This is a genomic window from Halomonas sp. IOP_31, from assembly GCF_021151495.1.
Lineage (GTDB): Bacteria > Pseudomonadota > Gammaproteobacteria > Pseudomonadales > Halomonadaceae > Modicisalibacter > Modicisalibacter zincidurans.
Window position 1 is genome coordinate 1 of sequence record NZ_JAIRBP010000026.1, and the last position, 52,626, is coordinate 52,626.

The 52,626-nt window shown below is 63.0% G+C and carries 47 protein-coding genes and 5 tRNA genes; 24 read left to right on the forward strand and 28 right to left on the reverse strand.

Going from position 1 to position 52,626, the window contains the following annotated elements; genetic code table 11:
* Positions 1-289: transposase (locus tag K7I12_RS12830; RefSeq protein ID WP_231664361.1), on the reverse strand; the 289-nt coding region annotated here is incomplete at its 3' end.
* A gap of 366 nt (positions 290-655) precedes the next feature.
* Between K7I12_RS12830 and K7I12_RS12835 the strand changes: the two genes are divergently transcribed.
* The 4 genes from K7I12_RS12835 (at position 656) to radC (ending at position 2,734) form a co-directional block, all read left to right on the forward strand.
* Positions 656-805, forward strand: a complete 150-nt coding sequence (locus tag K7I12_RS12835) for a hypothetical protein (protein ID WP_231664362.1) — start codon at positions 656-658, stop codon at positions 803-805.
* Between the two features lie 11 nt (positions 806-816).
* Positions 817-1,545, forward strand: coding sequence for an ERF family protein (locus K7I12_RS12840; RefSeq protein ID WP_231664363.1), 729 nt, complete (start codon positions 817-819; stop codon positions 1,543-1,545).
* 68 nt (positions 1,546-1,613) lie between these two features.
* Positions 1,614-2,225 carry a lambda exonuclease family protein gene (locus tag K7I12_RS12845; RefSeq protein ID WP_231664364.1) on the forward strand — a complete coding sequence of 204 codons (612 nt, stop codon included), beginning with the start codon at positions 1,614-1,616 and terminating at the stop codon, positions 2,223-2,225.
* 11 nt (positions 2,226-2,236) lie between these two features.
* A complete protein-coding gene (gene radC, locus K7I12_RS12850; RefSeq protein ID WP_231664365.1) occupies positions 2,237-2,734 on the forward strand; it encodes a RadC family protein in 498 nt (165 codons plus the stop codon).
* 156 nt (positions 2,735-2,890) lie between these two features.
* On the opposite strand, the gene K7I12_RS12855 is transcribed toward radC, so the two are convergent.
* From K7I12_RS12855 to K7I12_RS12920, 14 genes are all read right to left on the reverse strand, one after another.
* Complete coding sequence (locus K7I12_RS12855; protein WP_231664366.1) at positions 2,891-3,358, reverse strand: Mov34/MPN/PAD-1 family protein; 468 nt, start codon at positions 3,356-3,358, stop codon at positions 2,891-2,893.
* A 23-nt stretch (positions 3,359-3,381) separates the two neighbouring features.
* Entirely contained in the window at positions 3,382-5,190 is a 1,809-nt protein-coding gene (locus K7I12_RS12860) for a ThiF family adenylyltransferase (RefSeq protein WP_231664367.1), read from the reverse strand.
* Positions 5,191-5,195: 5 nt separating this feature from the next.
* Positions 5,196-6,407 carry a nucleotidyltransferase domain-containing protein gene (locus tag K7I12_RS12865; RefSeq protein ID WP_231664368.1) on the reverse strand — a complete coding sequence of 404 codons (1,212 nt, stop codon included), beginning with the start codon at positions 6,405-6,407 and terminating at the stop codon, positions 5,196-5,198.
* A gap of 16 nt (positions 6,408-6,423) precedes the next feature.
* Positions 6,424-7,953 carry an SAVED domain-containing protein gene (locus K7I12_RS12870; protein ID WP_231664369.1) on the reverse strand — a complete coding sequence of 510 codons (1,530 nt, stop codon included), beginning with the start codon at positions 7,951-7,953 and terminating at the stop codon, positions 6,424-6,426.
* A gap of 630 nt (positions 7,954-8,583) precedes the next feature.
* Positions 8,584-8,671, reverse strand: a tRNA-Ser gene (locus K7I12_RS12875).
* A gap of 94 nt (positions 8,672-8,765) precedes the next feature.
* Complete coding sequence (locus K7I12_RS12880; protein ID WP_331460591.1) at positions 8,766-9,296, reverse strand: YiiD C-terminal domain-containing protein; 531 nt, start codon at positions 9,294-9,296, stop codon at positions 8,766-8,768.
* Complete coding sequence (locus K7I12_RS12885; protein ID WP_231664370.1) at positions 9,284-9,844, reverse strand: nitroreductase family protein; 561 nt, start codon at positions 9,842-9,844, stop codon at positions 9,284-9,286. The genes K7I12_RS12880 and K7I12_RS12885 overlap by 13 nt, the downstream gene beginning before the upstream one ends.
* A 56-nt stretch (positions 9,845-9,900) precedes the next feature.
* Positions 9,901-10,734 carry an NADPH-dependent 7-cyano-7-deazaguanine reductase QueF gene (queF, locus tag K7I12_RS12890; protein ID WP_231664371.1) on the reverse strand — a complete coding sequence of 278 codons (834 nt, stop codon included), beginning with the start codon at positions 10,732-10,734 and terminating at the stop codon, positions 9,901-9,903.
* A 7-nt stretch (positions 10,735-10,741) separates the two neighbouring features.
* Positions 10,742-11,515 carry an ABC transporter permease gene (locus tag K7I12_RS12895; RefSeq protein ID WP_231664372.1) on the reverse strand — a complete coding sequence of 258 codons (774 nt, stop codon included), beginning with the start codon at positions 11,513-11,515 and terminating at the stop codon, positions 10,742-10,744.
* Complete coding sequence (locus K7I12_RS12900) at positions 11,512-12,480, reverse strand: ABC transporter ATP-binding protein (RefSeq protein WP_231664373.1); 969 nt, start codon at positions 12,478-12,480, stop codon at positions 11,512-11,514. The genes K7I12_RS12895 and K7I12_RS12900 overlap by 4 nt, the downstream gene beginning before the upstream one ends.
* 163 nt (positions 12,481-12,643) lie before the next feature.
* Positions 12,644-12,748, reverse strand: a tRNA-Gly gene (locus tag K7I12_RS12905).
* Positions 12,749-12,771: 23 nt separating this feature from the next.
* Positions 12,772-12,847 (reverse strand) — tRNA-Glu (locus K7I12_RS12910).
* Positions 12,848-12,862: 15 nt separating this feature from the next.
* Positions 12,863-12,937: transfer RNA gene (locus K7I12_RS12915), tRNA-Gly, on the reverse strand.
* Positions 12,938-12,973: 36 nt separating this feature from the next.
* A tRNA-Glu gene (locus tag K7I12_RS12920) sits at positions 12,974-13,049 on the reverse strand.
* Between the two features lie 185 nt (positions 13,050-13,234).
* Here K7I12_RS12920 and msrB point away from each other — a divergent pair.
* From msrB to htpX, 4 genes are all read left to right on the forward strand, one after another.
* Positions 13,235-13,636, forward strand: a complete 402-nt coding sequence (gene msrB, locus K7I12_RS12925; protein WP_031383946.1) for a peptide-methionine (R)-S-oxide reductase MsrB — start codon at positions 13,235-13,237, stop codon at positions 13,634-13,636.
* A gap of 222 nt (positions 13,637-13,858) precedes the next feature.
* Positions 13,859-14,803: a ribosome biogenesis GTPase YlqF gene (ylqF, locus tag K7I12_RS12930; protein WP_031383947.1), complete on the forward strand. Its 945-nt coding sequence runs from the start codon at positions 13,859-13,861 to the stop codon at positions 14,801-14,803.
* A gap of 154 nt (positions 14,804-14,957) precedes the next feature.
* Entirely contained in the window at positions 14,958-16,193 is a 1,236-nt protein-coding gene (locus K7I12_RS12935; RefSeq protein WP_031383948.1) for a pyridoxal phosphate-dependent aminotransferase, read from the forward strand.
* Between the two features lie 114 nt (positions 16,194-16,307).
* Positions 16,308-17,207 (forward strand): protease HtpX, encoded by a 900-nt coding sequence (gene htpX, locus K7I12_RS12940; protein WP_231664374.1) that lies wholly within the window; start codon positions 16,308-16,310, stop codon positions 17,205-17,207.
* 110 nt (positions 17,208-17,317) lie between these two features.
* On the opposite strand, the gene pdxB is transcribed toward htpX, so the two are convergent.
* Positions 17,318-18,472, reverse strand: a complete 1,155-nt coding sequence (gene pdxB / locus K7I12_RS12945) for a 4-phosphoerythronate dehydrogenase PdxB (RefSeq protein WP_031383950.1) — start codon at positions 18,470-18,472, stop codon at positions 17,318-17,320.
* Positions 18,473-18,601: 129 nt separating this feature from the next.
* Between pdxB and K7I12_RS12950 the strand changes: the two genes are divergently transcribed.
* Positions 18,602-18,877, forward strand: a complete 276-nt coding sequence (locus K7I12_RS12950; protein ID WP_031383951.1) for a hypothetical protein — start codon at positions 18,602-18,604, stop codon at positions 18,875-18,877.
* A 15-nt stretch (positions 18,878-18,892) separates the two neighbouring features.
* Here K7I12_RS12950 and rlmKL read toward each other — a convergent pair whose 3' ends face one another.
* A complete protein-coding gene (gene rlmKL / locus K7I12_RS12955; RefSeq protein ID WP_231664375.1) occupies positions 18,893-21,106 on the reverse strand; it encodes a bifunctional 23S rRNA (guanine(2069)-N(7))-methyltransferase RlmK/23S rRNA (guanine(2445)-N(2))-methyltransferase RlmL in 2,214 nt (737 codons plus the stop codon).
* A 215-nt stretch (positions 21,107-21,321) separates the two neighbouring features.
* Between rlmKL and rmf the strand changes: the two genes are divergently transcribed.
* Entirely contained in the window at positions 21,322-21,528 is a 207-nt protein-coding gene (rmf, locus tag K7I12_RS12960; RefSeq protein ID WP_231664376.1) for a ribosome modulation factor, read from the forward strand.
* A gap of 104 nt (positions 21,529-21,632) precedes the next feature.
* Here rmf and K7I12_RS12965 read toward each other — a convergent pair whose 3' ends face one another.
* From K7I12_RS12965 to K7I12_RS12990, 6 genes are all read right to left on the reverse strand, one after another.
* Positions 21,633-22,643, reverse strand: a complete 1,011-nt coding sequence (locus K7I12_RS12965) for a quinone-dependent dihydroorotate dehydrogenase (protein ID WP_231664377.1) — start codon at positions 22,641-22,643, stop codon at positions 21,633-21,635.
* A 92-nt stretch (positions 22,644-22,735) separates the two neighbouring features.
* Complete coding sequence (locus K7I12_RS12970; RefSeq protein ID WP_231664378.1) at positions 22,736-23,731, reverse strand: hypothetical protein; 996 nt, start codon at positions 23,729-23,731, stop codon at positions 22,736-22,738.
* A 170-nt stretch (positions 23,732-23,901) separates the two neighbouring features.
* On the reverse strand, positions 23,902-28,740 hold the full coding sequence (locus K7I12_RS12975; RefSeq protein WP_231664379.1) for an NAD-glutamate dehydrogenase: 4,839 nt from the start codon (positions 28,738-28,740) through the stop codon (positions 23,902-23,904).
* A gap of 208 nt (positions 28,741-28,948) precedes the next feature.
* Positions 28,949-30,052, reverse strand: coding sequence for a tRNA (uridine(54)-C5)-methyltransferase TrmA (gene trmA / locus K7I12_RS12980; protein WP_031383955.1), 1,104 nt, complete (start codon positions 30,050-30,052; stop codon positions 28,949-28,951).
* A 66-nt stretch (positions 30,053-30,118) separates the two neighbouring features.
* Positions 30,119-30,922 (reverse strand): glutamate racemase, encoded by an 804-nt coding sequence (murI, locus tag K7I12_RS12985; protein ID WP_231664380.1) that lies wholly within the window; start codon positions 30,920-30,922, stop codon positions 30,119-30,121.
* A 166-nt stretch (positions 30,923-31,088) separates the two neighbouring features.
* Positions 31,089-31,643 carry a hemerythrin domain-containing protein gene (locus tag K7I12_RS12990; protein ID WP_031383957.1) on the reverse strand — a complete coding sequence of 185 codons (555 nt, stop codon included), beginning with the start codon at positions 31,641-31,643 and terminating at the stop codon, positions 31,089-31,091.
* A gap of 274 nt (positions 31,644-31,917) precedes the next feature.
* Between K7I12_RS12990 and K7I12_RS12995 the strand changes: the two genes are divergently transcribed.
* Positions 31,918-33,261 (forward strand): replication-associated recombination protein A, encoded by a 1,344-nt coding sequence (locus K7I12_RS12995; protein WP_031383958.1) that lies wholly within the window; start codon positions 31,918-31,920, stop codon positions 33,259-33,261.
* A gap of 102 nt (positions 33,262-33,363) precedes the next feature.
* Here the strand turns inward: K7I12_RS12995 and lolA are convergent, their stop codons facing one another.
* Entirely contained in the window at positions 33,364-33,996 is a 633-nt protein-coding gene (lolA, locus tag K7I12_RS13000; protein WP_031383959.1) for an outer membrane lipoprotein chaperone LolA, read from the reverse strand.
* Between the two features lie 128 nt (positions 33,997-34,124).
* Complete coding sequence (locus K7I12_RS13005) at positions 34,125-37,184, reverse strand: DNA translocase FtsK (RefSeq protein ID WP_231664381.1); 3,060 nt, start codon at positions 37,182-37,184, stop codon at positions 34,125-34,127.
* Positions 37,185-37,424: 240 nt separating this feature from the next.
* On the opposite strand from K7I12_RS13005, the gene aat reads away from it, so the two are divergent.
* From aat to infA, 3 genes are all read left to right on the forward strand, one after another.
* Positions 37,425-38,120: a leucyl/phenylalanyl-tRNA--protein transferase gene (gene aat, locus K7I12_RS13010; RefSeq protein WP_035575271.1), complete on the forward strand. Its 696-nt coding sequence runs from the start codon at positions 37,425-37,427 to the stop codon at positions 38,118-38,120.
* A gap of 13 nt (positions 38,121-38,133) precedes the next feature.
* Entirely contained in the window at positions 38,134-38,871 is a 738-nt protein-coding gene (locus tag K7I12_RS13015) for an arginyltransferase (RefSeq protein ID WP_031383962.1), read from the forward strand.
* 133 nt (positions 38,872-39,004) lie between these two features.
* Positions 39,005-39,223, forward strand: a complete 219-nt coding sequence (gene infA, locus K7I12_RS13020) for a translation initiation factor IF-1 (RefSeq protein WP_013332816.1) — start codon at positions 39,005-39,007, stop codon at positions 39,221-39,223.
* A gap of 226 nt (positions 39,224-39,449) precedes the next feature.
* On the opposite strand, the gene clpA is transcribed toward infA, so the two are convergent.
* The gene (gene clpA, locus K7I12_RS13025) at positions 39,450-41,714 is read right to left on the reverse strand and encodes an ATP-dependent Clp protease ATP-binding subunit ClpA (protein ID WP_031383963.1); all 2,265 of its coding nucleotides are present in this window, start codon (positions 41,712-41,714) and stop codon (positions 39,450-39,452) included.
* A 97-nt stretch (positions 41,715-41,811) separates the two neighbouring features.
* A complete protein-coding gene (gene clpS, locus K7I12_RS13030; protein ID WP_031383964.1) occupies positions 41,812-42,135 on the reverse strand; it encodes an ATP-dependent Clp protease adapter ClpS in 324 nt (107 codons plus the stop codon).
* A 363-nt stretch (positions 42,136-42,498) separates the two neighbouring features.
* Between clpS and K7I12_RS13035 the strand changes: the two genes are divergently transcribed.
* From K7I12_RS13035 to K7I12_RS13075, 9 genes are all read left to right on the forward strand, one after another.
* Entirely contained in the window at positions 42,499-43,095 is a 597-nt protein-coding gene (locus tag K7I12_RS13035) for a pseudouridine synthase (RefSeq protein ID WP_031383965.1), read from the forward strand.
* Entirely contained in the window at positions 43,092-43,541 is a 450-nt protein-coding gene (locus tag K7I12_RS13040) for an NUDIX domain-containing protein (RefSeq protein WP_031383966.1), read from the forward strand. Before K7I12_RS13035 ends, K7I12_RS13040 begins: the two co-directional genes overlap by 4 nt.
* Positions 43,542-43,641: 100 nt before the next feature.
* Positions 43,642-44,790, forward strand: coding sequence for a tRNA 2-thiouridine(34) synthase MnmA (mnmA, locus tag K7I12_RS13045; protein WP_051907454.1), 1,149 nt, complete (start codon positions 43,642-43,644; stop codon positions 44,788-44,790).
* On the forward strand, positions 44,787-45,422 hold the full coding sequence (gene hflD, locus K7I12_RS13050) for a high frequency lysogenization protein HflD (protein WP_231664382.1): 636 nt from the start codon (positions 44,787-44,789) through the stop codon (positions 45,420-45,422). The genes mnmA and hflD overlap by 4 nt, the downstream gene beginning before the upstream one ends.
* Before the next feature lie 95 nt (positions 45,423-45,517).
* Positions 45,518-46,882, forward strand: coding sequence for an adenylosuccinate lyase (gene purB / locus K7I12_RS13055; RefSeq protein ID WP_031383969.1), 1,365 nt, complete (start codon positions 45,518-45,520; stop codon positions 46,880-46,882).
* A gap of 44 nt (positions 46,883-46,926) precedes the next feature.
* A complete protein-coding gene (locus K7I12_RS13060; protein ID WP_031383970.1) occupies positions 46,927-48,147 on the forward strand; it encodes a cupin domain-containing protein in 1,221 nt (406 codons plus the stop codon).
* Positions 48,144-48,575: a GNAT family N-acetyltransferase gene (locus K7I12_RS13065; protein WP_031383971.1), complete on the forward strand. Its 432-nt coding sequence runs from the start codon at positions 48,144-48,146 to the stop codon at positions 48,573-48,575. Before K7I12_RS13060 ends, K7I12_RS13065 begins: the two co-directional genes overlap by 4 nt.
* Before the next feature lie 378 nt (positions 48,576-48,953).
* A complete protein-coding gene (locus K7I12_RS13070; RefSeq protein WP_031383972.1) occupies positions 48,954-50,552 on the forward strand; it encodes an isocitrate lyase in 1,599 nt (532 codons plus the stop codon).
* A 165-nt stretch (positions 50,553-50,717) separates the two neighbouring features.
* A complete protein-coding gene (locus K7I12_RS13075; protein WP_031383973.1) occupies positions 50,718-51,191 on the forward strand; it encodes a glycine zipper 2TM domain-containing protein in 474 nt (157 codons plus the stop codon).
* Positions 51,192-51,345: 154 nt separating this feature from the next.
* Here the strand turns inward: K7I12_RS13075 and K7I12_RS13080 are convergent, their stop codons facing one another.
* Positions 51,346-51,630, reverse strand: coding sequence for a hypothetical protein (locus tag K7I12_RS13080; protein WP_031383974.1), 285 nt, complete (start codon positions 51,628-51,630; stop codon positions 51,346-51,348).
* 300 nt (positions 51,631-51,930) lie between these two features.
* Between K7I12_RS13080 and slyD the strand changes: the two genes are divergently transcribed.
* Positions 51,931-52,413, forward strand: coding sequence for a peptidylprolyl isomerase (gene slyD / locus K7I12_RS13085; protein WP_031383975.1), 483 nt, complete (start codon positions 51,931-51,933; stop codon positions 52,411-52,413).
* Positions 52,414-52,626 lie beyond the last annotated feature (213 nt).

The following is a 52,626-nucleotide window of genomic DNA, read 5'->3' on the forward strand; positions in this document are numbered from 1 at the left end:
GGGCGATGTCGCGGCGCAGGGCATGATGATCGTTGAGGTCTTCGTAGCCCAGTGCCAGGCCGAACACGCGCTGCCGGAGCATGGTCTCCGCCCGGTGCTGGCAACGGCGAGCGGCCCGGGCATCATCCAGTCGGCGCGCGATGGTGCGGGTCAGGCCCATCTCGCGATCGAGCTGGCGGAGCAGGAGCACGCCGCCATCGGAGGTGATCTCACCGCCGTCGAAACCGGCGGTGACCTGGCGGCCTTTACAGCGTGGAAACGAGGCGGTCGGCGTGGTACATTTGGTCATGGCGGTTGATGCGGTTGATTCTTGTGTAGGAGCTTGAATTATAACCGATTTTCAGCCGCTTTTTTCATGTCTGATGAAATATCCGGGCTAGCAAAGCCATCTGCACATGTGCCTATGACAAGCTCGAAAGCCATTACAGTGATGAAGAGCTACAGATGATGACGGTCAATCCACGCCAAGAAGCCGTCGAGGACATGACGCGGTTCGTCATCAGCGCGGCACGTGAGTGTCGTATGGAGGGATAACAAAAAACCTCCTTATCTCTCATCATCTTTCCCCGCAAAGCCCGGCCTTCATGGTCGGGCTTTTCTGTTATGGAAACCCGCCATGAGATCACATCGACCAACTCTTTCTCTATGTCAGTTGATGACCCAGCTGACGCGTCAGCTGTTAGAGGCTGGCGAGCAAGCGACCGAGACCCACGTGCTGGCCAAGGGCCGGGTCTATCGCGTGGCCGTATCCCTGGAGCTGGTCCCGACCGAGGAGCTCCCTCACGTCATCCAACGCTATCGATAACGGAGGCCACCATGGCAACCCCCATTCATCCCAAGACCGCTGACCAGACACCGATCGCTCAAGCCACGCAGGACAGCACCGCGATCATCCAGGTGATCGAACGGGCTGCTCTCAACCCCGAGGTCGATATCGACAAGATGGAGCGTCTGCTGCAGATGCAGGAGCGGGTACTCGACCGCCAGGCGCTGATGGCCTACAGCGCCGCCATGGCGGCCATGCAGACGGAGCTGCCGAGCATCGCCGAACGTGGCAAGACCAACAACGGCCACTACGCCACCCTGGAGGACATCGTCGATACCGTGCGCCCGATCATGAAGAAGCACGGCTTCGCGGTGAGCTTCCGCATTCAGACCCAGGAACGCGGCATCCAGGTGACCGGCGTGCTGATGCACCAGGGCGGCCACCGCGAGGAGACCAGCATGCTACTGCCGGCCGATACCAGCGGCAGCAAGAACGCCGTCCAGGCCTTCGGCTCTTCTACCAGCTACGGCAAGCGCTACGTACTCTGCGCCCTGCTCAACATCACCACCCGCGGCCAGGACGACAACGGTCACGCCGCCGCCCCGGTCAAACTCGTCACTCCCTTCCAGGCCGGGCAGATCCGGCAGCTGATCGCAGCCTGTCCCTCAGCGACCCAGGAGTGGTTCGTCGGCAAGTACAGCGACGCCGAGCAGGTGCCCCGTGGCGACTTCGACAAGCTGCGTGCCTCCCTGCAGAAGCGGGCGAAGCCCAACCATTAGCATCACTGACCAGCCGGCGAGGGGCCTCCCTCGCTGGTATATGCCGTGTCATCGAGAAGGAGAACATCATGCAGATCCTGACACTGGAACAGGGCACGCCCGAGTGGCATGCCGCCCGTCTGGGCATCGTCACCATGTCCGAGCTGAAGACGTTGCTGGTCAAGGGCAAGGGGCCGGGAGGCTTCGGTGCCGGTGCGATGAGCTACATGCATCAGCTGATCGGGGAGCGCATCACTGGCGAGCCGTCCGACGCCTTCCAGGGCAACGTTCACACCCAGCGCGGGCATGAGCTGGAGCCGGTGGCCCGGGAGCTCTATTACGAGGCCGCCGGCCTTCCTCAACTGGAGCAGGTCGGCATCATCCTCAACCACGGGGTGGGCTACTCGCCGGATTGCCTGGTCGACAGCAACGGACTGGTCGAGATCAAGACCAAGCTGCCCAAGTACCAGATCGAGCTGCTGCTGGCAGACGAGCTGCCCCAGGAACACGTCGCTCAGTGCCAAGGCGGCCTGTGGGTCAGCGAGCGGGAGTGGATCGACTTCGTCAGCTACTGGCCGGGCATGCCGCTGTTCGTGAAGCGTGTCTACCGGGACGAGGCGTTGATCCGCACCATCGCCGAGCGCGTCGAGGCCTTCTACGAGGAGCTGGAGCGCCGCATGGCTATGGTCATGGCGGCCTGAGGAGTATCACCATGCACCACCGCAAGCTGAGTGCCGGCGAGACCGCCGGCACCTATCACGTCACCGGCTCGGTGACTGAATCGGAGCTCTTGAGCATCGCCAAGGCATTCGCTCGTCGTCGGCTGGCCAGGGGACGTAAGATCACCCAGCCAGCGCTCGCGTTCGAGTACCTGCAGTTGCTGCTGCAGGACTACGAGCACGAGGTCTTCAGCGCCCTGTTCCTCGACAGCCAGCACCGTGTGATCAGCTTCGAGGAGCTGTTCCGGGGCACCATCGACTCGGCCAGCGTCTACCCGCGGGAAGTGGTCAAGCAGGCCCTGGCCTGCAACGCCGCCGCGATGATCCTGGTGCACAACCACCCATCAGGCGATCCGGCCCCCAGCGATGCCGACCGGCGCATCACCCAGCGCCTGAAGGAAGCCCTCGGACTAGTGGAGATCCGGGTCATCGACCACATTGTGGTGGGTAGCGAAGGGTGTGGGTCCTTTGAGGAGCTGGGGTATCTCTGATTGCGAGTTGCGTCATAACGCCGGTGCTGCCCCTGAGGGGCAGCACCGGCGTAGCTGGTCTCTCATTTTTTATGAAATAACGGCGGCTGCCTATCGGGTCCCGGATGATTGATTATCCGAGATCCCACTAACCTGCAAATTAAGTATTCTGATAGGTCATCGTTGATGCTCGCTGGCGCGATGGGTTTCATGCAACAACATACCGTCATCGATCCATACACGTAGTCCATCTGGAAAAGAAGTAGTACCCAAAATCGCAAATACTAGGCCTGCCAACTGAGGTCGGGCTGCCAGCGCATAATCACGTGCCAGATTTCGATCAAGGCCGGACGGAGTTGGCCATGATTCTGGATGGGTGTGCCAAAGCCCGACACAGTGATATCCCTCAGTAAACTGTGCTTTCCGCTCGGCCATAGCCTGATGATTATCGATCCGTACCTGGAACCTGCTTGCCCATGACGGGGCCAGTACCGTTGCACGTTCCACAATAACCACTGGAGAGGTAAGATCCTTGGTATATAGCTGTCCAACGGTTTCCCGTGACCACAATCCTCGCTGAACATATTGAGTCATTACAGAAAGAACAGCCGGGCTAAATCGTAACAACCAGCTGGCATCAGCCATCGCGTAATCGACTGGTACGAATGTCATATCTCACCAAGCACCGCTGCCAGATCACGCGTCACAGTAGCGCTGTCAGATCGAGACATAGATGTCGGCACGATAGCTCGAGGTTTTACGTTACCGGGCAGCTGCTCGAAAAACGCAGTGGCCCTGACCCATGACCAGATAACGGATGGATGCTCGAAGTCATCCAGCACGGCAATGACGCGCTCAGCTGCGAATGCCGCAACCTGCGCAATATCTGCCGCACCATAGGGGTGGAAGCCGCCACCGCATGCGGGCTGACGCACTTGCATATCTTCACCGGACAAGTCACTGGCATTCACTAACCAGTCGGCAGGATCTTCTGCGGGCCAGGGTACTTCGGGCTGGGACAGGACAACATGACCTGCACTGCAGAGTGGTTCGATCCAGGCATGTATCAGGGGGAACATCCCAAATAGCTCAGCTCTCCGATAGGCTAGCCATGTCCGCACAGATGACTCGGCGGTACATTCTACTACCAGGTCATAATTACCGGGCCGGCAGTTCGCAGCGCACCAAGTCTGAACTTCATCCTGGAAGCCCCTAACCACGATTCCGGGTATATCTCGTTTCAAGCGATTTGCCAGGCACAAGGCCTTGGACTGTCCATGGTCAGCCATACCGAGCTCGTGACGTGCCGTGTTTTCAGTCTGCATGGGCTGTGCATCCACGATATCCATGTGGCCCACACCAGCACGGGCCAGCATGTTGATCAATGGACTGCCCAGCGAACCACAGCCCAGTACGAGTACCCGCAGTGATCGGCGCCGGACAAGAGTGGAGAGCTCATGATCACGTGCCAGCGCCCAGTCGGCGTCAATGCGATTGATCCTAATCGGCTCGATATGAGGTGGAGTTAGTCCCGCCAGCATTGGCGCCAGCAGCTGATAGCCATACAAGGAGCTCTCATGTATCAGCAGAACCAGCAGGGGACGCTGACCCGAGATTGGCCGACTTGCGTGATCGGTTTTTCGACGACGTTCCCTAATCTGGTAGCTAGACTCCGGCCTCGAGCACCATCCAGTTCGAGCCAACCATTGCGTGAGCGAGAGTTCCCGATTAGTGGCCATAGCCACAAGCTCTTCCAGTTCCCAAAAACTCATAGGCCATTTGTGTGGCCCCCAGGGCATGTGCTCCGGCAGGCGAACGATGACAGAATTTCCTCTGATTAGGGTGCCAGCTGCCCAGCCATGACGCTGGGCAATCACGTGAGGATCAAGGTCATCAGACACAACGATCTGTTTATCAAACAGCCAGTGTCGCGATCTGGCAGGAATGTAGGCCGCCAGTGCGGCAAACGACCAGCTATCCACACCACTGGCATCAACATGGGTCACACGTGATAGGGCACGTCGCCCGTAATGACCTTTCGGGTGAGCACACATGTGTGACCAGTACGTGATGGCCTCGCTCTCGAACTGCTCGTAGGCCCAGTAGGGATCCCTGATATTTGCCAGCAACTGATCCTGAAAGGCACGTAGCGCACGGGATACAGGGTAAACGGGGTCATCATAATCCTGAGGGATCTCCGACACACCCAGACACACCCGCCCGGACGCTTCCACATGAGGAATACGCAAAAAATGCGCACGATCCACATAAATCTCACAGCATCTGGCCGGATATCCAAGGGGAAGCCAGAGGCGTAGCCACCTGATGGGCGCCGCCTCGTCGGGTAGGTTGATATACCATGCTGCACCCATCTGCGCCGGCGTATTCGAATCACGCTTTACCTGCAACTCGCCAGCGTTGTCTTCAAACCATAGCTGGATCGCTTCCAGCGCCTGACTGAATGAGTACGGGAGCATTAAAATCAGCCGAGGGTGCTTTTCGATCCGGTTTTGACTGGCTGGTCCGGGTTGCCACTAGCGTGCGCAGCCAGCCCACCCAACAAACCAGTATAACCATTCTCCCTGGGCCTGCTCTCCTTCCATGCCTCCACTCCCGCCTGACCGAAGACTCGGCGAATTCTGTCTTCATCGGGAGCGCTGTGGCTCTGCTCAAAGAGCGCCTCAAGATCGTCCTGTAATCGCCCATACCAGCGAGTGAATTCTCTATACCGTACACCGTTATCGTTGTTCCAACGGTCGGCAAAATTCTCATCCACCAGTGTAGGGTTCTCTACCCGCCAGCCGCTGCCATCATGGTCGAGATAATCGGGCATGGCATCGATCAATGCGAGAACGGCCTCAAGAGGAGATGCAAAGCCATTCTGCTGCTTCGCGATAAGATTCTCGTAGGCACGGGTTGCTAGTGTCACGAGAATGACCGATATAGGGGCTGCTGCCTTGCGGTCAGGGGCCTCGTTCCAGTACATCATGTCTCTATGCAGCTTCATCAGCTGCAGGGCGCGGCGAAGGATATCATCGATGCCAACAGGCTCCTCGGGCACAGGGGTCACCTGGGATCGCGCCTCATCCAAGGATTTCATGACGTTCATGGCGAAAGTGAAGCGAAGCTCAGCCCTCTCGCAAAACCAGTCGGCAAACGCATCAGGATTGGACGGTGACCATCCCGTATCCGGGTCATGGACAGATAGTTCAGACCCGGTGAATCCCGTTCGATCCGGTACTGCAGGCGTCACATCGAAATAGAAACGCTTGCCCGGGTAATCCAGACGCCAACAGCGACGTTTGGGGTCAGGTTCACCGGTAATGTATTCTCGGCCTTCCAGTGCCTTACCGAAGGCTTCAAAGAACGCCTTTGGCCCAAGAGATTCATACCGGGTGCCCGACATTTTGACGACAATATCTATGTCGAATTTTACAGGATAACGTTGTGAAATGGTGGTCTGAGTGCGCATGGATCCTTGCGGGAAGATATGCACGTCGTGACGATCAATTTCAAGCTGGTCAGCTAGGTGCTGTGTCAGTTGATTATACTGATTGACTGCCTCGGTCCGGTCAGAGGGTTTCAGCTCAAGCCGGTGCAGGAGAGCAGTAATCAGTCGGTACCATTGCTCTGTTTCCTGACGGGCTTTCAACGACTCGGTAATGCGACGGGTAAGGTAACCTTCGCTTGCCATGATCAGCTCCCAGTTCTCAACGTTGGAGAGAATACTCGTAGTACCCGGATACTTCGCGAACCCGGCTGGCTGTAATTGCTATGGTGGGGGTGAAGGGTGCATCCGGTCCTCCCGGCAGCGACTCATACACCACATATTCGGGATGCTGGCGGGCCTGCATTTTCTGGCCGGTAACCACCACGGCCGACGCCGGTGAACACACGAACAGATGCACCCGGCGTACACGCCATACATCGAGCAGTTGGCGCATGGCTTCATCCACAGTTTGACCAAACAGCGACAGATCGTCAGGGTGCTGGATACAGTGCCTATTCAGTTCAGGTGGCACGATAAGCAACGTAGGCAATTTAAACTCGCCACCAGTTGCACATTCCGGGGGCATCCGGCTGGCAGATACATTAAACGTCAGCCCGACAATGAGATTGGCTTCCTCCGGCTGCCCTTCGGCCTCACGCAGTACTTCCAGGCGGTACTTGTCCGCCGGCGGGATCGGGGCATCTTCGGGCCACGCCCAGCGGGGCACATCGGCAGGCTGGTTGCGGTGCGGCTGAAATATATGCACTCCCGCGGTATCGCCCAGCACACGACCCGCCAGCAGCATTACAGAAGTGGAATGCTGTGGAAAAATTGCCATTCTGGGGCGAGTGCTGCCGGCGCGAGTACCTTCCAGCATGTCCTGCAGTCGGGGAAGGTCACGCGTCAGTTGCTGGAACAGGGATGACCAGTAGGCAGGCGAATGGACATCATGATGCTGTGCACCGGGATTAAAAAAATACTCAACATCTTTGGAGCTACGCAGTTCGGCGCTCCAGAGGGCCTCATCTACGTCACGCTGCCCCAGCTGGGCGGGCTGCCCAGCAATATTACCCAAGATGGCCACAACTTCAGTAGTGCGATGCTGCAGGGTGTTAAGAAGACGGCGCACTTCAGCAATATTGCGCGCTCGCATCCTTCTCAGGGTCTCTGTGTCAAAGGCTTTGGGGGCAATCTTGTCGATCAGGCGATGACACTTGTCGCAGAGCAGCATGAAATTTTCAGGCTCCGAGGCCAGCTGCGGTGACTCGACCGGATCGCCACGCGGCCCATCGGCAGACGATGCCACAATATGTGCAAAATAGCTGTAGTTACCAGTCTGGCCGGTAGCCTCATGCATACCCAGGTCGCAGCCGCAACCCTCGAACTGACAGCGCCAGCCGGCAAGATAAGGCAGGAGCCTTTTGATCTCAGATGTAGCGTGGCCTTGGCGTCCCTTGGTAACTTTATCTGACTGTTTAAGCCAATTCCGAATGCCGCCAACGGTTGTGGTAACAGCTTCGACCGTTGCCGGGTCAACACTTACGGGATCGCCTTCTGTATCGGCCCAGGTAAGACGCTTCTTCATTAGCGGTTTTGCCGCTTTTAGGCTTTTCTCACCGAATTCTCCCGAGCAATGACGTAACCATTCAGTGTCGCCATGTTTACAGATCAGCAGGCAAACGGTGTAGGCATTAGCAATCACCAATACCAAGTCGGTGCCGCGCTCAATCCGATGCAATTCGGCGGCCATATCACTGTCCGCCAGTGCGGGACATTCGTCAGCGCTATCCTCGAACGCAGGAGCATTACCCTGAGAACACAGGTGCTTGCGTAAGTCATGGGTCTTTACACCTTCCAATATCAGCCCCCCACAAATTAGGCAACTAGAGAGAATAGTGCCACATATAGGGGGTGAGGTGAACACCTAGCACAACATACGCTGCCAAGGATGTCAGTCGACATGGAAGCTGACCCAAGGGGAGAGCACAGATAATTGCACGCTCACTGCCCCCAACAGGAGGTCGAGCTTTTCATGCAGCACCCCCGATATAAGATCCCCAGCACTCGGGTACGCAAGGAAACGATGCCTAGACCAGAGGATGTCGCGGCCATGGTAGTACCGCTCGCCGCGCAGCTGTCGCCAGCATGGCGTCTGCTCACGAGCCCCGCGCCTGACCGGAGCAGATGACGCGCAGCGCTACGAATGCACGACACAGAGAGCCTCGGAACAGGGCTCAAGGGTTTGGTCGCTGGATCGATTTGTCCAACGAAGTCCTGAACGGTTCAGGGGAAGCCAGATGCAAGGTATGGGCTGGAGTATGGGCTGGGGCACAATACAAAATAAAAAAGCCGCTGAGATCAGTGGCTTATTCTATATTCGTGGCGGAGGGGGAGGGATTCGAACCCTCGAAGCCTTGCGACTTACACACTTTCCAGGCGTGCTCCTTCGACCACTCGGACACCCCTCCGCAGATTGTCTTGGCGAACCGAAGCCACAGCTTGTCCGTCAGAACGGCGCACATAATAACGAGCTAACCCCTCGATTGCAAGCGGGTTTCCGGCTCAAGTCCGCCTGCCGACAGGACGTGCCGCATAGTCGCCGATAGCCTCGAAGCAGAGCCTATCGTCGACGTGAATCTGTTGAACGAGTTTGATGCGCCCCTTGCCGTGCGCATCCAGCTGCGCCGCGAAACGCGTAGGCTCTTCAGGCTCCGCCGCACGACACGAAAGCCGGTAGTCAGCCGTGACCGGGGCCAGAAAACGTTGTGTCGCCTCGGCGATGACGACATCGCGACGAAAACCTCGTGCGCGCAGCCAGAGCGTCGTCCAGCACCACCCCAGCAATGTCGACTGTGCCATCAGCGAACCGCCGAAGCCGGTTCCCTTGTCATTGAGGTTGGGTGCGAGATGTACATCGCAAAGCAGCGTGGCGTCCTGCCAGTAAAGGCGCTGCATGCCGAAACGCCCCGCCATCGGTATTGCCGTCTCGAGCCACTGCTGAAAAAGCAGCAGATCGTCTTGCTGCCCCGGTTCCGGCAACGCCAACGACGGGTAGGCCGTGCCGGGCTCGCGCCCCGCCATCAGCTCCAGCACTCGACGAAATCGGCCGGATCGCGCACCGGTGGCGTCCTGAAGCGCCCCCCAGGCTGGCCCAGGTAGATGAAGCCGACGATCGCGTCGTGCTCGGCCAACCCCAGCCCTTCGCGCACCACGGGGTCGAACGCGAAGCTGCCGGTGCGCCACATCGCCCCGAGTCCCTGCGCCTGGGCGGCCAGGACGATAGCATGGGCGGCACATCCGGCCGACAATACCTGCTCGATGGGCGGCACCTTGGCCAGATCCGGCGTCACCCGGGCGATCACGGCGATGATCAGCGGCGCCCGCTTGGGCTTCTTGCGCGTGGATTCCAGCTGTTTCTCATCGGCTTGCGGATTACTGCGCGCCTCGCTCTCGGCGAACAGTTCGCCCAGGCGATCGAGCCCGGCGCCGCTGAACTCGATGAATCGCCACGGCATCAGCTCCTTGTGATCCGGCGCGCGCAATGCCGCATGGTAGAGCGCATCGAGTTGTTCACGACTAGGCGCCGGACCGGCCAGCTTGCCCATCGAGCTGCGTTCGTGGAGCAGCGTCAGCGCTTCCATGTCAGACTCCTCAAACGAGAATACATCTCAGTGACTAACTACCTTACCGCAACTGTTCACTGCCGCGCCAGCCGCAACGGTTCGGGCGGCCGCTCGCCCGGCGTGCCCCGCCAGGGGCTGATGTCGAGTCCACCGCGGCGCACGTAGCGTGCCAGCACCAACAACTTCTCGGGACGCACGCGCGTCATGAGGTCGGCAAAAATGTGCTCGACGCAATGTTCATGGAAGTCCTGATGCTGGCGATAAGCCACCAGATACTTGAGCAACCCCTCGCGATCGATTTTCGGGCCGCGGTAGCGAATCAGCACGCTGCCCCAGTCGGGCTGGCCGGTCACCGGACAGTTGGATTTGAGCAGGTGCGAATACAGGCTCTCTTCGATAACTCCCTGCCCCGCCGCCAATAATCCGGGGGCAGGTGAATAAGCGCTGATCGCGACATCGAGATCGTCGAGACACTCCCCGGGCAGCCGCCGCGGCATCAGCAGCGGGTCGTCGACCGCGAGCAGCTCGACGAATACCGCGCCGCCGGCCGCCGCCGACAGATCGGCCGTGAGCGTTTCGCGCACCGCATTCGCGTCCGCGAAACGGCTCTGGTTGAAGCTGTTGAGATAGAGCTTCCACGACTTGGATTCGATCAGCCGTGGCGTATCCGCCGGCAGCCGGAAGCGCGCCACGGCCACCAGCGGCTTGCCCCGCGCATTGAGCCAGGAAAGCTCGTAGGCATGCCACTCGTCCTCGCCGACGAAGGGCAGCCGGTCGCCGACGATTCCCAGCGGCGCACGGTTGGCGGCCCGGGCAATCGGGTACAGGAGTGCCGGGTCGTAGTGCTCGGGGTAGCTGGACTCGCGTCCCAGCGGGGCGTCTGCGAGGGTCTCGGGGCGATTCATCATGTGCACCTCAGCTGCGTATGCCTTTGCCGCGCTCCAGCATCCACAATGCCAGCGCGAAGAACGCCACGATGAAGACCGCAATGGCGATCAGCGCCCCGGCCACCGGAATGTCGGATACGCCGAGGATGCCGTAACGGAAGGCGTTGACCATGTACAGGATGGGATTGACCATCGATACGCCTTGCCAGAAGTCCGGCAGCATGTCGATCGAGTAGAACACGCCGCCCAGGTAGGTCAGCGGCGTCAGCACGAAGATCGGCACGATCGAGATATCGTCGAACTTGTGCGCCAGCAGTGCGTTGACGAAGCCGCCGATGGAAAACAGCGCGGCGGTCATTGTCACCACACCGAGCGTCACCAACGGGTGATGGATCGACAGATCCGTGAAGAAGAACGATACAGCGGTGACAATCATGCCCACGCCCAGCCCCCGCGCCATGCCGCCGAGCACGAAACCGGCAAGGATCACCCAGTTGGGCATCGGCGAGACCATCATCTCCTCGACCGAGCGCTGAAACTTGTTGGAGAAGAACGACGAGGCGACGTTGGAATAGCTGTTGGTGATCACCGACATCATGATCAATCCCGGAACGATGTACGCCATATAGCTGAAACCGTCCATCTCGCCGATGCGCGAGCCGATCAGATTGCCGAAGATGATGAAATACATGGTCATGGTGATCGACGGCGGCAATAGGGTCTGCGGCCAGATTCGCGTGAAGCGGCGCACCTCCTTGATCACCAGCGTCCATAGCGAGATTAGAATCTGACGGGGATTCATTTGGCGAGCTCCTCGTCGGCGACCTTGGCCGAGCGCGACGCGGCGTTGTCGTTTTCCACCATCGACACGAATAGCTCCTCGAGCCGGTTGGCCCGGTTGCGCATCGAGACGACCTCGACACCCTGCGCCGATAACTGCGAGAAAGCGTCATTGAGACGCTGGCCCTTGCGCAGGCCGAGTGACAGTTGCGAGGCCTCGACCTGTTCGACTTCGAAGCCCTCGAGGGCCGGCGCGGCGACGATCGGTCGCGCCAGATCGAGCAGGAAGGTCTCGGTGTCGAGCTCGGTCAATAGATCGCGCACCGAGGTATTCTTGACGATTTCGCCATTATTGATGATGGCGATGTTGCGGCACAGGCTCTCGGCCTCTTCGAGATAATGCGTGGTGAGGATGATGGTGGTGCCTTCGTCACGGTTGATCCGCCGCATGTATTCCCACATGCTGCGCCGCAGTTCGATATCAACGCCGGCCGTGGGCTCGTCGAGGATCAGCAACCGCGGGCGGTGGATCAGCGCGCGAGCGATCATCAGGCGACGCTTCATGCCCCCGGACAGCATGCGCGCCGGGCCATTGCGCTTGTCCCATAGCCCCAACTCCTTGAGCAGCTGATCGCAACGCGGCTTGGCCTCGCGTAGCGACATGCCGTAGTAGCCGGCCTGGGCGAGGATGATGTCCTCGACCTTCTCGAACTGGGAAAAGTTGAATTCCTGCGGTACCACGCCCAGGTGGTACTTGGCCTTGGGGAAATCACGATCGATGTCGATGCCGTAGATCGATACCTTGCCGGCGGTCTTCTGCACCAACGAGCAGACGATCCCCAGGGTGGTGGACTTGCCCGCCCCGTTAGGCCCCAGCAAGGCGAAGAAGTCGCCCTCGGGAACGTCCAGATCGATCCCTTTCAGGGCATGGAAACCGTTGCCGTAGACTTTCGTGAGTCCACGGATGGAAAGTGCAGGCTTCGCCATCGAACGCCCCTTTCATCGGTCAATCGTCGAACACGCCTAACCATTCCATTAGCGTGACAAAGAACTACTACATGAGGTCGTTGCAGCGAAAATCAACAGCACACATGCCGTGAGCGGGTTCGGCAAGCGCCGATACCCCTGCAGCCAGGAAAATAGGAAAGATTGGAGCGGGAAACGAGATCGACGGGGCGGCCTTCCGCCGGACCGGCGTGCCGGCTCCCGACCCTCGCCTTGGCAAGGCGATGCTCTACCACTGAGCTATTCCCGCTTGGAGAGGACTGGCGATGCAAGTGGCGTCCCGTAGGGGGTTCGAACCCCTGTTACTGCCGTGAAAGGGCAGTGTCCTAGGCCACTAGACGAACGGGACACGCTTAGCGAAAACTGGAGCGGGAAAGGAGATTCGAACTCCCGACCCTCGCCTTGGCAAGGCGATGCTCTACCACTGAGCTATTCCCGCACTGGTTTTCACCGATTCCGAACACCTGCGACGAAGTGGCGTCCCATAGGGGGTTCGAACCCCTGTTACCGCCGTGAAAGGGCGGTGTCCTGGACCACTAGACGAATGGGACGCATGCCTGCCTCGTCGAGGTGGCGCGTATATTAATTAGCCCGCCTGGGGGTGTCAAGCCGCCATCGCGCCACCGGGCGACTATGCTGTAATCCGGCGCAGCCGGCTACTGCGGGGCTGGCATAGCGAGCTTGGTCTGTTGTCTCATGAGCATCGAAACCACGAACACCCTGCGAGGAGGAAGGCATGCGCAACAAACTGCACAAAAGCGACGCCGAATGGCGCCAGCAGCTGACCCGGGAACAATACCGGGTAACCCGCGAGAAAGGCACCGAGCCGCCGTTCAGCGGCGATCATCAGGTCAGCGACGAACAGGGCATCTATCATTGCGTCTGCTGTGGCGCGGCGCTGTTCGAGAACGAGCACAAGTTCGATTCCGGTTGCGGCTGGCCAAGCTTCGACCGCCCGCTCGGCAAGGGCTCGGTCGAGGAGAACTTCGACGAGTCCCATGGCATGCGGCGCACCGAAGTCGTCTGCTCGCACTGCGATGCCCACCTCGGCCACGTCTTTCCCGATGGCCCGCCACAGACCACCGGGCAGCGCTACTGCATCAACTCGGTGGCGCTGGATTTCCATCCCGACGAGTGATCCCTGCAAGGCGCCTTCGGGCGCCCGGCTTAGGCTCTGTCCGAAAAGTGCCTGCGCTTTTTTGCCTTGCCTGGCCATCGCTCGTCGACTTTTCAGACGAAGCCTAGCGTTCGCTGCCGTGACACGCCTTTCCGGCAAGCCTCTTGCCAGGCCCGGCCGACCTGCCAGGTCTGGTAAGATAGGTGCCGATCCAATTTCCAGAACAGCGCATAGGGGACGACGATGCTCGGCTGGTATCCGGGACACATGAACAAGGCGCGCCGCCAGATCAAGGAAGCGCTGCCCGAAATCGACGTGGTGCTCGAGGTGCTCGACGCCCGCCTGCCCTACTCCAGCGCCAACCCCATGCTCGCCGAGCTCACCGAGCACAAGCCGGTGCTCAAGATTCTCTCGCGGGCCGACCTGGCCGACCCGACATGCACCGCCGAATGGGTCGAATACTTCGACGCCCTGCCGGACACGCGCGCCCTGGCGGTCACCACGACCCAGGCCCGCGAACTCAAGCGCATCCCCGCGTTGTGCCATGAACTGGCCGGTCAGGTGCGCGCCGACCGCGACGTGCGGGTGATGGTCATGGGCATTCCCAACGTCGGCAAGTCGACCCTGATCAACGGCCTGGCGGGGCGCAAGATCGCCAAGACCGGCAACGAGCCGGCGGTGACCAAGCGCCAGCAGAAAATTCGCATCGAGGGGCGCATCGCCCTGATCGACACGCCCGGGGTGCTGTGGCCGAAGATCGAGAACCAGGCCAGCGCCTATCGCCTGGCCGCCAGCGGCGCGATTCGCGACACCGCGATCGACTACCTGGACGTCGCGGTGATCGCCGCCGCCGAGCTGACCAAACGCTACCCCGACGCCCTGAGCGCTCGCTTCAAGCTCAAGACGCTACCGGGCTACGCGCCCGACCCTCAGGCGGCCGGTGTCGAGGTCGACGGCGGGCCGGCGCTCGACCTGATGGCACAGGCCGGGTACGACGGCCAGGCCATCGTCAAGGCGATCGCCGCCAAGCGCGGCGGGCTGCGCGCCGGCGGCGAAGTCGACATGCATCGCGGCGCCGAGGTGTTGTTGCACGAGTTGCGTGACGGCAAGCTCGGACGGGTGACGCTGGAAACTCCCGCCGACATCGTCGAACCGACAGCCGAGCTGCCTACCGCCCCCTCCTCCTGATTCGGCCCGAGCGCGGCTCGAGGGCTCGATGCAGGCGCTTTTGCCGATCAGCGCGGCGGGTTATGCTGGGCTGCGCCCAGATCGGCGGCCTGCAACTCTCAGACGCACATCATTGCCCCAGCCAGTCGCCAAGCCCTATCGCAACGGACACTCCATGCAAACGACCCTCAACCCGATTCGCAAGTCGCACAAGCTCGACAACGTCTGCTACGACATCCGCGGCCCGGTCCTCGATCATGCCAAGCGACTCGAGGACGAGGGTCAGCGCATCCTCAAGCTCAACATCGGCAACCCCGCGCCGTTCGGCTTCGAAGCGCCCGAGGAGATCCTCCAGGACGTGATGCGCAACCTGCCCACCGCCCAGGGCTACTGCGATTCCAAGGGGCTGTACTCGGCGCGCAAGGCGATCATGCAGGAGTGCCAGCGCAAGGCCATACCCGGCGTCGGCATCGAGGATATCTTCGTCGGCAACGGGGTCTCCGAGTTGATCGTGATGGCCATGCAGGCGCTGCTCAACGACGGCGACGAGGTATTGATACCGGCGCCCGACTATCCGCTGTGGACCGCCGCCGCCAACCTGTCCGGCGGGCGTCCGGTGCACTACCGGTGCGACGAGCAGGCCGACTGGGCGCCGGATCTGGCCGATCTGCGCGACAAGATCACCAGCCATACCCGTGCGCTGGTGCTGATCAACCCCAACAACCCCACCGGCGCCGTCTACCCGCCCGAGGTGGTCAAGGAACTGTTGGCCATCGCCCGCCAGCACGACCTGGTGGTGTTCTCCGACGAGATCTACGACAAGATTCTCTACGACGACGTGGAGCACGTCTCCACCGGTGCGCTGGCCAGCGACGAGCAACTGGTAGTGACCATGAACGGCCTGTCCAAGAGCTATCGCTGCGCCGGCTTCCGTTCGGGCTGGATGATTCTTTCCGGCGGGCTCGGCAAGCAGCGCGCCGCGGACTTCATCCAGGGCCTCAACATGCTCGCCTCGATGCGCCTGTGCGCCAATGTGCCGGCCCAGCACGCCATCCAGACCGCGCTTGGCGGCTATCAGTCGATCAACGACCTGGTATTGCCCGGCGGGCGGCTGCGCGCGCAACGCGACATCACCTACGAGAAGCTCAATGCCATTCCCGGGGTTTCCTGCACCAAGCCCCAGGGCGCGCTGTATGCCTTCCCGCGGCTCGATCCGAGCGTATTCAACATCCAGGACGACGAGAAACTGGTCCTCGACCTGTTGCTGCAGGAAAAGATCCTGCTCGTGCAGGGTACCGCCTTCAACTGGCCCGAGCCGGATCATGTGCGCATCGTCACCCTGCCCTGGGCGGAACAGCTGGACGATGCCCTGGAGCGATTCGCACGCTTTCTGAGTCGCTATCGGCAGTGAGCGCCCCAGGATGCGACGACCAGGCAACAACATTCATCAAGGCGCTTGAAACCCGGGCGCCGGCGACCAATCTAATCGTCAATAACACCCCTCCTGACTGCTGAGGATTCGCCCATGATGCGTATCATCCTGTTTCTGGCCACCAACCTGGCGGTAGTGCTGGTGGCCAGCATTACCCTGCGCCTGCTCGGCGTCGAGCCCTACCTCAACGCCAACGGGCTGAACATGAACAGCCTGCTGATCTTCTCTTTCGTGTTCGGCATGGCCGGTTCGCTGGTTTCGCTGTTCATCTCCAAGTGGATGGCCAAGAAAAGCACCGGCACCCAGGTCATCGATACGCCGCGTAACAGCACGGAACAGTGGCTGCTCGATACCGTCGCCGAACTGGCCCGTGATGCCGGCATCAAGATGCCCGAGGTCGGCGTTTTCCCGGCCCAGCAGTCCAATGCCTTCGCGACCGGCTGGAAGAAGGACGACGCGCTGGTTGCGGTGTCGGCTGGATTGCTTGCGCACATGCGTCCCGAAGAGATTCGCGCCGTGCTCGCCCATGAGATCGGCCACGTGGCCAACGGCGACATGGTCACCCTGGCGCTGATTCAGGGCGTGCTCAATACCTTCGTGATATTCTTCGCCCGCGTCGTCGCGCAACTGATCGATAGCTTCCTGCGCCGCGACGATAACGGCGGGCTGGGTTTCATAGGTTACTTCGTGGTGGTCATCGTCGCCGAGATCATCTTCGGCCTGGTCGCCTCGATCATCGTCGCCTGGTTCTCGCGCTTCCGCGAATACCGCGCCGACGCCGCCGGTGCCCAGCTTGCCGGCAGCGGCGCGATGATCAACGCCCTGGCTCGGCTCAAGGCGGAAACCCAGTTGCCCGACCAGATGCCGGATACGCTGACCGCCTTCGCCATTACCACCGGCCAGACCCGCAAGCTCATGGAGCGCCTGTTCGCCAGCCATCCGCCGCTCGACGATCGCATCCGGACGCTCAAGGAATTGGCTTACCGACAGTAAACGCTGAGATGGGCAGGCATTGAAATGCTTGACCATGATGTTCGGCCGCAAGATCAGGGCTCGCTCCGGCGAGCCTTTTCATGGACGCCACAATCCACCAATCGCCGTGTTCATTGCTTGTTGGCCAGGCGGACCTTGAAGCCGAAACGCTCGAGTGCCTCGCGCAGGTCGTTGTTGTTCTTCTTGAGATCGACACGCAGCGTGGAGAATTCGCGGCGCACCGGGTATTCGCCGCGGTAGCGATCGAACGCCTGAGCCATGCCCAGACGCCGCCGGTAGCGTTCAAAGCCGACCATATCGCGGCGCACGTCGTAGCAGGCGCGCACGCATAGCGAGAGCGCCTCGCCGGGTGGCGCCCAGCCGTTGAGCATCAGCTTGCGCAGCCATGGCTCGGGCTTGAGCTGGCCGAGCTTGCGTCGCGCCGGCAAGCCGAAATGACGCATGATCGCCTGGTAGACCAGTTCGGTGCCGCGCATCTTGCCATCCAAGCTGTAGCCGGCGATGTGCGGCGTAGCGATGTCGACCAGCGAATAGAGCGCCTCGTCGATGGCCGGCTCGTGTTCCCAGACATCGATGACCGTGTACAGGTCGCCGTGTTCGGCCAGCCGCTCACGCAGCGCGCGACCATCGAGACAGTCGCCACGTCCGGCATTGAGCAGCACCGTGCCGGGTCGCAGTGCGGCGATGCGCGCTGCGTCGAGCAGGTGGCGTGTCGGATGATCGCCGGTAGTCACCAGGGGCGTGTGCAGGCAGATGATGTCGGCCTCGCCGAGAATCGCATCGAGATCGACGAAATCGTCGCGATTCTCGGCGAGCGCACGGGGCGGATCGCAGACCAGGCAGCGGGCGCCCAGCTCGGCCAGACGCCGCCACAGGCGGCCACCGACGTTGCCCGCCCCGACGATGCCGATGGTGCAACGATCGAGCCGGCAGTCCTGCTCCTCGGCCAGCATCGAGAGGCTGGATAGCACGTAATCGACCACCGAGTCGGCGTTGCAGCCCGGTGCGCTGGCAAAACCGATACGCCGTTCATGCAGGTAATCGAGATCGATGTGGTCGGTGCCGATCGTGCAAGTGCCCACGAAGCGCACCGGCGAGCCGGCCAATAGCGCGGCGTCGACCCGGGTGATCGAACGCACCAATAGAATGTCGCACCCGGCCACCGCCTGGGCGTCGATCTCGCGACCGGGGAGCCGGCGAATCTCGCCCAGCTCGCCGAAGAACTCATCGACCAGCGGGATGTTCTGGTCGGCTAGAATGCGCATGCTGCTCGCTCCTTGTCCCCGGCTGGCGGGCCGCTACAATGATGGCGCCTCGATCGCCAGCCATCTTAGGCTGAGTGATCGGGGGCGACAAGCCGCCATCGACTCTCTGCCATCGACTCTGGAGCCGCCGTGATCGTCCGCTGGGAAAGCCCTCATGACTATGTGCTGGTGCACATCCATCAGGACATGTTCGGCGACTGGATATTCAGCCGCACCTGGGGCCAGATCGGCACCCAGTTCGGCGGCCTCAAGCATCAACTGGCCGAAAGCCGCGAGCAGGCGCTGATGTGGCTCGACGACGTCGATCACATTCAGCGCTCGCGGGGCTTTCGCAAGGTACTCGAGACCCACGACGACAGCCCCGAGGGCCGCGACGCCGTGCGCCAGCTGTCGCTGCTCGAATAGCCCTTGGCATGGCCTTCATTCGCCGCCTTGACGATGGCGAATCAGGAAACAGTGATGCAGATCGGGGCGCCGCTGGAAATCGGGATCGTAGCTGCGCGAGGTAATGTCCTGCACCGCGAAGCGCTCGGCGAGCCCCTCATCCAATCGGAAGCGGCGCTGGTTGTTGGAAAAGATCAGCGTGCCGCCGGGCGCCAGCCGCGCCATGGCCAGCTCAATCAATCGCGGGTGATCGCGCTGAATATCCAGCGTCGCCTCCATGCGCTTGGAATTCGAGAAAGTCGGCGGATCGAGGAAGATCAGGTCGAAACGGCTCTCGGCAGTTTCCAGCCAGTGCAGGCAATCGTCGCGCACCACCCGATGGCGCGACGGATCGAGCCGGTTGAGCGCCAGGTTGTCACGCGCCCAGTCGAGGTAGGTATTCGACAAATCGACGCTGACGCTATCCGTGGCGCCACCCAGCGCGGCATGCACGGTCGCCGCCCCGGTATAGCAGAACAGGTTGAGAAAGCGCTTGCCGCCGGCCATCTCGGCGATCATCCGGCGCACCGGACGGTGATCGAGGAACAGCCCGGTATCCAGGTAATCGCGCAGATTAACCCATAAACGGGCGCTACCCTCGCCGATCTGAAAGCGTTCGCCGCTGGAATCGCGTTTCTGGTACTGAGCCTTGCCGGCCTGGCGTTCGCGCTGCTTGAGATGAATGCGTTCGGCGCGCACGTCGAGCACCTCGGGCAGCACGCTCAGCGCTTCCATCAGCCGACGCTGAGCCTGGGCCGGCTCGACCGATTTCGGCGGCGCGTATTCCTGCACGTGGACGCGCTCGGCGTAGATATCGATGGCCATCGCGTATTCGGGCATATCGGCGTCGTAGACTCGGTAGCATTGCTCGCCGCTACGCTTGAGCCACTTGGCCAGCCGCTTGCGATTCTTGACCAGCCGATTGGCGAACATCTGCGCCCCCTGCGAGCGCCGATCCGCCGCCGGCGACGATTCGCCGGCATCCGGCCCCGCCTCGGCAATCGCCATCAGCAGCAGCTTGCAGTCCAGGGCGCCGTTCTTGAACGCATACTGCCTGTCGGCGCGCAGCCCGGTGCGATGGCCGAGATCGGGGTTGCCGGTGAACAGCGCCAGGCTCCAGCCGGGAAATTCGCGTCGTGCACGCTCGCCGAGCGCCGCATACAGCGAGACCAGCTCAGGCAGCTCGCCGATGCGTTCGCCGTAGGGCGGGTTGGTAATGATCAGCCCCCGGTCGGTGATCTCCATGGGGCGCCGCAGCTGCCGCACGTCGCCGCCTGCGAAGGTGACCAGCGCAGGAATCCCGGCGCGCATGGCATTGGCCTTGGCGGCGGAAAGCGCCTGGGGGCTCTGGTCGAAGCCATACAGGCGCGATTCGATACGCCGACGACCCAGGTTGGCACGCGCCTCGGCCTCGCGCTTGAGCGTCTGCCACAATGCCTCGTCATGGCCCGCCCAGCCATGCAGGCCGAAACGTTGCCGGTTGAGGTTGGGCGCCACGTCGCCAGCCATCATCGCCGCCTCGATCACCAACGTCCCCGAGCCGCACAGCGGATCGACCAGCGGCTCGCCGCGCTTGGCGCGGGCCGGCCAGTCGGCGCGCACCAGCAGCGCCGCCGCCAGGTTCTCCTTGAGCGGCGCATGGCCCGGCTCGCGGCGATAGCCGCGCTGGTGCAGGCTGGTGCCGGCCAGGTCGATGCCCAGCGTCAGGCGCCCGCGATGCAAGTGCGCATAGAGTCGCAGGTCGGGATCGGGCAACTCGACCCGCGGCCGCTCACGGCCGGCCTGGCGCAATGCATCGACGACGCCATCCTTGACCGTCTGGGCGCCGAAACGGGTATGCCGGATCGCCGCTGACTGGCCGTGGAAGTCCACCGCCAGGGTCGCCTCGGCGGGCAGATGATTCGCCCAGTCGAGCCGTTCGACACAGGCCTTGAGCGCCTCGGGTGTCTCGATATCGGCCTGCCGGGCCAGGCACAGGATGATCCGGTTGGCCAGGCGCGACCACAGGCAGGCGCGATAGGCCACTTCCAGCCCGGCGCTAAAATGCACGCCGGCGACGGTCTGCTTGGTGATCATGGCGCCCCACTGGGTTAGCTCATCGGCCAGCAACGCTTCGATGCCCTTGGGGCAAGTCGCAAAAAAATCCCGCAGCGCGTCGTTCGACACTTCTGACCCTGAAGACTCATCTGACACTGGCGACTCGGTCGGCATGTGAACGAATATTCCTTTTAATTTCACTTGCGTAACATTTGTGTGACAAAAACGACTCGACACGACTGACGTTTTTGGACTAGTACTTACCTTAGTAGCTACTGATAACGCATGCGTTCTGTTCGCGGGCTCTAGAGCAGCGCCAACGGGTCTTCTTGACCGTTGTCGTTTGATGACTCGCAATAAAAACCCGGTTCTTCACAAGAGGCCACCCGATGAAACGACAGAAACGTGATCGCTTTCAGCGTGCCTATATTCATGGCTACAAGGCAGGTATGACAGGTCGCTCTAGAGATGACTGTCCCAGCCAGGATATCAACCTACGCGAATACTGGATGAGCGGTTGGCGTGAAGGTCGCGGGGATCAGTGGGCCGGCATGATAGGGGTTGCCGGCATCCACAAGAACCCCATGGTGATGTAACCTGAATGAACGAAGAATACCCCAAGGCCCGTCTCGATGACGGGCCTTCTTGTTGGTTTCCGACAGTTGCCAAGCGTCCGATTCGACCGGGCTCCTCGCGCCGGTCACCGCAGCGCACGTCGGCACTCCCCGACCAGCGCCGGCCCCCGGTAGACGAACCCCGTGTAGAGCTGAACGAGATCCGCGCCCGCTTCACGCTTGACCAGGGCCTCTTCGCCGTTGGTAATTCCCCCTACTCCGATGATCGGCATGTCGGGCAGGTAGCGGCGCAATGCTGCAACGACACGATTCGATGCGGCGAATACCGGCCGCCCCGAAAGCCCGCCCGGCTCCTCGGCGTGCGACAAGCCCATCACCGCGTCGCGGGCGATCGTAGTGTTGGTCGCGATCACCGCATCGATGGCGTTGCGGGCGAGCGCGTCGGCCACCAGGCCGATGGCCGCGTCGTCCATGTCGGGGGCAATCTTGACCGCCAGCGGCACGCGACGCCCCGCCTGGTCGTCGAGCTGTGTGCAGCGTTCACGCAACGGAGCGAGCAAGCCATCGAGGTGCTCGCCGAGTTGCAGGTCGCGAAGTCCGGGCGTATTGGGCGAGGAGATATTGACGGTGATGTAATGCGCGCAAGCGTGCACGCGCTCCAGGCAAACGAGGTAGTCGTCGACCGCCCTGTCGACCGGCGTCGTCAGGTTCTTGCCGATATTGATGCCGATCACGCCTGCATAACGGCTCTTGCGCACATTGACGATGAGCTGATCGACACCGGCATTGTTGAATCCCATGCGATTGATGATCGCGTGGCGCTCGGGCAATCGAAACAGCCGGGGTCGCGGATTGCCGGGCTGAGGCCGGGGCGTGACGGTGCCGACTTCGACGAAACCGAAACCCAGCGCCCCCAGCGCATCGAGATGATCGGCGTTCTTGTCGAGCCCGGCTGCCAGGCCGACCCGATTGGCGAAGCGCAGCCCCATCACCTCGCAGGGCTCATCGAGTGACTCTCCGGCACCGAGCATTCCCTGCAGATGCAGTCGGTGGACCAGCTCCAGGGCGTGTAGCGTAACGCCATGGGCGGTTTCAGGGTCCAGGCGGAACAACAGTGAACGGGCGAGCGCGTACATCGGGCTCCTCGGCAGCAACGGGGCAAAAGGCGCCGGGAGTATACCGCACAAGCATGGCGGCGGCGACGCACGCTGCGCGCCGCCGAATGACGCTACTGGCTATAATCGAGTTGACGAACTCTTAGCGTATAATTGTTGGCACCCTCCATGGCTGTACCGAACTTGCGCCCACTGACCCAGACTTTATAGCGACCGGGCTTTACTTGCTGCTTGATTGAAAAATCGCCCTGCGCGCCCTGCCCCTGATCGCTGGCGATCACGCGCCCCGTTTCATCAAGCAGCCTTGCCTCCAATTGGTAGCTGCCGCTTCCGGGGAAGGTGGAACTGGTCACGGCGATCGTTCCCGCTTTGGCAACGTCGAACGTCAAGACCTCGCCTTGTTCACGAATCCTTATGTCAGCGACGATCTCCTCGAAAGAACGCTTCTCTTTAGGCTGCTTGGCTGCCTCGGCGTTCTCTTGCCGCTCCTTTCTGGCGGTGGAGGGCGAAGAAGACGCTGCGGCGGGCGCCGCGATGGTAGCGACGGCATCCTCGTCATTGACGAAGGCGGTCTGGCTATCACTGTTATTGAAGAGGATGCCCGCCCCACCGTCGATGCCGCTTTCATCGCTATCAAGGCGCTTGTCTCGAGCATCCAGCCCCGCTACTTCGATCGTATAACTGTTTCCTCCGGAGGCCTCGCTACCAAACTTGTTGGCATTGACACGCAAGGTGTAATCCCCCGGTTCCAGCTCCTGCTCGAGGCGCAAGCCGCCATTCTCCCCGCGGCCCGTCTTCTCGGCGATCAAGCGCCCGCTACTATCCAGCAAGGAAGCTTGGATGCGATATGCCGTTGACTCGCCAGGCAACGTTTTGCTGACGAAGACGTAATTTCCGGCTTTTTTTACCGTGAAAGAGTGCTTCTGGACACCACCGAAACTGAAGCTCTGACTACGCGAATCAGTACGCGCGGTCAGGAAGTTGCTTATATCGACTTTATCTGCTGCTTGCTGCGCCTTCTGCAAGGCGGCACTTTGTGCAAAGGCATCAGGCACTCCGGCATAGAGTCCCAGGACGAGGGTGGCGATGGTCAAAGCGGATTGCTTCATGGGAATTCTCTAATCAAAAATGGGTCGTGGCATGAAAGCATACCAGACCTCCCTGTGACAGTACTGCTGGCCGTCCAGCCTGTTACGGACACGTGATGGCTCGACAATGAACCCCGTCCCTGGGAGCCACTGTCGAGTCACAGCACCATTACAGCGCGGCGGGCCAAGCCTCAGCTCTCGCCGTTGCTCTCGGCAAGATCGACCAGCTCACGTATCGCCACGGCAAACAGTGGATAGCCGCCCTGGGTGCCACCGCGCACTTCATTGACCAGCCCGCACCAGCGTTCGTGGAGATCGGCATGCCGCGCCAGCCACTGATCGACACGCGGCTCCACGTCGCGCGGCGCCTCGGCCATCTTGACCACGCTGACGGTCAGCGCCAGTTGCTGGCGATCGAGATCGTCGCGAAAGGCTTCACGGGCCTGGGCCTGCCAGCTATCGCGTACCTTGAGGGCATCGACCTGCTCGGTCATCCACGGCAACTCGAGACGGTGACCGATCTCGTAGTAGAGCTCGGCGACACGCTGGATCTTCTCGTCGGTCTGCTTGGCCGCTTCGATGATCCCCAACCCGGCGAACAGGTTACCGGTGGCGGCGACGATATTGGCCAACGCCTTGGGTACGCCGGCCGAGGTGAGCTCGTCGCGGCGCTCCTGCCAGAGATCGAGTTCCTGACCACGCAGGCGCTTGCCGATGCTCTCCTGAAGCTGCGACAGGCGCGGCGCGAAGTGCTCGATACTCTCGTTGACCGAAAGGCTGCTGCGCTGACGCAGAAACCAGCGCGTAGCGCGACGAATCAGGCGCATCAGATCGAGCATCATCTGGTATTGAATGCCGCTATCGACGCGATTGTCCAGCGCTTCGATCTGCTGCCACAGCCCCTCGAGATTGAAGCTGTCGCGGGCAATCACATAGGCCCGCGCGATATCCGCCCGGCTGGCCCCGGTGGTGTCGATCAACCGCCGGACGAAGACGATGCCCATATGATCGACCAGGTCGTTGGCGATCTGCGTGGCGACGATCTCGCGCTTGAGACGGTGGCCGTACATGTCGTCGTGGAACCGCTCGACCAGGGTTCTGGGGAACGCCCGTTCGAGGTGACACTGGATGTACGGATCGTCGGGGACTTCCGATTCGATCAAGTCGCCCTTGAGGGTACTCTTGGCATAGGAGATCAGCACCGAGAGTTCGGGCAGCGTCAGCCCTTCTTCATTGTTGGAGCGTTCGAGCAGCGCTTCATCGCTGGGCAGGGACTCGAGTTCGCGATCGAGATGCCCGCTGGCCTCGAGCTCATTGATGAAGCGCCGATAGGGACCCATGCCCTCCTTCGATAGCCGTTCGGACAATGACAGCGCCTGGGTCTGGCGATAGTTGTCGCGTATCACCAGCTCGGCGACCTCCTCGGTCATTTCCGCCAACAGCGCGTTGCGCTGCTTGTCGGTCATGTCGCCGCGCTTGACGATGTCGTCGAGCAAAATCTTGATGTTGACCTCATGATCCGAGCAGTTGACCCCGCCGGCGTTGTCGATGAAGTCGGTGTTGACGCGCACCCCGCGCAGCGCGGCTTGCATGCGGCCACGCTGGGTCAGGCCAAGGTTGCCCCCCTCGCCGACCACCCGGCAGTTGAGTTCATCACCGTTGACGCGCAGGCCGTCGTTGGCCTTGTCGCCGACGTCGGCATGGCTTTCCTGGCTGGATTTGACGTAGGTGCCGATGCCGCCGTTCCAGATCAGGTCGACCTGGGCCTTGAGCATGGCATTGATCAGATCGTTGGGCGAAAGCTTGTCGGCCTGAATGCCGAAGGCCTTCTTCATCGGCTCGCTGATGGCGATCGACTTGGCGCTGCGCTTGAAGACGCCGCCCCCCGCCGAGATCAGTTCGGCGTCGTAATCCTCCCAACTGGAGCGCGCCTGACCGAACAGCCGCTTGCGCTCAGCGAAGGACTTCGCCGGGTCGGGGTCCGGGTCGACGAAGATATGCAGGTGGTTGAAGGCGCCGATCAGCCGGATCCGGTCGGACAACAGCATGCCGTTGCCGAATACGTCACCGGCCATGTCGCCGATCCCCAGCACGCTGAACGGGTCCTTCTGGGTGTCCAGCCCCATCTCGCGGAAGTGGCGCTTGACCGACTCCCAGGCGCCGCGGGCGGTGATCGCCATCTTCTTGTGGTCGTAACCGTTGGCACCGCCCGAGGCGAAGGCGTCGCCCAGCCAATGGCCGTAATCCAGCGATATTTCGTTGGCGATGTCCGAAAAGGTCGCCGTGCCCTTGTCGGCGGCGACGACCAGATAGGGATCGTCGTCGTCGCGTCTTACCACATCCCGCGGCACGACGACCTCGCCGCCATCGAGGTTGTCGGTGATGTCGAGCAGCGCGCGAATGAATAGCTGATAGCAGGCAATGCCTTCCTTCTGGATCGCGTCGCGGTCGGCAGTGTCGGGCATCCGCTTGCAGATGAAACCGCCCTTGGCGCCCACCGGCACGATGACGGCATTCTTGACTTGCTGAGCCTTGACCAGGCCGAGAATCTCGGTACGGAAGTCCTCGTGGCGGTCCGACCAGCGCAGCCCGCCGCGGGCGACCTTGCCGCCACGCAGGTGGACGCCTTCGACACGCGGCGAATAGACGAAGATCTCGAACAGTGGACGCGGCTTGGGCATCTCCGGCACGCGCGTCGGGTCGAGCTTGAAGGAGATGTAGTCCTTGACCGCGCCATGGGCGTCGCACTGATAGAAATTGGTGCGCAAGGTGGCCTGGATCAGATCGATGTAGCGGCGCAGCAGCAGGTCGTCGTTGAGGCTCGCGACGCTGTCGAGCATCTGCGTCAATCGTTCGACACTGGCGTCGATCTGCTCGGCTTGCCGCTCGCCCTGCGGGTCGAAACGCAACGTGAACAGCCGGATCAGCTCGCGTGTGATCTCCGGGTAACTGGTCAGCGTGTTGGCGATATACAGCTGCGACAGGCCGAAGCGGATCTGCTTGAGGTAACGGGCGTAGGCGCGCAGTATCGCGACCTCGCGCCAGTCGAGACTGGCGGCGATGATCAGGCGGTTGAATGGGTCGTTTTCGGCCTCGCCTGTCCAGATACGCTTGAAGGCGTCGATGAAGATATCGCGCATGTCCTGCAGATTGACGACTTCGCGGCCATGATGCTCGAGCGTGAAATCGTGAATCCAGAACGCCTTGTCCGCCCGGTGGATGCCGTAAGGACGTTCGCCGAGGACGCGAAGCCCCAGGTTCTCCATCATCGGCAATACATCGGAAAGCGGGATCGGCGCATCGCCATGGAACAGCTTGAGGTTGACGCCCTCCTCGTCCTCTTCGACCAATCGGTAGAGACTCAGGGCGACCGGCGCCCCCTCGTCGACTTCGCCGATGTGCTTAAGGTCATAGACGGCGGTGCGCGCCGTGAAATCCTCACGATAGCTGCTCGGAAAGGCGTCGCGATAGCGACCCATGAGCCGGTTGGCCCGTTCCTCGCCGACACCTTCGACCAAGGCGTTATGCAGGTCGTCGCGCCAACTGCGGGCCAGCCCGGCGATCTTGTTCTCGAGCTTGCGCAGATCGTAGTCGGTCGGACTGTCGCCATTGAAGCGCAGAATGAACTGGATGCGCGCCAGCACCGATTCCGACAGATACGTGTTGAAATCGCCGAAGGTGGCGTCGAGCTCCTCGCAGAGCAGATTCTGGATACGCACCCGCAGGTCGGTGGAAAATACGTCGCGCGGCACGAACACCAGACAGGAATAGAAATGGCCAAAGCGATCCTCACGCACGAACAGACGTACCCGGCGCCGCTCGCGAATATTGAGGATACCCAGCGCCGTCTCGGTCAGCTCCTCGGTGCTGATCTGGAACAGGTCGTCGCGCGGATAGACCTCGAGGATCTGCAAGAGATGCTTGCCGTTGTGCCCCTTGGGGTTGACGCCGGAGGCATCCAGCACCGCCTGAATCTTTCTGCGCAGTACCGGAATGTGGCGCGGTGAATCGTTGTAGATCACCGCGGCGTAAAGGCCGATGAAGCGCCGCTCGCCGATCACGTTGCCGTCCTTGTCGTAGCGTTCGATGGCAATGTAATCGGGATAGGCGGGACGGTGAATGCGCGCGTGATAGGCACTCTTGGCGAAGGTCAGCAGTTCGGGAATCAGTACGTAGCGATCGTCCTCGATGCCCTGGTCGCTACGAATACGCTCCTGATAGCGCGGCTGGTCGAGCTTGAATACCCCCAGCTCGCTGCCCTTGACGCGCTGCAGTTCCTGGCGGCCCTGCTTGTCGATCACCGCGTACTCGTCGTAACCGAGGAAGGTGAAGTGGTCGTTCTGCAGCCACTCGAGAAAGGCGATGGCTTCGCTGTGATTCTCCTTGCTGACCGGCTTGGGGCGCGTGGCCTTGATCTCTTCCAGAGCCTCGCCGACCCGCGCCAGCATGGGCTCGAAGTCCTCGACCGCAGTGCGCACATCGGTCAGCACGTCGCGCAGGCTCGCCTCGAGATCCTCGAGTACCGGGGCGTCCGAGTGGCGATCGATCTCGATGACCATGATCGATTCCCGCCCCTGCGGCGCATCCTTGTCGCGCGGCGACGCGGTCCGCTTGAGACGATGCTGGCGGTCGCGCTCGACGGCGAGCACCGCATTGTGGATGGCATGCACGGTGATGCCGCGGCGATTGAGCTCGATGCGCACCGAATCGACGAGGAACGGCATGTCCTCGTGCAGCACCTCGATCAGCGTATGCGAGGACTGCCAGCCATGCTCTTCGAAATCGGGGTTGTAGACATGCACCTTGGGCGAGCGCGGATCGTGATGCTGGATGAAGTGCCAGGTCATCAGCGTCGCCCCGTAGGTGTCGTCGAGGTGACGCTCGATTAGATCCTCGAGCGGCGCACTTGCATAAAAAGCCTCGGCGAAGGTCGTCACGGCCTCCACCTTTTCCTGCGGCAGGCGCTTGGCGAGCTGCTCGCGAAGTTGAGCCAGGAATTCCTGTTTGCCATCGATTGCGACGTGTTGCATCAATCACCTCGGCTGCATCCAGCCGCTGCCTGCGGCCGGGAGATATTCATTGGCGCGGTCGATCACACGCTGGCGATGAGCTTACTCTAGCTCTACCTCGCTTCCCCATCGTCATGCCGGCTTCTTCATGATGCATGACAGTTGTGCATCGTTCCTTGACTTTACAAGCGCTCGCAGGAGACGCCTTCAGCCTGCCAGCATGCCGGGCTCAGCGCCGTTCGAGCAAGACCCCGCACTCGCAGTGATCGGTCCAGGGAAACTGATCGAACAGCGCGAAGCGCACGATACGGTGAGTGTCGTGAAGCTGGCGCAGATTGTCGAACAGCGTCTCGGGATTGCACGAGATGTAGACGATGCGCGGATACTCGCGCAAGCGTTCGCAACTCGCCGTATCGAGCCCTGCCCGCGGCGGATCGACCAGCACGGTGGTGAAAGCGTAGTCGCCGAGCGCCATCGCGGACACTCGCCGCCCCTGCCTTTCGCCGGCCAGCGCCTCGGCGAACGCCTCCGCCGACATTCGCGCCACGACGGCATTGTCGATGCCGTTGGCGGCGAGATTGACCTGCGCCGAAGCCACCGAGGTGCGCGATATCTCGGTCGCCAGCACCCGCCGGAAGTTGCCGGCCAGCGCTACCGTGAAGTTACCGTTGCCGCAGTACAGCTCGACCAGATCGCCGGAGCGGCTGTCGCGGGTCGCCGAGCGCGCCCAGCCGAGCATGGCGCGATTGATCTCGGCATTGGGCTGGGTAAAGCTGTTCTCGACCTGCTGGTAGACCAGCGTCATGTCATCGACGGCGAGGCGCTCCCAGACATGGTCCCGATCCAGCACCTGCCGCTGCTTGCGCGCCCGGCCGATCAACGCGACCCCCAGGTGCGCCTGCAACCACTGCGCCTCGGCCTCCCAGGCGGCGTCGAGCGGGCGATGATAGATCAACGTCACCAGCGCCTCGCCGCTCAGCGTGGTCAGAAATTCGGCCTGAAACAACTTGCGACGCAGTCGGGGACGGTCACGGATGGCCTCCAGCAAGCGCGGCATCAGCGCGTTGATGGCCTCGCTGGCCACCGGATACTGATCGAGGCGAATCACCCGCTTTTGCCCGGGATCATCGGGATCGACCTCGAACATCGCATAGAACAGCTCGTCGCCCTCATGCCAGATGCGAAACTCGCAGCGCATGCGGTAGTGGCTGGCTGGCGAGGCGAAGACCTCCAGCGCCGGCGGCGATAACCCGGCAAAGCGCTGACTGATACGCGCTCGCTTGGCTTCGAGTTGCGCCGGATAGCGCTCGGGGTCGACAACGGGTACGGCCACGCAGGCTCCTTGTAAGCGTAAAGTCGGGGTCGGATTTGCAAGCACACGCGGCCGCCAGGCGGCCTGTCAGCGTGGCAAGGTGAGTGTCTCGGCAGGCAGTGCCAGCGCCTCGAGCGAGGTAAAGCCGTAGCCCGCCAGGGTCGCCGCCAGCCTCACGCTCGGCGCACTCGCCCAGGCGCGGCCTTCGCGGCCTTGCGCATAGCCGGAAGTATCGAGCACGCCGACCACCCGGCGCGCGATCGCCTCGCCGGAATCGACCCAGTTGATCGTCCTCGGCGCGCTGGTTTCCAGCCGCTGACGCAGCAGCGGAAAGTGCGTGCAGCCGAGCACCACGGTATCGAGCGTCGGCTGTGTCCAGAGCGGCGCCAAGGCCGCCTCGAGCACGCCGTCATCCGGCGCCAGGCCGGCCAGCTGACGCTCGGCCTCGTCGACCAGGCCATCCGCGGCGACCCGCACGATTCGACAGTCCGCGGCGAAATCCTCGATCAGGGTTTGCGTGTAGGCCCGATTGACCGTCGCCGAGGTCGCCAGCAAGCCGATGACCCGCGAGGTCGAGAGCCTGGTCGCCGGCTTGATTGCCGGCACGGTACCCACCACCGGTATCGTCAGACGTGCTCGCAGTTCCCGCAGGGCCAGCGTGCTCGCGGTATTGCAGGCCACCACCAGGCCAGCGGCGCCGCTGGCCCTGACCGCGCTGGTGCAGGTGGCAACGATGCGCGACACCAGCCAAGCGTCGGCCTTGGTGCCATACGGCAGCATCGCGTTGTCGCAGACGTAGGCCAGCGTCGCAGTCGGCAGCCGTGCCCGCAGCGCCGCGGTGACCGACAACCCGCCGACGCCGGAATCGAAGATCAGGATCGGCCCGGGCATGCCGTCTCCCTATCGAAGTGACGGATCGACGCCTCGAGACGCGCCACCTGCTTGCTGAGCATGACGTTGATACCTCATCGAGCCTGGCGGGTGCCCATTCTAACGCACCCGACGCCCGCTGACCCGACGGGCTTGCCACGCCCCGCCAAACTGGCTATTTTTACAGTCATGGCTCCTGATCGAGCGGCGACGGCGCTTCACGGAATTCGGCGTATAGCTCGGGATAGCCCTCCTGAAGGCGGCTCAACTTTTCCTGGGCGCCTTCGGGTAGCGCCTCGGCGAGGCTTGCCAGATCCGCTTCGTCGAAATGCTCGCGAATCAACGGGAACAGCTCCTCGCGTTCCGCCCGCAGATAGGCGCGATGCGCTTCCAGGTAGGCCTGGAGGTCAGCGGCAAAGCGATCCATGGGCACGATGGCATCCATCAGGATCATGTCGAGATCGTCGGAAAGGCGCATCAACCGCTGATGCAGGGCTTCATAGTCGGCGGTCAAGCGCACCACCAGATCGTCCACCTCGGGTAGCCGTTCCACCAGGCGCTCGCCGAAGATGCGCTCCAATGGCACCGTGAATCCGCTCATGTAATCGAGAATGAAGTCGACGACCTCGCGCACCAGCTGGAAATTGGGCCGCTCGCCCTCGTCCAGGGTTCGATGCTTGAGCGAGAGCACGTGCAGCAGGCGCGCCATGTTGGCATGATCCTGGCGCAGCTGGTTGAGCATTGGCATGGTGAGAGCCTCCTCTGCTAGAGACCGACAGGGGAAGTACTAGAACACTAGACCCCATGTAGGCAATGTGCCGTGGCATGTAGCCAGGCTTGACGTCACCGGCGTTAGACAGCCTTGGCGAACTGCCCCTCGCCATGTCGAATGACAAACCCGCTGTATAAACCTGACGTATAAACCTGAAGTATATAAACCTAGTGGCAATAGCGCCGTTATGCTCGTTGAATGATAGCTAACGGCCGTTCAGCCTCCTCGACGAGCCGACGACATTATGGACCTTTTCAGCCAGCAAGGCGCCGACAACGCGCCTCTCGCCTACCGGATGCGCCCGCGGCGACTCGACGACTATGTCGGCCAACAGGCCCTGGTAGGCCCCGGCAAGCCGTTACGCCGCATGGCCGAGACCGGCCAGTTGCGCTCGATGATCCTGTGGGGACCGCCCGGCGTCGGCAAGACCACCCTCGCCGAAATACTCGCCGACGCCTCCGGGGCCAGCCTCGAGCAGCTCTCCGCAGTGATGGCCGGGGTCAAGGAACTGCGCGCAGCCGTCGAGCGCGCGCGTGGCGCCCAGGCGCAGCAGCGGCCCACGGTGTTGTTTCTCGATGAGATCCACCGTCTCAACAAGAGCCAGCAGGACGCCCTGCTGCCGCATGTCGAATCGGGGCTGCTCACGCTGATCGGCGCCACTACCGAGAATCCCTCGTTCGAGGTCAATTCCGCGCTGCTCTCGCGGGCACGCGTCTACGTGCTCAAGAAACTCGCGGCGAGCGATCTGGTGGAGGTGTTGCAGCGTGCCCTAGAGGACCCGGAGCGCGGTCTCGGCAAGCGCTCGATCAGTGTCGATCCCGAGGTGCTGGCCATCCTCGCCCGGGCCAGTAGCGGCGACGCACGCCGCGCACTGGGTCTGCTCGAGACCGCCTGCGATTTCACCCGCCGGGAAGGCGAACGCGAGAGACTCGAGAAACCGGCGCTCGACGCAGTGCTCGGCTACCAGGCCAGCGCCTTCGACAAGCAGGGCGATCATTACTACGACCTGCTGTCGGCGATTCACAAGTCGATACGCTCATCGCGGGTGGATGCCGCCTTGCTTTACATCGCGCAGTTCATGCAGGGCGGCGGTGACCCTCTGGACGTGGTCCGCCGCCTGGCGGCGATCGCCTCGGAGGATGTCGGCAACGCCGAGCCGCGCGCGCTGCCGCTGGTCATCGCTGCCTGGGACGCCTATCTGCGCCTGGGCGATCATGAAGGTCAGCGCGCCATCGCCCACGCCGCGATTCACCTTGCCGTGGCCCCCAAGAGCAACGCCATCGACCAGGCCTGGAGCGGCGCCAAGGGCTTCGTCGCCGAGCATCCCGATTTCGAGGTGCCCCATTATCTGCGCAACGCGCCCACCAAGCTGATGGCCTCGCTGGGCCACGGCGAAGGCTACCGTTACGCCCACAACGAGCCTCAGGGCTATCCGGCGGGTCGCGCCCACGACTGCTGGCCCGGGGAACTGCCGCCCCGACAGTTCTTCGCGCCGAGCGACTACGGTCAGGAAAAGCGCTTCAGGCAGATGCTCGATTACCGTGCCGAGCTCGATGCCCAGGCCGACGGCGGTGCAGCCGAGCCTTGAGCGCTCGACCTGCCCGATCGCAACAGAGCCCGACAGATCGCGATCTGCCGGGCTCTGTGTTGCATGACGAGGGAGCATGAACCAACGCTCAGGGCCGCATCATCAACCCTGGCGAATCACGTCCACCCCGTCGGGGATCTCGAACGTGAAACGCGACTCCTCCAGCGACGGGTTAAGCGTGACCTCGTCGAAGCTGATCTTGGTCTGTTGACCGGTACTGTCGGTCATCTGCAGGGCATCGAACGTTTCGCCATCGAAGGTCAACTTGAGCGATTCGAACAGCGTATCGGACGTCTTGGGTACCAGGGTGAACGTTTCCGCCGTGCCCTGCTGGGCGCGGGATACCCGGTAGTTCTCGGTAAGCGCATCGGCGCTCCCGGACAGCAGCAAGGCCGGGGTACGCGTGACGCGGGTATCCAGCGGCTGTATCGAGACCTGCTCGAGGTCGGGATCATAGAGATAGACCTTTTCCCCGTCCGAGACCACGATCTGACGATAGGGCGCGTTGACTTCCCAGCGGAAGCGTCCCGGCCGCGACAGCCACATCTTGCCCTCGGTGCGCTGCAGGCGGTTACCGCTGCCGTCGAGAATGAACTGCTCGAAGTTCGCCTCATAGTTGTTGATCGGCTTGAGCAGTTGCGCCAAGCGCGATGCCGCCTGCGAATCGGCACTCGCCGACAGCGGCGCCAGCAGCAGCACGATCGTCAGTGCGACCAGGATCTTGATCCGTTTCATGCCTTCTCCTTGGTTTTAATCGCTTCGCGGCGGCTCTCGACCGCTGCAGTCTCGATAGACAGCACCGGCGTTCTGACGTTGCAGCGAGCCGCCGGCTTCCGCATGGCTTGCACAGAGCAACCGCCGGCTCAATCGCCCACCGGCGGCGGCGCCAGCACTTCGCGACTGCCGTTGGTGCCCATCGACGACACCACCCGTGCGGCCTCCATCGACTCGACCAGCCGCGCCGCGCGATTGTAGCCGATCTTGAAGCGCCGCTGGACGGCCGAGATCGACGCGCGGCGCGACTCGGTGACGAACATCACCGCCTCGTCGTAGAGCGCGTCCTGCTCGGCATCGCCATCGCCACCGCTCTCGGCTTCCAGGCCGGTCAAGGCATCGGCGTTGACGCCACCGGTGAGTATTTCCTCAATATATTCCGGCTCGCCGCGGCGCTTCCAGTCCTCGACCACGCGGTGGACTTCATCGTCGTCGACGAAGGCCCCGTGCACGCGAGTCGGCATGCCCGCGCCGGCCGGCAGATAGAGCATGTCGCCGTGGCCGAGCAGCGCCTCGGCGCCGCCCTGGTCGAGGATCGTCCGCGAATCGACCTTGGACGACACCTGAAACGCCATGCGCGTGGGGATGTTGGCCTTGATCAGACCAGTCACCACATCCACCGAAGGCCGCTGGGTGGCGAGTATCAAGTGGATGCCCGCGGCACGCGCCTTCTGCGCCAGCCGCGCGATCAGCTCCTCGACCTTCTTGCCGACGATCATGAACATGTCGGCGAACTCGTCGATCACCACCACGATGTAGGGCAGTTTCTCGAGCACCGGCGGCTGTTCGTGCATCTGCCAGGGTTGCGGCTCCCACAGCGGGTCGGCGACCTGTGCGCCGGCGCGCTCGGCCTCGTCGAGCTTGGCGTTGAAGCCGGCAATGTTGCGCACGCCCATCGCCGCCATCAGCTTGTAGCGCCGCTCCATCTCGGCAACGCACCAGCGCAGGCCATTGGCAGCCTCCTTCATGTCGGTGACCACCGGCGCCAACAGATGCGGAATGCCGTCGTAGACCGATAGTTCGAGCATCTTGGGGTCGACCATGATCATCCGTACGTCGTCCGGCGAGGCCTTGAGCAGCATCGAGATCAGCATGCCGTTGACGCCCACCGACTTGCCCGAGCCGGTGGTACCGGCGACCAGCAGATGCGGCATCTTGCCCAGGTTGGCGACCACCGGCGCACCGCCGATATCGTGGCCCAGCGCCAGCGTCAGCGGCGAAGCGGCCTGCTGGTAGGCGTCGGAGTCGATCACTTCGCGCAGCCGGATCATCGCCCGATTGGGGTTGGGAATCTCGATGCCCACGGTCGGCTTGCCGGGAATGATCTCGACTACCCTGACGCTCTTGACCATCAGCGAGCGCGCCAGGTCCTTGGCCAGGTTGCTGATCTTGGAAACCTTCACGCCGGCGGCGGGCCTGATCTCGAAGCGCGTGATCACCGGCCCGGGCCAGGTCTCGACCACCTCGGCCTTGACGCCATACTCGCGCAGTCGCGTCTCGAGCAATTCGGCCATGTCGGCGAGCTGGTCCGACGTGTAATTGGGCTGCTGCAGGTCGGGGGGCGTCAACAGCCGCAGCGAGGGGAACTCGCCATCCGGCTCGGGCATGTTGTTCATGATCGGCCGCTGGCTCTGCAGGTGCTCGACGGTCCACAGCGCCGGCCCCTGTGGATCGTCGGCCGCCGCCTGGGCCTGCTCGGCGGTAGCGACACGCGGCATCGGTGACTGATCGTCGTCATCCGCGCGGACCGGGTCGGGCGCGCCCGGCTGATGGCTCTTGATCGGCTGATGGCTCTCGGCAGGGGCTTCCTGTGTCGGCTCACGCCGGGCATCACCGGCTGCCGCAACGTCCCAGCTCAATTTCGGCTCGCGGGCATCGTCACGCTCGTCAATTGCTTCGCCACGTGCCGGCGGCGCGGCTACGGGGCGCGACGAATCCGCCGATTCGGCGCTGATCGGTCGCGCTACGCTGGCCGGAATCACTGGTTCATCGTCATCGGGAAGGATCGGCTCGGGTACCGTCTCGGGCACACGCCGTGTCTCAGCGCCGGCAGTGGGCGACGAAGCGGTGGCGGCTTGCGGAGTGACATGGCGGCGGGTCGACATCGCTTCGCTGATTCGCGCTTCCTGAGCGCTGTAGGCGGCTTCGGGACGCTTGGCAGAGGGTGTGCGCTCGGGAACGTCCCAGGGTATGTCGGTTGCCTGGTCGCGCTCGGCGCGCAGCGGCTCTCCATCGCCGCGCGAGGGCGTCGAGGCGGCCGAACGGGCGCTCACCGGCGCCTCCTGGGGGGCGTCATGCAGTTGCGGCTCGAGACGTTGCCCCCCCGCCAGCACGGGCGCAGCCTGCCAATCGGCCGCACGCCGCAATCTCAGCCAGCGACGCCACCCGGGCGGCCTCTCATCCATGGCTTCCGAGTCGGCGGTCTTCTCCGCGTGAGCCGGCGCGGCGTCATCGGCCTTCGAATCGTCCCCTCTCGAGCGCTCACGGGGGCCACCGAACTGCCCGGCGAGCCAGGCCCACACGCGCTGAGTACGCATGCCCAGCTCGTCCATGACCGAGAGCCAGGAGAGCCCCGAGAACAGCGGGAAACCGCACAAAAACGCTGCCAGCGCCAGCAGCGTCGCGCCACGCAGGCCGACCAACGGCTGCAGGGCCTCGCTCAAGCCTTCGCCGAGGATCCCGCCGGCCTTGTAGGGCAGCTCGCTGGCCGGGTTGAAGAAGTGCAGCGACCCCAGACTGGTGGTGGCCAGCAGCAGCAATACCAGGCCGGCCGCACGCACGGCCAGCGCCGTGGCGTCCCATTCCACGCGCACCTCGCGACGACGCATCAGCCGCCAGGCGGCGAAGCCCAGCATGCCGGGCCACCACAATGCGCTGGCGCCGAACAGCGAATACAGCACGTCGGCCAGCCAGGCGCCGACCGAGCCCATCCAGTTATCGACGCCCTGCTCGGGCCCGCTCTGCGACCAACCGGGATCGGCGGGCACATAGCTGAACAGTGCCAGCAGCAGAAACACGCAGCCCGCCAACAGCAGGATGATCACCCCTTCGCGGGATGCGCCCTGCAAGCGCACACCGAAGCGGCGAGCGCGCTCCTTGGCCTGGGACGCCGTCTCGCGCCGCCCCGGGGTTTTCTTATCGACACTCAAAAGGCCCTACCCCCTTCACATCACCGGCGATGCGGCGCGAGACGTGCCTGTCCGCCACCGTCCGGTCTCATCCAACCGGTTATATTCATCTGAACCGCCATCATACCGAGCCTGACCGACCGGTCACAGGGGCAGCGCATGCCAGTTGGCCACAAAAATGCAGCACAGCATTGAGTCGCCGGGTTAGCAACGGCAAACTTGGCATGCTTCGCCATGCCCTCTCGCCACACGACTCGACCCATGCTGCCCTGGTTACCCGCTCATCCGGTTCGCTTTCCCGATCTCGACCTGGCCCTCGACGAACCCAACGGCCTGCTTGCCGCCGGTGGTGCATTGACCTCGGAATGGCTGGTCGCGGCGTACCGTCGTGGCGTCTTTCCCTGGTTTTCCGACGGCCAGCCGATCCTCTGGTGGAGCCCGGATCCGCGCATGGTGCTGTTTCCCGACGAAGTGCGCGTGCGGCGAAGCCTTGCCAAGCGCCTGCGCAATGCCGGCTTCGAGATTACCCGCGACCAGGCCTTCGATACTGTCATCGCGGCCTGCGCCGGGCTGCGAAGCGGTGCCGAAGGCACCTGGATCACCGCGCCCATGCAGGCCGCCTACCAGCGCCTGCATCGGTTGGGCCACGCCCATTCCGTGGAAGTCTGGCGTGGAGGCCGACTCGTCGGCGGGCTGTACGGCGTGGCACTGGGCCACGCCTTCTTCGGCGAATCGATGTTCAGCCGCGAAAGCGATGCCTCGAAGGTGGCACTGGTGCACCTGGCTCGGCACCTGCAGGCCAGCGGCGGCGGTCTGATCGACTGCCAGATGCACACCCCACACCTGGCCAGCCTGGGCGGGCGCGACATCGCCCGCGATCGCTTCCTCGTCTATCTTGAACAGTATGCCGGCAAGCCGGCGCTGAGCTGGGCGCTGCCCCCGTCATCCAGTGAATGAGGAGTCCGTGATCGTGAGCAGTCGCGCTCCACAGCAGCCGACCCGGGATCTGCGCTTTTTCCTGACTGTGCCTCATGCATGCAGCTATTTACCCGATCGCGAAGCCACCACGCTGTTCCTCGATCCTCAGGAATCGCCCGGCCAGGGCGTCTACGATGCGCTGGCCCTGCTCGGTTTTCGGCGCAGCGGCCGACACCTCTACCGGCCGCATTGCGAAGGTTGCAGCGCCTGCATCTCGGTGCGCATCCCCGTCGAGGACTTCGCGCCCAACCGCACCCAACGCAAGCTGTGGCGACGCAACGACGATCTCGGTGTGTACGAACGCTCGGCAATCTTCGACGCCGAGCACTACGCCCTTTACGCCCGGTACATTCGCGCCCGGCACGCTGATGGCGACATGTACCCGCCGAGCCACGAGCAATACCGTACCTTCCTGACGCTCGATCATCCCTATGCACGGCTGCTCGAGTTCCGGCGCGGCCATCAACTGCTGGCCGTCGCTGCCATCGACGTGCTGAGCCACGGCCTGTCGGCCATCTACACGTTCTTCGACCCCTCGCCGGAACACGAGCGCCGCTCGCTCGGCACCTATGCGGTGCTGCAACAGGTCGCCATGGCGCGTCGCCTGAACCTGCCCCATGTCTATCTGGGTTACTGGATCCGCGAATCGCCGAAAATGAACTACAAGCACTCCTTTCAGCCGCTGGAGTTCCTCGACGGGCGCCATTGGCGACGCGCCATTCCGCTGTAAAATGCGCTTTCTTTGCCTTGACGCGCGGCATGCGGCAGAATGACGGGCTATCTTGATCAGCGACGGCATCCGCATTCGCGCTCAACGAACATCGCCATCGCGCTATCGCAACCCAGTGGAGGATTCGCCTAATATGGCACGAGAAGATCACATCGAGATGGAAGGCGTCGTCGTCGACACCCTGCCCAATACCATGTTCCGCGTCGAGCTGGAAAACGGGCATGTGGTGACGGCCCACATCTCTGGCAAGATGCGCAAGAATTACATCCGCATCCTGACCGGCGACAAGGTCAAGGTCGAACTGACCCCCTACGACCTTTCCAAGGGCCGCATCGTCTATCGTTCCCGTTAACGGGCACGCGCCTTCCTCGTCAACTCGCTAGAAAATCGCCAAAGCCGGAATGTCGAGCCTCAGAGCCCGCCACCCCGCCCATCGACGCGCCCCCCGCGTTGATTGCCGAACGCTGCAATCCGTTGGCGGCCTTCATCGCCATCCGATAAAAAACGCCCCGCCGTGCTCCGACGAGGCGCTGTCAAGCTACGGTCAGCCGGGGGCCCAGCGGACTCCCGGCAACGCTTCAGGCCATCTCGGCTTCGGTAGCCAGTTGCAACTCGCCACCCTCGACGGTGACATGCACCACGCCCCCGTTTTCGGCCAGTTCTCCGAACAGGATCAACTCGGCCAGCGGCTTCTTGAGCTTCTCCTGAATTACCCGCGCCATCGGCCGGGCACCCATCTCGGGATCGTAGCCGCGCTCGGCCAACCACAGCCGCGCCGCTTCGTCGACATCGAGCTGGACGCGCTTCTCGTCGAGTTGCGCCTGAAGCTCGACCAGGAACTTGTCGACCACGCTACGCACCACCTCCGGCGCCAGGCCGTGGAACTGAATGATCCCGTCGAGCCGGTTGCGGAACTCCGGCGTGAAGGTCTTGCGAATGACCTCCATGCCATCGGTGGAGTGATCCTGATTCTGGAAGCCGATTGAACGACGGGCGATCTGCTCGGCCCCGGCATTGGACGTCATGACCAGTATCACGTGGCGGAAATCCGCCTCGCGACCGTTGTTGTCGGTCAGCCGCCCATGGTCCATGACCTGCAGCAGCAGGTTGAAGACTTCCGGATGCGCCTTCTCGATCTCGTCAAGCAGCAGCACGCAATGCGGCTGCTTGGTGATCGCCTCGGTCAGCAGCCCACCCTGGTCGTAGCCGACGTACCCCGGCGGCGCGCCGATCAGCCGCGAGACGGTGTGCCGTTCCATGTACTCGGACATGTCGAAGCGCACCAGCTCGATGCCCATCAACTGAGCCAGCTGGCGCGCCACCTCGGTCTTGCCGACCCCGGTCGGCCCGGAGAACAGGAAGCTGCCCACCGGCTTGTCGGGAGCCTTCAGCCCGGCGCGCGACAGCTTGATGGCCGAGGCCAGGCTGTCGATGGCCTCGTCCTGGCCGAACACCAGCATCTTGAGATCGCGATCCAGGTTGGACAGCAGCTTGCGATCCGAGCTCGACACGCTCTTCGGCGGAATCCTGGCGATCGAGGCGACGATCGCTTCGACCTGCTCGACGTCGATGGTGTCGATGCGCACCTCCGGCGGCAGTAGACGCTGGTGCGCACCCGCCTCGTCGATGACGTCGATCGCCTTGTCGGGCAGGTGGCGGTCGTTGATGTAGCGATCCGCCAGCCGCACGGCGCTGTCCAGCGCGGCATCGGTGTACTTGAGCTGATGATGCTCCTCGAAGCGTCCACGCAGCCCCTTGAGAATGCGAATGGTGTCCTCGACCGAGGGCTCGAGCACATCGACCTTCTGAAAGCGCCGCGCCAGCGCCCGATCCTTCTCGAAGATGCCGCGGAACTCCTGGAACGTGGTCGAGCCGATGCAGCGCAGCTCGCCGGAAGACAGCAGCGGCTTGAGCAGATTGGACGCATCCATCACTCCGCCGGACGCCGCGCCGGCACCGATCACGGTGTGGATCTCGTCGATGAACAGAATCGCGTTGGGCTGTTTCTTGAGCTCGGCCAGCAATCCCTTGAGACGCTTCTCGAAGTCGCCGCGGTACTTGGTGCCGGCCAGCAGCGCGCCCATGTCCAGGGCATAGACCATGCCATCGCTGATGACGTCGGGCACGTCCTCCTCGACGATACGCTTGGCCAGCCCTTCGGCGATCGCCGTCTTGCCGACCCCGGCCTCGCCGACCAGCAGCGGGTTGTTCTTGCGCCGGCGCGCAAGAATCTGCACGGTGCGCTCGAGCTCATGGTCGCGACCGATCAGCGGATCGATCTTGCCGAGCCGCGCCTGTTCGTTGAGGTTGGTCGCATAGCCGGTCAACGGGTGAGTGTTACCTTCGCTCATTCCCTCTTCACCCTCCTCGGCGTCCTGTGACGGCGACGGGCTCTGGCCATGGCCGGCCACCTTGGAAATGCCGTGGGCGATATAATTGACCGCGTCCACGCGCGCCACATTCTGCTGCTTGAGGAAATACACCGCCTGGCTTTCCTGTTCGGAGAAGATCGCCACCAACACGTTGGCGCCGGTCACTTCCGACTTGCCGGATGACTGCACGTGAAAGACCGCGCGCTGCAGTACGCGCTGGAAGCCCAGCGTGGGCTGCGTTTCGCGATCTTCCTGATCCTCCGGAATCAGCGGAGTGGTGGAGTTGATGAAGTCCTGCAGGTCAGAGCGCAACTTGTCCAGGTTGGCACCGCAGGCACGCAGAACGTCTGCCGCGGAAGCGTTATCCAAGAGGGCCAACAGCAGGTGCTCGACGGTCATGAATTCATGACGCTTGGAACGCGCCACCGTAAAGGCCGTGTTAAGGGTCAGTTCAAGTTCTTTGCTCAGCATGGCAGGTCCCCTTCCTCGCCGCCTAGGGCATCGTCGGCACTTTCACAATCGGGCACTTTGGGGCGTTTCGCAACCCCGGACTTCACGTTGCCAGACGTTAGTCGGCCCTATCGATATCACACAGCAATGGATGCTGACATTCTCGCGCGTATTGGTTGACCTGATGACTCTTGGTCTCTGCGATGTCACGGGTGAAAATGCCGCACGCCGCTTTACCTTGGGTATGTACCGCCATCATGATCTGCACGGACTTTTCATGGTCCATATTGAAGAAGGTCTGCAGCACCTCGACGACGAATTCCATGGGCGTGAAATCATCGTTGTGCAAAACCACCTTGTAGCGCGGCGGCTCTTCCAGCTCGGGATCCGCCGGCTTGACCGAAAGATCGCCCTGCTCCTCGTGTTCGGGTGGGCGCGTCATGCCCGACCGGACCGTCGTGGACCGCTGGCGGGCCTTCACATCGGGGTGTTGCGCAAAAACCATCGGCATTCTCTCGTCTCTATTGAACATAAGAGCCAGAATCCATCTGCACAAGCCGGAACGCGCACTGACGCAACCATTAGAACGCCAAGCAACGCCCGGGTTCCCTGCGCCGGTCTGGCCTGACGAATCCGGGTCAATGCCTTGAAGATGCGTCCGTCGGACCCCGCTTGCAAGGGAGCCGTGAAAATAAGCGCGCTCATGGCATACTGGCGGCCTCCATGCCTGCCCCTCGGCAGCGACAACCAGGCAAGGACGCGGTAGCCTGTCTGGGTCGCTTCCCTGGCCTCAACCGAATCCCAGATGAGTACCCTGTACCTGCTCAACAAGCCGTTTCACACACTCTCGCAGTTTACCGACGATCAAGGCCGCGCCACGCTGGCCGACGTGATCGACGTGCCGGACATCTATGCTGCCGGGCGCCTCGATTACGACTCGGAGGGCCTGTTGCTGCTTACCGACGACGGCGCGCTGATCCAGCGCATCAGCGACCCACGCCACAAGCAGCCCAAGACCTACTGGGTGCAGGTGGAGGGCAGCGCCGACGCGGCGGCCCTGCGCGCCTTGCGTGAAGGCCTCGTGCTCAATGATGGCCCGACCCGCCCGGCCCAGGTGCGCCTCATCGCGCCGCCCGCGATCCCGCCACGCGATCCGCCGATCCGCGAGCGCCGCCAACGGCCCACCAGCTGGCTCGAACTGACCCTGCGCGAAGGCCGCAACCGCCAGGTGCGCAGAATGACCGCCCAGGTCGGTCTGCCGACTCTGCGACTGGTGCGAGCCGCCATCGGGGCCTGGCGAATCGATGGCCTGGGGCCGGGCGAATGGCGTCGCGAAACGCTGCACGCCCCCGTACCCTCGGGCCGACAACGGCCCCGACCGACACGGAGAAAGCGTTCATGAATCGCTGGTCGCCCCGCATCACCGTCGCCGCCGTGATCGAGCGCAGCGGTCGTTACCTGCTGGTCGAAGAGGATCGCGGCGGCCCTTTCAGCCAGTTCAACCAACCCGCCGGGCACCTGGAGCGCAACGAGCGGCTGATCGAGGCCGCGGTGCGCGAAACCCGCGAGGAAGCCGCCTGGCAGGTCGCCATCACCGATTATCTGGGGCTTTATACCTACAGCGCCCCCGATGGTCTGGTCTTCCATAGCCATGCTTTCGTCGGCACGGCGCTGGCACACCTCGGCAACGCCCTCGATGAGGGCATCCTCGCCGCCCACTGGCTGACCATCGACGAGATCGACGATCTCGAGCGTGCCAAGCGGCTGCGCAGCCCGCTGGTGATCCGCCGCGTCCGCGACCTGCGTGGCGGCCGGCTTTTTCCCCTCGACGTGATCCAGGAGCGCTGACGCTCGAAGCGATGCGCCGCTTTCGGGTATAATCTCGCGCACTCTATTGTTGGTTCCCAACATCTTCGCCAGTTTCCAACGCCTCCAGCCGAGAGTGACCATGTCATTGCAAGTCACGGCTTCGCCCCAGCACCCCACACCGCCCGCTACCGGGAAGGTCATCGTCGGCATGTCCGGGGGTGTCGATTCGTCCGTTTCCGCGCTGCTGCTGCTCGAACAGGGCTATCAGGTCGAAGGCCTGTTCATGAAGAACTGGGACGAGGACGACGGCACCGAATACTGTACCGCCAAGGATGATCTGGCGGACGCCCGGGCGGTCTGCGACAAGCTCGGCATTGTACTTCACACCGCCAACTTCGCCGCCGAGTACTGGGACAACGTGTTCGAGCATTTCCTGGCCGAATATCGCGCCGGGCGCACGCCCAATCCCGACGTGCTGTGCAATCGCGAGATCAAGTTCAAGGTATTCCTCGAGTATGCCGAGATGCTCGGCGCGGCGTCGATCGCCACCGGGCACTACGTGCGCCGGGGCACCCGCGACGGCCGCGAGCGCCTGCTCAAGGGCCTCGACGCCAACAAGGACCAGAGCTACTTTCTGCACGCGGTGGCCGAAGACGCCATCGCCCGCACACTGTTCCCGGTCGGCGAACTGGAGAAGCCGCGGGTGCGCGAACTCGCCGAACGACACGGCCTGGCGACTGCGCGCAAGAAGGACTCCACCGGCATCTGCTTCATCGGCGAGCGTCGCTTCCGCGACTTCCTGCAGCAGTACCTGCCGGCCCAGCCGGGCCCGATCGTCACCCCCGAGGGCGACGTCATCGGCGAGCACATGGGACTGATGTACTACACCCTGGGCCAGCGCCAGGGTCTGGGCATCGGCGGACTCGCCGACTACCCCGACGCGCCCTGGTACGTGGCCGGCAAGGATCTCGACAACAATCTGCTGACCGTGGTCCAGGGCAAGCATCATCCGCTGTTGTACAGCGACGCCCTGGTCACCGAGGCCATGGACTGGATCGCCGGCGAGCCTCCGGCCGCCGCGCGGCGGCTCACCGCCAAGATCCGCTATCGCCAGCACGACGTGCCCTGCCGCATGACCACCCGCCAGGACGGCGGCGTCGAGGTGGCCTTCGATTCCCCCCAGCGCGCCGTCACGCCCGGCCAGTCGCTGGTCCTGTATGACGACGACATCTGTCTGGGCGGCGGGGTGATTCGCGCGACCTGGCAACGGGAGACGCTAGCCGCATGAATGCCACACCCATTCACACCGCCCCGGACGACCCGATCATGCGCCAGACGCTGGCCCTGGCCGGGGTCTTCCAGGCGGCCGCGGTGGTCGACCAGCTGGCGCGCCACGGCCAGGCCGACGAGCGCAGCTGGGAAACCCTGATTCGCGCCACCATCGACACCGACCCGGAAAGCTTCGAGGCGATCTACGGCGGTCACCCCAACAACTTGCGCCAGGGCCTCGAGGTTCTCAATGCGGTGGTCGGGCGCGAGCGCAGCGACCCGGCCGTGCTACGCTACGGTTTCACCCTGCTGCTGCTGATGCAGAAGCTGCGCAAGCAGCCGGCCATGCTCGATACCCTGGGCGAGCGACTGACCCGCGTCCAGGAGCAGGCCCGGCATTTCGGCGAAACGCACGAGAACGTCGTCGCCAGCCTCGGCGAAATCTACCAGGACACCCTCTCGACGTTTCGCCAGCGTATCGTGGTCCAGGGCGAACCCAGCCTGCTTCAGCAACGCATGATGCCCGAGCGGGTGCGTACGGCGCTGCTTGCCGGGATCCGCTTCGCCCTGCTCTGGCACCAGCAGGGTGGGCGGCGCTGGAAACTGCTCGTGCAACGTAGCGCCATGAAAAAGGCCCTGGACCGGCTCTGAATGCGTCGCCAGGCATTCAAGTCGAAGCTCGACAGACAGCTCTTACCTTGAACCGATGGCGCCGTACCGGCGCCCTGACTCTTCGGATGACACCCATGCAGCTCTCCCCGCTTACCGCACTCTCTCCCGTCGATGGCCGCTACGAGTCCAAGACCCAGGCCCTGCGCGAGCATTTCAGCGAGTTCGGCCTGATCCGCGCCCGGGTTACCGTCGAAGTACGCTGGCTGGAGCGCCTCGCCGCGCATCCGCAGATCCTCGAGGTACCGCCGCTGTCCGCCGAGGCCAGCGCCTTTCTCGATGCGCTGGTCGGCGACTTCTCGCTCGCCGACGCCGAACGCATCAAGGCCATCGAGCGCACCACCAACCACGACGTCAAGGCGGTCGAGTACTTCCTCAAGGAGCGGGTCGCCGACTTCCCCGAGCTGCATGCGGTCACCGAGTTCATTCATTTCGCCTGCACCAGCGAGGACATCAACAACCTCGCCTACGCCTTGATGCTCAAGGACGGCCTGGGCGTGCTGCGGCCGGTGATGGGCGAGATCGTCGCCGCGCTCGAGCGCCTGGCCCATCAGCACGCCGATCAGCCGATGCTCTCGCGCACCCACGGTCAGACGGCCAGCCCGACCACGCTGGGCAAGGAGATGGCCAACGTCGCCTATCGCCTGCGCCGCCAGCTCGGCCAGATCGAGTCCGCCGAGCAACTGGGCAAGATCAACGGCGCGGTGGGCAATTACAACGCTCACCTGGCGACCTACCCGGAGATCGACTGGGCCGAGAACGCCCGGCTGTTGGTCGAGGAACTGGGGCTCACGTTCAACCCCTACACCACCCAGATCGAGCCCCACGACTACATCGCCGAGCTGTTCGATGCCATCTGCCGATTCCACACCATACTCATCGATTTCGACCGCGACGTCTGGGGCTACATCTCGCTGGGCTATTTCAAGCAGCGCACGGTGGAAGGCGAGATCGGCTCGTCGACCATGCCGCACAAGGTCAACCCCATCGACTTCGAGAACGCCGAAGGCAACCTGGGGCTGGCCAACGCGATCCTCGGCCACCTGGCCCAGAAGCTGCCGATCTCGCGCTGGCAGCGCGATCTCACCGACTCCACGGTACTGCGCAACCTGGGCGTCGGGCTGGCCTATGGGCTGATCGCCTATCACGCCACGCTCAAGGGGATCGGCAAGCTCGAGGCCAACCCGCAGCGCCTGGCGGAAGATCTCGACAACAGCTGGGAAGTGCTCGCCGAGCCGATCCAGACCGTGATGCGCCGCTACGGCATCGAGAAGCCCTACGAGAAGCTCAAGGAGCTGACCCGCGGCAAGCGCATCGACCAGGCCGGGCTCAAAGCCTTCATCGACAGCCTGGCCTTGCCCGACGAGGCCAAGCGCGAGCTGCGCGCCTTGACCCCGGCCAGCTACGTGGGCAACGCCGCGCAACAGGCCCGCGCGCTATAGACAGGCGCGACGCCCGCAAGCCACCTTCGAACTGCGAGGAAGCCATGCCCGCCAACACCCCGCTGACCCTGCTCGGCGGCCTGACCGCCGCGCAGTTTCTCGCCGACTACTGGCAGAAGCGACCGCTGCTGATCCGCGGCGCGCTGCCCGACTTCGCAACCCCGCTAAGCCCCGACGAGCTTGCCGGGCTAGCCTGCGAGGAGGGCGTCGAGGCGCGCCTGGTCGAGGAGCACGGCCGCGACGACCAGGGTCGTGCCGTGCCCTGGCGGGTCACCCACGGCCCGTTCGACGAGGCGACCTTCGCGCGCCTGCCCGAGCGCGACTGGTCGCTGCTGGTCCAGGCCGTCGATCATTACGTGCCGGCGGTCAATGCGCTGCTCGAGGCCTTTCACTTCCTGCCACGCTGGCGGCTCGACGACGTGATGGTCAGCTATGCGCCGCCCGGCGGCAGCGTCGGCCCGCATGTCGACCAGTACGACGTCTTCCTGCTCCAGGGCAGCGGCAGCCGCCACTGGCAACTCGGCGGACCGGTTACCGACGATGCGCCGATCGTCGACGGCATCGATCTACGCATCCTCGAGCGCTTCGCGGTCCAGCCCGGCGAGGACTGGCTGCTGGAACCCGGCGACATGCTCTACCTGCCGCCCGGTATCGCCCATCACGGCGTCAGTCGCAGCGAGGATTGCATGACCTTCTCGGTGGGCTTTCGTGCCCTGTCCGCCGATGAATCGATCACCTCGTTCGCCGACTATCTCGGCGCACAGCTGCCCGACTCGCGGCGCTACGCCGATCCCGACCTGGCCGCCCCGCTGCACCCGGGCGAGATCGACGATGCGGCACTGGCCCGCATGCGTGCGCTGATCCTCGATTCCCTCGACGACCCGGCACAGCTCGCGCAGTGGTTCGGCCGGGCAATGACCCAGCCCAAATACCCCGACCACCCCGTGGCCAGCGAACACCCGACCGAAGTCGATACGCTTGTCGCGGAACTACAGGCCGGGGCGGAACTCGAACGCACCCCGGGTTCGCGCTTCGCCTACCGTGACCATGACGAGACACGGGCGACGCTATTCGTCGACGGCGACGGCATCGATTGCCCGCCCGATCTGGCGCGGTGGCTGGCCGGCAACGCCTCCCTCGACGTGCGGCTGCTCGAACGCCCCGATGCCGCAATGCTACTGGCTTACTTGCTCGACCGCGGCAGCCTGAGCTGGCCGCCCCATGACGAAGACGATGGCGATCATGCCAGCGAGGACGAGCCATGAGCACGGCACCGTCGAGAGTCGAACAGGGCGACTGGCGCCAGCTCGGAGAACAGGCCAGCGAGATACGCCGTCAGGTATTCATCGAGGAGCAGGCCGTGCCTCAGGAAGAGGAATGGGATGGCCGCGACGACGAATGCCTACATTTCCTGGCTCGGCTCGATGGCCAGCCGGTGGGCACCGCCCGGCTGCTGCCCGACGGCCATATCGGCCGCGTCGCGGTGCTCGCCGCAGGGCGTGGACGCGGCATCGGCCTGGCATTGATGCAGGCGGCGATCGAGGCGGCGCGTGAGCGTGGTCACGCCCACGCCGAGCTCGCCGCCCAGACCCACGCCCTGGCCTTCTACCGGCGCCTGGGCTTCGAAGCTTATGGTCCCGAGTTTCTCGACGCCGGCATTGCGCACCGCAATATGCGCCTCGATCTCGCCTGAAGCGCTTGAAACATCCCACCTTCAAGAAATATCACTACACAAAAGCGGTCTTATTGATCGCTCTTGTAGTCGAGCTACAACCCCTGCTGCCGCCAAATGATAATTGTTGAGCCCCGCATTCATGGGTCATATTGGCTTACATGGCGACGTTAAAACGCTCGTTTTACAGCCTCGATATCCTAAGATCCATCGAATCCTGTAGTGAGCCGAACGTCGCCGGTGAGGGTTTTTAAATGCGACTCATCTCACGAAAAGGCAAGGCCTTTTACGCGATCGCAGCATGAAGCCTTGTCGGTTCGAAACGTCGCATCAGAAGCGCTCGGTTCGACAGGCGGTCAATGGCCGTCGACGACAATCAGCCAAGACGAGGATGCCATCATGTCAGCCTATCGGGATGCCCTGAACAGCTTCACCCAGTTGTGCGAAACACACGCCGGCAAGTGGGACAACATCAACCCCGAGCATGCCGCGCGCATGGCGCTGCAGAATCGCTTTCGCACCGGCCTGGAGATTGCCCGCTACACCGCGGGAATCATGCGCCGCGACATGGCCGCCTACGATGCCGACTCATCGCGCTACACCCAGTCGCTGGGCTGCTGGCACGGCTTCATCGGCCAGCAGAAGATGATCGCCGTCAAGCGCCATCACGGCACGACTCAGGGCCGCTACCTGTATCTGTCCGGCTGGATGGTCGCGGCGATGCGCTCCGAATTCGGCCCGCTTCCCGATCAGTCGATGCACGAGAAGACCTCGGTTCCGGCCTTGATCGAAGAGCTCTACACCTTCCTGCGCCAGGCCGACGCTCGCGAACTCGGCCAGCTGTTCCGTGAACTCGATACGGCCCGCGCCCAGGGCGACGAAATCAAGGCCCGTACCGTCCAGGACCAGATCGACGGCTACGAAACCCACGTAGTGCCGATCATCGCCGACATCGATGCCGGTTTCGGCAACGAGGAAGCCACCTACCTGCTGGCCAGGCGGATGATCGAGGCCGGCGCCTGCTGCATTCAGATCGAAAACCAGGTCTCGGATGTCAAGCAGTGCGGCCATCAGGACGGCAAGGTCACCGTGCCACATGAAGACTTCATCGCCAAGATCAATGCCGTCCGCTACGCCTTCCTCGAACTGGGCGTCGACGACGGAGTGATCGTGGCGCGCACCGACTCGCTGGGTGCGGGACTCACCCAGAAACTCCCGGTCAGCCAGGAGAGGGGCGACATGGCCTGGCAGTACACCAGTTTCCTCGATACCGTGGCGATTTCATCCAACCACGATATCGTCGAGGGCGATACGCTCATCAAGCTCGACGGCGAGCTGAGAAAGCCAGTGCGCCTGGCCAACGGCCTGTATCGCTTCCGTGCCGGCACCGGCGAGGACCGCGTGGTGCTCGACTGCATCACCGCGCTTAAAAATGGCGCCGACCTGCTGTGGATCGAGACCGAAAAACCGCATGTTGGCCAGATCGCCGGTATGGTCAAGCGCATTCGCGACGTGGTGCCCGACGCCAAGCTGGTCTACAACAACTCGCCTTCCTTCAACTGGACGCTCAATTTCCGCCAGCAGGTGTTCGACGCCTGGCAGCAGGAAGGCAAGGACGTCTCGGGCTACGATCGCGAGCAACTGATGGATGCGCGTTACGATGACAGCGAGCTCGGCGCCCTGGCCGATGCCTGGACCCGCGACTTCCAGCGCGACGCTGCCCGCGAGGCGGGTATCTTCCATCACCTGATCACCCTGCCGACCTACCATACGGCGGCGCTGTCCACCGACGAGCTGGCCAAGGGCTATTTCGGCGAGGAAGGCATGCTGGCCTATGTCGCGGGCGTGCAGCGTCGCGAGATCCGTCAGGGGCTGGCCTGCGTCAGGCACCAGGCGATGGCCGGCTCCAACATCGGCGACGATCACAAGGAATATTTCTCCAGCGACCGAGCACTGAAGGCCAGCGGCAAGGACAACACCATGAATCAGTTCGGCTAACGTCGCGCTGCACGCTTCGGGGAGGCTTCGGCCTCCCTTTTTCGTATCCGCTGGCAGACTACACTGGCTCTGCGGGCACCTATCTCGCAGCCATGGTCAAAGCGCGGCAATCACGCTAGACTCATTAAAGAACGCCGTTTTTAAAGCAGCTTGCAGGAGATCGCAATGAAGCGAACGCACTATTTACCGGTACTGGCACTGGGCCTGCTGACGCTTGGCGGTTGTGCCAACACCGACACCTACTCGGGCGATGTCTATAGCGGCAGCCAGGCCAAGACCGGTCAGCGCGTGACCTACGGCACCATCGTCTCGGTACGTCCAGTGCAGATCCAGGGCGGCGACCAGAACAGCGGCGTGCTCGGTGGGCTCGGCGGCGCCGTGATCGGCGGCCTGCTGGGCAATCAGATCGGCGGCGGCTCCGGGCGGACCATCGCCACGGCCGCGGGTGCCATCGGCGGCAGCGTGGCCGGGAAGAAAGTCGAGGATACCGCCAACAAGACTGACGCCTGGGAACTCGAAGTACGTCGGGATACCGGCGACAGCGTCATCGTCGTGCAGAAGGCCGACCGCAACTGGCAAGCCGGTCAGCGCGTTCGGCTAATCGGCAGTGGCGCCAACATGAGCGTAGCGCCCTACTGAGTCGCGCGGCGATGTCTCGCCCGCAGCGCCGGCGCTGACACCGAGCGGTAGCAATCGAGAAGCCCCACGGCAAGCCGTGGGGCTTCTCGCGTTGTCGCTTGCGTCCTGGCCGGGTCCAGGACCAACGTAGCCAATGGCTATTTACGGCCAATGGCTATTTACGGGTCTTGGTCTTGCTCATTCCCCAGCCGATCAGCTTGAGCACGACCCAGCCGACCAGCAGCAGGATCAGCAACGTCAGCAGCATCGACACCGGATTGACGATGGCGGTGGCGCCGACGATGGCCAATGCCACACACCATACCCAGCGATCGTCGCGACTACGCAACATCTTGGGTATCCGGCGATCGATGAAGTGGCCGTACGCCCCGTCCCAGTTCTTGAAAGACAGAAACAGGATCACGGCGAAGGCGATCAGCCAGATCAGGGTCACGGTCATGAATCAGCTCCTGAAGGGTTCAATCGGAATAAGGCTCAATGCGGCAAGCGGATAGGACCAAAACGGGGATCAGCATCAACTGCCTGCTCGCAGGGTACCCCCGCCTCGAAAGCCGCGCAACCGGCCCTCCGGCCCGTCCCAGGCCGCTGCTTCCCAGGGATGACCGAGCGCCCGGCAGGCACCCTTGAACAGACGTCAAGTCACGCGGCACAGACATGAAAAAAACAGCGCATCCCCTGACAGCCCTCGGGGGACACGTTACCATGGTCATGACATACACACCGAAAGGTCCATCACATCATGCAGATTGCGCAGAATTCCGTTGTCGCGTTCCACTACACCTTGACCAACGATACAGGTGAAGTGCTGGACAGCTCGGAAGGCCGCGAGCCGCTGACCTATCTCCATGGCTCAGGCAACATCATTCCGGGTCTGGAGAAAGAACTCGAGGGCCACCAGAGCGGCGATAAGCTGCAGGTGAATGTCGCTCCCGAAGAAGGCTACGGCGAAAAGCAGGAGGCACTCGTTCAGGAAGTGCCGCGCGATGCCTTCCAGGGTGTAGAGAGCGTCGAGCCGGGCATGCAGTTCCAGGCCCAGACGCAGGGCGGCCCGCTGATGGTCACCGTGACCCAGGTCGAGGGCGACACCGTTGTAGTCGATGGTAACCACCCGCTGGCCGGCCAGAAGCTCAACTTCGACGTCGAGATCGCCGAGGTCCGCGAAGCGACCAACGAAGAACTCGAGCATGGCCACGTGCATGGCGAAGGGGACCACGAGCACTAGGCTTTGTCCGAAAACTGCCTGCGCTCGGCGATCGACGCCACCCGCTCGGTCCAGTGATCGAGATAGGGGTCGGGAAGGCTTCGCCTCCCCGCCCGAACCGTGCGTGCGGTTCTCCCGCACACGGCTCTCCAGTCGATGGTTTCAACATCGTGATTGGCTCGCTTGCTGCCAGGCTTCGGCTAGGGTGAAAAGCCCGGCAGCGGCGAAGAACCT

Excerpts from the sequence above, each read along its gene's own strand:
- K7I12_RS12835 (WP_231664362.1), top strand. The coding sequence starts at position 656 with ATGACCCAGCTGACGCGTCAGCTGTTAGAGGCTGGCGAGCAAGCGACC.
- K7I12_RS12840 (WP_231664363.1), top strand. The coding sequence starts at position 817 with ATGGCAACCCCCATTCATCCCAAGACCGCTGACCAGACACCGATCGCT.
- K7I12_RS12845 (WP_231664364.1), top strand. The coding sequence starts at position 1,614 with ATGCAGATCCTGACACTGGAACAGGGCACGCCCGAGTGGCATGCCGCC.
- radC (WP_231664365.1), top strand. The coding sequence starts at position 2,237 with ATGCACCACCGCAAGCTGAGTGCCGGCGAGACCGCCGGCACCTATCAC.
- K7I12_RS12855 (WP_231664366.1), bottom strand. The coding sequence starts at position 3,358 with ATGGCTGATGCCAGCTGGTTGTTACGATTTAGCCCGGCTGTTCTTTCT.
- K7I12_RS12860 (WP_231664367.1), bottom strand. The coding sequence starts at position 5,190 with ATGCTCCCGTACTCATTCAGTCAGGCGCTGGAAGCGATCCAGCTATGG.
- K7I12_RS12865 (WP_231664368.1), bottom strand. The coding sequence starts at position 6,407 with ATGGCAAGCGAAGGTTACCTTACCCGTCGCATTACCGAGTCGTTGAAA.
- K7I12_RS12870 (WP_231664369.1), bottom strand. The coding sequence starts at position 7,953 with ATGGCCGCCGAATTGCATCGGATTGAGCGCGGCACCGACTTGGTATTG.
- K7I12_RS12885 (WP_231664370.1), bottom strand. The coding sequence starts at position 9,844 with ATGGAAGCGCTGACGCTGCTCCACGAACGCAGCTCGATGGGCAAGCTG.
- queF (WP_231664371.1), bottom strand. The coding sequence starts at position 10,734 with ATGATGAATCGCCCCGAGACCCTCGCAGACGCCCCGCTGGGACGCGAG.
- K7I12_RS12895 (WP_231664372.1), bottom strand. The coding sequence starts at position 11,515 with ATGAATCCCCGTCAGATTCTAATCTCGCTATGGACGCTGGTGATCAAG.
- K7I12_RS12900 (WP_231664373.1), bottom strand. The coding sequence starts at position 12,480 with ATGGCGAAGCCTGCACTTTCCATCCGTGGACTCACGAAAGTCTACGGC.
- msrB (WP_031383946.1), top strand. The coding sequence starts at position 13,235 with ATGCGCAACAAACTGCACAAAAGCGACGCCGAATGGCGCCAGCAGCTG.
- ylqF (WP_031383947.1), top strand. The coding sequence starts at position 13,859 with ATGCTCGGCTGGTATCCGGGACACATGAACAAGGCGCGCCGCCAGATC.
- K7I12_RS12935 (WP_031383948.1), top strand. The coding sequence starts at position 14,958 with ATGCAAACGACCCTCAACCCGATTCGCAAGTCGCACAAGCTCGACAAC.
- htpX (WP_231664374.1), top strand. The coding sequence starts at position 16,308 with ATGATGCGTATCATCCTGTTTCTGGCCACCAACCTGGCGGTAGTGCTG.
- pdxB (WP_031383950.1), bottom strand. The coding sequence starts at position 18,472 with ATGCGCATTCTAGCCGACCAGAACATCCCGCTGGTCGATGAGTTCTTC.
- rlmKL (WP_231664375.1), bottom strand. The coding sequence starts at position 21,106 with ATGCCGACCGAGTCGCCAGTGTCAGATGAGTCTTCAGGGTCAGAAGTG.
- rmf (WP_231664376.1), top strand. The coding sequence starts at position 21,322 with ATGAAACGACAGAAACGTGATCGCTTTCAGCGTGCCTATATTCATGGC.
- K7I12_RS12965 (WP_231664377.1), bottom strand. The coding sequence starts at position 22,643 with ATGTACGCGCTCGCCCGTTCACTGTTGTTCCGCCTGGACCCTGAAACC.
- K7I12_RS12970 (WP_231664378.1), bottom strand. The coding sequence starts at position 23,731 with ATGAAGCAATCCGCTTTGACCATCGCCACCCTCGTCCTGGGACTCTAT.
- K7I12_RS12975 (WP_231664379.1), bottom strand. The coding sequence starts at position 28,740 with ATGCAACACGTCGCAATCGATGGCAAACAGGAATTCCTGGCTCAACTT.
- murI (WP_231664380.1), bottom strand. The coding sequence starts at position 30,922 with ATGCCCGGGCCGATCCTGATCTTCGATTCCGGCGTCGGCGGGTTGTCG.
- K7I12_RS12990 (WP_031383957.1), bottom strand. The coding sequence starts at position 31,643 with ATGCTCAACCAGCTGCGCCAGGATCATGCCAACATGGCGCGCCTGCTG.
- K7I12_RS12995 (WP_031383958.1), top strand. The coding sequence starts at position 31,918 with ATGGACCTTTTCAGCCAGCAAGGCGCCGACAACGCGCCTCTCGCCTAC.
- lolA (WP_031383959.1), bottom strand. The coding sequence starts at position 33,996 with ATGAAACGGATCAAGATCCTGGTCGCACTGACGATCGTGCTGCTGCTG.
- aat (WP_035575271.1), top strand. The coding sequence starts at position 37,425 with ATGCTGCCCTGGTTACCCGCTCATCCGGTTCGCTTTCCCGATCTCGAC.
- infA (WP_013332816.1), top strand. The coding sequence starts at position 39,005 with ATGGCACGAGAAGATCACATCGAGATGGAAGGCGTCGTCGTCGACACC.
- clpA (WP_031383963.1), bottom strand. The coding sequence starts at position 41,714 with ATGCTGAGCAAAGAACTTGAACTGACCCTTAACACGGCCTTTACGGTG.
- clpS (WP_031383964.1), bottom strand. The coding sequence starts at position 42,135 with ATGACGCGCCCACCCGAACACGAGGAGCAGGGCGATCTTTCGGTCAAG.
- K7I12_RS13035 (WP_031383965.1), top strand. The coding sequence starts at position 42,499 with ATGAGTACCCTGTACCTGCTCAACAAGCCGTTTCACACACTCTCGCAG.
- K7I12_RS13040 (WP_031383966.1), top strand. The coding sequence starts at position 43,092 with ATGAATCGCTGGTCGCCCCGCATCACCGTCGCCGCCGTGATCGAGCGC.
- mnmA (WP_051907454.1), top strand. The coding sequence starts at position 43,642 with ATGTCATTGCAAGTCACGGCTTCGCCCCAGCACCCCACACCGCCCGCT.
- hflD (WP_231664382.1), top strand. The coding sequence starts at position 44,787 with ATGAATGCCACACCCATTCACACCGCCCCGGACGACCCGATCATGCGC.
- purB (WP_031383969.1), top strand. The coding sequence starts at position 45,518 with ATGCAGCTCTCCCCGCTTACCGCACTCTCTCCCGTCGATGGCCGCTAC.
- K7I12_RS13060 (WP_031383970.1), top strand. The coding sequence starts at position 46,927 with ATGCCCGCCAACACCCCGCTGACCCTGCTCGGCGGCCTGACCGCCGCG.
- K7I12_RS13065 (WP_031383971.1), top strand. The coding sequence starts at position 48,144 with ATGAGCACGGCACCGTCGAGAGTCGAACAGGGCGACTGGCGCCAGCTC.
- K7I12_RS13070 (WP_031383972.1), top strand. The coding sequence starts at position 48,954 with ATGTCAGCCTATCGGGATGCCCTGAACAGCTTCACCCAGTTGTGCGAA.
- K7I12_RS13075 (WP_031383973.1), top strand. The coding sequence starts at position 50,718 with ATGAAGCGAACGCACTATTTACCGGTACTGGCACTGGGCCTGCTGACG.
- K7I12_RS13080 (WP_031383974.1), bottom strand. The coding sequence starts at position 51,630 with ATGACCGTGACCCTGATCTGGCTGATCGCCTTCGCCGTGATCCTGTTT.
- slyD (WP_031383975.1), top strand. The coding sequence starts at position 51,931 with ATGCAGATTGCGCAGAATTCCGTTGTCGCGTTCCACTACACCTTGACC.